Annotated in this window: 50 protein-coding genes and 1 pseudogene; 14 read left to right on the top strand and 37 right to left on the bottom strand. The window is 43.8% G+C overall.

Annotation, left to right across the window (positions count from 1 at the left end):
• Positions 1 to 217: 217 nt before the first annotated feature.
• From MmiAt1_RS08265 to rpl3p, 19 genes are read right to left on the bottom strand one after another with little or no spacing between them, the layout of a single operon-like run.
• A complete protein-coding gene (locus tag MmiAt1_RS08265) occupies positions 218 to 658 on the bottom strand; it encodes a 50S ribosomal protein L19e (RefSeq protein WP_318786411.1) in 441 nt (146 codons plus the stop codon).
• Positions 659 to 662: 4 nt separating this feature from the next.
• Complete coding sequence (locus MmiAt1_RS08260; RefSeq protein ID WP_318786410.1) at positions 663 to 1,130, bottom strand: 50S ribosomal protein L32e; 468 nt, start codon at positions 1,128 to 1,130, stop codon at positions 663 to 665.
• Positions 1,131 to 1,141: 11 nt separating this feature from the next.
• The gene (rpl6p, locus tag MmiAt1_RS08255; protein WP_318786409.1) at positions 1,142 to 1,669 is read right to left on the bottom strand and encodes a 50S ribosomal protein L6; all 528 of its coding nucleotides are present in this window, start codon (positions 1,667 to 1,669) and stop codon (positions 1,142 to 1,144) included.
• A 15-nt stretch (positions 1,670 to 1,684) separates the two neighbouring features.
• A complete protein-coding gene (locus tag MmiAt1_RS08250; protein ID WP_318786408.1) occupies positions 1,685 to 2,077 on the bottom strand; it encodes a 30S ribosomal protein S8 in 393 nt (130 codons plus the stop codon).
• A gap of 11 nt (positions 2,078 to 2,088) precedes the next feature.
• Positions 2,089 to 2,241 (bottom strand): 30S ribosomal protein S14, encoded by a 153-nt coding sequence (locus MmiAt1_RS08245; RefSeq protein WP_318786407.1) that lies wholly within the window; start codon positions 2,239 to 2,241, stop codon positions 2,089 to 2,091.
• Position 2,242: 1 nt separating this feature from the next.
• Positions 2,243 to 2,740 (bottom strand): 50S ribosomal protein L5, encoded by a 498-nt coding sequence (locus tag MmiAt1_RS08240; protein WP_318786413.1) that lies wholly within the window; start codon positions 2,738 to 2,740, stop codon positions 2,243 to 2,245.
• A 14-nt stretch (positions 2,741 to 2,754) separates the two neighbouring features.
• Positions 2,755 to 3,453 carry a 30S ribosomal protein S4e gene (locus MmiAt1_RS08235; protein ID WP_318786406.1) on the bottom strand — a complete coding sequence of 233 codons (699 nt, stop codon included), beginning with the start codon at positions 3,451 to 3,453 and terminating at the stop codon, positions 2,755 to 2,757.
• Positions 3,454 to 3,458: 5 nt separating this feature from the next.
• A complete protein-coding gene (rplX, locus tag MmiAt1_RS08230; protein ID WP_318786405.1) occupies positions 3,459 to 3,821 on the bottom strand; it encodes a 50S ribosomal protein L24 in 363 nt (120 codons plus the stop codon).
• 11 nt (positions 3,822 to 3,832) lie between these two features.
• Positions 3,833 to 4,231 (bottom strand): 50S ribosomal protein L14, encoded by a 399-nt coding sequence (locus MmiAt1_RS08225; protein ID WP_318786404.1) that lies wholly within the window; start codon positions 4,229 to 4,231, stop codon positions 3,833 to 3,835.
• Positions 4,228 to 4,560, bottom strand: coding sequence for a 30S ribosomal protein S17 (locus MmiAt1_RS08220; RefSeq protein WP_318786403.1), 333 nt, complete (start codon positions 4,558 to 4,560; stop codon positions 4,228 to 4,230). Before MmiAt1_RS08220 ends, MmiAt1_RS08225 begins: the two co-directional genes overlap by 4 nt.
• A gap of 10 nt (positions 4,561 to 4,570) precedes the next feature.
• Positions 4,571 to 4,942, bottom strand: a complete 372-nt coding sequence (locus MmiAt1_RS08215) for a ribonuclease P protein component 1 (RefSeq protein WP_318786402.1) — start codon at positions 4,940 to 4,942, stop codon at positions 4,571 to 4,573.
• 3 nt (positions 4,943 to 4,945) lie between these two features.
• Positions 4,946 to 5,152 carry a 50S ribosomal protein L29 gene (rpmC, locus tag MmiAt1_RS08210; RefSeq protein ID WP_133517076.1) on the bottom strand — a complete coding sequence of 69 codons (207 nt, stop codon included), beginning with the start codon at positions 5,150 to 5,152 and terminating at the stop codon, positions 4,946 to 4,948.
• Positions 5,152 to 6,144, bottom strand: coding sequence for a 30S ribosomal protein S3 (locus MmiAt1_RS08205; protein WP_318786401.1), 993 nt, complete (start codon positions 6,142 to 6,144; stop codon positions 5,152 to 5,154). Before MmiAt1_RS08205 ends, rpmC begins: the two co-directional genes overlap by 1 nt.
• A gap of 1 nt (position 6,145) precedes the next feature.
• The gene (locus tag MmiAt1_RS08200) at positions 6,146 to 6,601 is read right to left on the bottom strand and encodes a 50S ribosomal protein L22 (protein ID WP_318786400.1); all 456 of its coding nucleotides are present in this window, start codon (positions 6,599 to 6,601) and stop codon (positions 6,146 to 6,148) included.
• A gap of 9 nt (positions 6,602 to 6,610) precedes the next feature.
• Entirely contained in the window at positions 6,611 to 7,027 is a 417-nt protein-coding gene (locus MmiAt1_RS08195; protein ID WP_318786399.1) for a 30S ribosomal protein S19, read from the bottom strand.
• Between the two features lie 9 nt (positions 7,028 to 7,036).
• On the bottom strand, positions 7,037 to 7,753 hold the full coding sequence (locus tag MmiAt1_RS08190; protein WP_318786398.1) for a 50S ribosomal protein L2: 717 nt from the start codon (positions 7,751 to 7,753) through the stop codon (positions 7,037 to 7,039).
• A 10-nt stretch (positions 7,754 to 7,763) separates the two neighbouring features.
• On the bottom strand, positions 7,764 to 8,012 hold the full coding sequence (locus MmiAt1_RS08185; protein WP_318786397.1) for a 50S ribosomal protein L23: 249 nt from the start codon (positions 8,010 to 8,012) through the stop codon (positions 7,764 to 7,766).
• Positions 8,009 to 8,782: a 50S ribosomal protein L4 gene (rpl4p, locus tag MmiAt1_RS08180; protein WP_318786396.1), complete on the bottom strand. Its 774-nt coding sequence runs from the start codon at positions 8,780 to 8,782 to the stop codon at positions 8,009 to 8,011. The genes MmiAt1_RS08185 and rpl4p overlap by 4 nt, the downstream gene beginning before the upstream one ends.
• 5 nt (positions 8,783 to 8,787) lie before the next feature.
• Positions 8,788 to 9,801, bottom strand: a complete 1,014-nt coding sequence (rpl3p, locus tag MmiAt1_RS08175) for a 50S ribosomal protein L3 (RefSeq protein WP_318786395.1) — start codon at positions 9,799 to 9,801, stop codon at positions 8,788 to 8,790.
• 871 nt (positions 9,802 to 10,672) lie between these two features.
• On the opposite strand from rpl3p, the gene MmiAt1_RS08170 reads away from it, so the two are divergent.
• Positions 10,673 to 12,379, top strand: coding sequence for a putative dsRNA-binding protein (locus MmiAt1_RS08170; protein WP_318786394.1), 1,707 nt, complete (start codon positions 10,673 to 10,675; stop codon positions 12,377 to 12,379).
• On the opposite strand, the gene MmiAt1_RS08165 is transcribed toward MmiAt1_RS08170, so the two are convergent.
• Positions 12,376 to 13,119: a Pycsar system effector family protein gene (locus MmiAt1_RS08165; RefSeq protein ID WP_318786393.1), complete on the bottom strand. Its 744-nt coding sequence runs from the start codon at positions 13,117 to 13,119 to the stop codon at positions 12,376 to 12,378. The two genes, MmiAt1_RS08170 and MmiAt1_RS08165, sit on opposite strands and share 4 nt — an antisense overlap.
• A gap of 618 nt (positions 13,120 to 13,737) precedes the next feature.
• On the opposite strand from MmiAt1_RS08165, the gene MmiAt1_RS08160 reads away from it, so the two are divergent.
• The 10 genes from MmiAt1_RS08160 to MmiAt1_RS08115 all read left to right on the top strand — a co-directional run bounded on the left by MmiAt1_RS08160 (position 13,738) and on the right by MmiAt1_RS08115 (position 23,036).
• Entirely contained in the window at positions 13,738 to 14,445 is a 708-nt protein-coding gene (locus MmiAt1_RS08160) for a ribonuclease III family protein (RefSeq protein WP_318786392.1), read from the top strand.
• A gap of 193 nt (positions 14,446 to 14,638) precedes the next feature.
• Positions 14,639 to 15,526, top strand: coding sequence for an SPL family radical SAM protein (locus tag MmiAt1_RS08155; RefSeq protein WP_318786391.1), 888 nt, complete (start codon positions 14,639 to 14,641; stop codon positions 15,524 to 15,526).
• Positions 15,527 to 15,964: 438 nt separating this feature from the next.
• On the top strand, positions 15,965 to 16,105 hold the full coding sequence (locus MmiAt1_RS08150; protein ID WP_318786390.1) for a hypothetical protein: 141 nt from the start codon (positions 15,965 to 15,967) through the stop codon (positions 16,103 to 16,105).
• A 442-nt stretch (positions 16,106 to 16,547) separates the two neighbouring features.
• Positions 16,548 to 18,023, top strand: a complete 1,476-nt coding sequence (gene cls / locus MmiAt1_RS08145) for a cardiolipin synthase (protein ID WP_318786389.1) — start codon at positions 16,548 to 16,550, stop codon at positions 18,021 to 18,023.
• Positions 18,024 to 18,290: 267 nt separating this feature from the next.
• Positions 18,291 to 18,521, top strand: a complete 231-nt coding sequence (locus tag MmiAt1_RS08140; protein ID WP_318786388.1) for a hypothetical protein — start codon at positions 18,291 to 18,293, stop codon at positions 18,519 to 18,521.
• A gap of 39 nt (positions 18,522 to 18,560) precedes the next feature.
• On the top strand, positions 18,561 to 19,706 hold the full coding sequence (locus MmiAt1_RS08135; protein WP_318786387.1) for a fibronectin type III domain-containing protein: 1,146 nt from the start codon (positions 18,561 to 18,563) through the stop codon (positions 19,704 to 19,706).
• A 221-nt stretch (positions 19,707 to 19,927) separates the two neighbouring features.
• Positions 19,928 to 20,695, top strand: a complete 768-nt coding sequence (locus tag MmiAt1_RS08130) for a Fic family protein (protein ID WP_318786386.1) — start codon at positions 19,928 to 19,930, stop codon at positions 20,693 to 20,695.
• 144 nt (positions 20,696 to 20,839) lie between these two features.
• Positions 20,840 to 22,087: a methyl coenzyme M reductase-arginine methyltransferase Mmp10 gene (gene mmp10, locus MmiAt1_RS08125; RefSeq protein ID WP_318786385.1), complete on the top strand. Its 1,248-nt coding sequence runs from the start codon at positions 20,840 to 20,842 to the stop codon at positions 22,085 to 22,087.
• Positions 22,088 to 22,175: 88 nt separating this feature from the next.
• Entirely contained in the window at positions 22,176 to 22,877 is a 702-nt protein-coding gene (locus tag MmiAt1_RS08120) for an ADP-ribosyltransferase (protein ID WP_318786384.1), read from the top strand.
• Positions 22,878 to 22,880: 3 nt separating this feature from the next.
• The gene (locus tag MmiAt1_RS08115) at positions 22,881 to 23,036 is read left to right on the top strand and encodes a hypothetical protein (protein WP_318786383.1); all 156 of its coding nucleotides are present in this window, start codon (positions 22,881 to 22,883) and stop codon (positions 23,034 to 23,036) included.
• 93 nt (positions 23,037 to 23,129) lie between these two features.
• Here the strand turns inward: MmiAt1_RS08115 and MmiAt1_RS08110 are convergent, their stop codons facing one another.
• The 10 genes from MmiAt1_RS08110 to MmiAt1_RS08065 all read right to left on the bottom strand — a co-directional run bounded on the left by MmiAt1_RS08110 (position 23,130) and on the right by MmiAt1_RS08065 (position 41,760).
• On the bottom strand, positions 23,130 to 23,747 hold the full coding sequence (locus tag MmiAt1_RS08110) for a hypothetical protein (protein ID WP_318786382.1): 618 nt from the start codon (positions 23,745 to 23,747) through the stop codon (positions 23,130 to 23,132).
• A gap of 58 nt (positions 23,748 to 23,805) precedes the next feature.
• Positions 23,806 to 24,360, bottom strand: a complete 555-nt coding sequence (locus MmiAt1_RS08105) for a hypothetical protein (protein ID WP_318786381.1) — start codon at positions 24,358 to 24,360, stop codon at positions 23,806 to 23,808.
• Positions 24,361 to 24,498: 138 nt separating this feature from the next.
• On the bottom strand, positions 24,499 to 26,100 hold the full coding sequence (locus tag MmiAt1_RS08100; protein WP_318786380.1) for a hypothetical protein: 1,602 nt from the start codon (positions 26,098 to 26,100) through the stop codon (positions 24,499 to 24,501).
• A gap of 171 nt (positions 26,101 to 26,271) precedes the next feature.
• Complete coding sequence (gene mcrA / locus MmiAt1_RS08095) at positions 26,272 to 27,990, bottom strand: coenzyme-B sulfoethylthiotransferase subunit alpha (RefSeq protein ID WP_318786379.1); 1,719 nt, start codon at positions 27,988 to 27,990, stop codon at positions 26,272 to 26,274.
• A gap of 12 nt (positions 27,991 to 28,002) precedes the next feature.
• The gene (mcrG, locus tag MmiAt1_RS08090; RefSeq protein WP_318786378.1) at positions 28,003 to 28,764 is read right to left on the bottom strand and encodes a coenzyme-B sulfoethylthiotransferase subunit gamma; all 762 of its coding nucleotides are present in this window, start codon (positions 28,762 to 28,764) and stop codon (positions 28,003 to 28,005) included.
• 12 nt (positions 28,765 to 28,776) lie between these two features.
• Complete coding sequence (gene mcrC, locus MmiAt1_RS08085; RefSeq protein ID WP_318786412.1) at positions 28,777 to 29,376, bottom strand: methyl-coenzyme M reductase I operon protein C; 600 nt, start codon at positions 29,374 to 29,376, stop codon at positions 28,777 to 28,779.
• Between the two features lie 29 nt (positions 29,377 to 29,405).
• Positions 29,406 to 29,924: a methyl-coenzyme M reductase operon protein D gene (gene mcrD / locus MmiAt1_RS08080; protein WP_318786377.1), complete on the bottom strand. Its 519-nt coding sequence runs from the start codon at positions 29,922 to 29,924 to the stop codon at positions 29,406 to 29,408.
• Positions 29,925 to 29,953: 29 nt separating this feature from the next.
• A complete protein-coding gene (gene mcrB, locus MmiAt1_RS08075; RefSeq protein ID WP_318786376.1) occupies positions 29,954 to 31,258 on the bottom strand; it encodes a coenzyme-B sulfoethylthiotransferase subunit beta in 1,305 nt (434 codons plus the stop codon).
• A gap of 704 nt (positions 31,259 to 31,962) precedes the next feature.
• On the bottom strand, positions 31,963 to 35,190 hold the full coding sequence (locus MmiAt1_RS08070) for a hypothetical protein (protein ID WP_318786375.1): 3,228 nt from the start codon (positions 35,188 to 35,190) through the stop codon (positions 31,963 to 31,965).
• Between the two features lie 387 nt (positions 35,191 to 35,577).
• Positions 35,578 to 41,760 (bottom strand): SdrD B-like domain-containing protein, encoded by a 6,183-nt coding sequence (locus MmiAt1_RS08065; protein WP_318786374.1) that lies wholly within the window; start codon positions 41,758 to 41,760, stop codon positions 35,578 to 35,580.
• 776 nt (positions 41,761 to 42,536) lie between these two features.
• On the opposite strand from MmiAt1_RS08065, the gene aroA reads away from it, so the two are divergent.
• Positions 42,537 to 43,901 (top strand): 3-phosphoshikimate 1-carboxyvinyltransferase, encoded by a 1,365-nt coding sequence (gene aroA / locus MmiAt1_RS08060; RefSeq protein ID WP_318786373.1) that lies wholly within the window; start codon positions 42,537 to 42,539, stop codon positions 43,899 to 43,901.
• 26 nt (positions 43,902 to 43,927) lie between these two features.
• Here aroA and MmiAt1_RS08055 read toward each other — a convergent pair whose 3' ends face one another.
• From MmiAt1_RS08055 to gatC, 4 genes are all read right to left on the bottom strand, one after another.
• Positions 43,928 to 44,164 (bottom strand): hypothetical protein, encoded by a 237-nt coding sequence (locus MmiAt1_RS08055; RefSeq protein ID WP_318786372.1) that lies wholly within the window; start codon positions 44,162 to 44,164, stop codon positions 43,928 to 43,930.
• Between the two features lie 260 nt (positions 44,165 to 44,424).
• The gene (gene gatB, locus MmiAt1_RS08050) at positions 44,425 to 45,870 is read right to left on the bottom strand and encodes an Asp-tRNA(Asn)/Glu-tRNA(Gln) amidotransferase subunit GatB (protein WP_318786371.1); all 1,446 of its coding nucleotides are present in this window, start codon (positions 45,868 to 45,870) and stop codon (positions 44,425 to 44,427) included.
• The gene (locus MmiAt1_RS08045; RefSeq protein WP_318786370.1) at positions 45,871 to 47,244 is read right to left on the bottom strand and encodes an amidase family protein; all 1,374 of its coding nucleotides are present in this window, start codon (positions 47,242 to 47,244) and stop codon (positions 45,871 to 45,873) included.
• A gap of 45 nt (positions 47,245 to 47,289) precedes the next feature.
• The gene (gene gatC / locus MmiAt1_RS08040) at positions 47,290 to 47,571 is read right to left on the bottom strand and encodes an Asp-tRNA(Asn)/Glu-tRNA(Gln) amidotransferase subunit GatC (protein ID WP_318786369.1); all 282 of its coding nucleotides are present in this window, start codon (positions 47,569 to 47,571) and stop codon (positions 47,290 to 47,292) included.
• Positions 47,572 to 47,957: 386 nt separating this feature from the next.
• Between gatC and MmiAt1_RS08035 the strand changes: the two genes are divergently transcribed.
• A complete protein-coding gene (locus tag MmiAt1_RS08035) occupies positions 47,958 to 49,385 on the top strand; it encodes a methanogenesis marker 14 protein (RefSeq protein WP_318786368.1) in 1,428 nt (475 codons plus the stop codon).
• A gap of 18 nt (positions 49,386 to 49,403) precedes the next feature.
• On the opposite strand, the gene MmiAt1_RS08030 is transcribed toward MmiAt1_RS08035, so the two are convergent.
• Both MmiAt1_RS08030 and MmiAt1_RS08025 read right to left on the bottom strand, forming a co-directional pair.
• A complete protein-coding gene (locus tag MmiAt1_RS08030) occupies positions 49,404 to 50,822 on the bottom strand; it encodes an AAA family ATPase (RefSeq protein WP_318786367.1) in 1,419 nt (472 codons plus the stop codon).
• 276 nt (positions 50,823 to 51,098) lie between these two features.
• The gene (locus MmiAt1_RS08025) at positions 51,099 to 51,413 is read right to left on the bottom strand and encodes a DUF2098 domain-containing protein (RefSeq protein ID WP_318786366.1); all 315 of its coding nucleotides are present in this window, start codon (positions 51,411 to 51,413) and stop codon (positions 51,099 to 51,101) included.
• A gap of 847 nt (positions 51,414 to 52,260) precedes the next feature.
• On the opposite strand from MmiAt1_RS08025, the gene MmiAt1_RS08020 reads away from it, so the two are divergent.
• Positions 52,261 to 57,432, top strand: coding sequence for an InlB B-repeat-containing protein (locus MmiAt1_RS08020; protein ID WP_318786365.1), 5,172 nt, complete (start codon positions 52,261 to 52,263; stop codon positions 57,430 to 57,432).
• A gap of 127 nt (positions 57,433 to 57,559) precedes the next feature.
• Here MmiAt1_RS08020 and MmiAt1_RS08015 read toward each other — a convergent pair.
• Positions 57,560 to 57,671, bottom strand: a pseudogene (locus MmiAt1_RS08015) (GTP cyclohydrolase MptA); the annotation flags it as partial.

Here is a 57,671-nt window from a genome sequence, read left to right as displayed (position 1 = left end):
AAAAATTGCTCGTTGCACTCACAATTTTTCAAAGCCGCCGAGCAATCAGATGTTTGCAGAAAATCGCTTCGCGATTTTTAAGCGGCTGCGCCGCCCAAAAAACAGTTGCAGGACAGAAGGAAAAAGGGCAGAACAGACCAAAGCGTCCGCTCTTCCAAAAATCAATTTTTCAAAAAAAAGAAAGTAAAAATGTGTCTTACGACACACTTTTTTAAAATTATTCTTCAACTTTAATGTGGGCTTCAAGGTGAGCGACGTTTCTGAATTCGCCGCCTTTTGCCTTTCTGTAGAATTTACAGTAGGTTGTCTTGTCGATGGTTTCATCGGCGCGCATTTCTTTGAGTCTTCTTCTGAGTGCGCGGATTTTCTTCATCCACAAGCCTTTGCTGTATGTTCTGGCGCCTTTCTTACCTTTTCTGGAACCGGGGCCTTTTCTGTGACCGTACTTGCGCTTTTCGGCAACAAGTCTGGCACGTCCGCGGCTGACACCTTTGACTTTCTTGGCTTTGATGGCGCCTTCGGCGATTAATCCGCGAATGTCTTCACGGGTAATTGCTTCGCCGATTTCGGCCATTCTTTCCGGGTCAAGCCAGACACGGTCGGAACCGCAGTCAAGGATCTGGGAGGCCATTCTTCTCTGGTTTTTCAAATCTGCCATAAAATCATTCCTCCTTTCCCGGGTTTAAGACCTTGATGTCGAACTCTCTGCATTTTGCAACGATTTCAGCTCTCTTCTTGCCGCCGACTTTGCCGCCGATTCTGACAGCTTCAAATTCGGGGTCGACAAGAACAAGGTCGTCCACATTGTAAACCAAAACTTCATCGTAACCGGACGGGTGAAGGCCTTTCGTTAAGACAGGGCTTCCGTAACCGACAGTTGCAATCGCGCCTTTACCGAGGTAACCGCGGCGCTGCTTGCTCTGAAGACCGCGCGGGCGTCTCCACGACTTTGTCAATCTCTTGAACTTGTGGTGGTTCTGCTTGTGGAAAGACGGTTTCTTGCCTTTCTGAACTTTTCTGACTTTGAACAAACGTCTGAACTCAGGGTCCGCATCAAGCAAATTGGTCGAGACAGCGGGTGCGTCAGAACTGACGTTTTCAACAGTTTCTTGAATATTTTCTTCTGTCATTTAAATCACCTTTATTTCTCCACCACATAAATTCCGTCCTGGAAAACACGCGGGTCAAATCTCTTGATTTTGGTCTTCTGTTCGATGTTTGCCGTCGTCTGGCCGACATCCTCCTTGCAGACACCGGAAACAACCACACTGTTGCCGTTGATCTTGACAGCGGTTTCGCCGACAATCTTGGCAATACGGGGTTTCTTTTCTCCAAGGAAATTGTTGATCACGAAGGTTTTGCCTTCGACTTTTGTCTGCATCGGGAAGTGTGAGTAAACGATGTTCATCTTGTACTCAAAACCTTCCGTGACGCCTTTAATCATGTTGTTGATGTGAGAAGCATAGGTGCCGACCATTGCCTTGTATTTCTTGCGCATGATATCAGAGTCAACGACGACTTCGCCTTCATTGATCGTAATCACGATGCCGGGATAATACAATTCCTTCTTGTTCTCGCCTTTGGGGCCTTTAACGGTTGCGATGTTGTTTTCATACGCAACAGTCACGCCTGCGGGAATCTCAACTGATCTGGAAATTTCTTTTGCCATAATTCAGTATCCCCCTTAATAGACATAGGCGAGCAGCTTTCCGCCGACATTTTGTTCACGCGCTTCATGGTGGGATAAAACACCTTTTGACGTGGTCAATACGAGAACGCCGAAGTTCTTTGCAGGCAAATATCTCTTTTCCCACTTCTCGAAATCATCGAGCGTGAGCGAGTAGCGGGGCTTAATTGCACCGCAGTCGTTGATGGCGCCTGCCAATGTCACTTCAAAAACGCCGGCCTTGCCGTCTTCGACAAATTCGAAAGACTCAAGGTAGCCGCCTTCTTTCATAACGTTCAAAACATTGCCGATCACTTTGGAAGCCGGGCGGATGACACAAGAGGTCTTGCCGACTTTTTCAGCGTTCTTAATCACGGACAATGCATCTGCCAAGGGATCAAATAATACCATATCTCTTCACCTCAGCTGTATTTATTAAAGCCCATCTTCGGGGCAATTTCTCTGAAGCAGTGTCTGCACAAGTAAATGCCGTATTTGCGGACAAGCGACTGCTTGCGGCCGCAGCGTTTGCATTCATTTGCGCCTCTTCCGAAGCTCTTCTTTGTTTGTACCATATTAGACGACCTCCACACCGTAATTTTCCGTCAGGAAGGCCATTGCATCTTCCTTGTTCATTTTGTGTCCGGCAGGGACTTTTCTCTTTGCGATGCGTCTCTTGCTGATTCTGTCACCGGGTCTTTTGAGGACGACGACAACGTCCATACCGAAAACGCCGATGTTCGGATCATACTTCATACCGGGGAAATCCGTGTGTTCTTCAATACCGAAGGAAACATTTCCGTTGATATCGAATTGAGAGGCTCTGAGCGTTTTTTCGACAATGCCTAAAGAGGTTGTGAGGAAAGTTTCCGCGTTGTCGCCTCTTAAAGTCACTTTACAGCCGATCGGCTCTTTCTTTCTGATACCGAAAGCGGGCGCAGTCATTTTTGCAAATGCTCTGACAACCGTCTGTCCGGTGATTTCCGCAAGTATGTTTTCTGCATCGACAAGGTGCTGACCGCTTTCGCCGACACCCATGTGGACAACGACTTTTTCAATGACAGGAGTTCTCATAGTGTTTGTCATATTTATTCTCCTAATTTAATCACTGGTTTGTCTTCACCGATTACGAAAACATAGTTCTCGATGGTTTCAATTTCCGAGTCAATTCCTGAAATCGTCACCACGTTGTTCTTGGAACTTCTGATGACATTGACTTCTTTGAGCGTTCCGACCATACCGCTGTGACGTCCGCCTGTGATCATGGCAAGATTGCCGATCTTGTATTCCAGCTTCTGAAGGATCTGTTTGTCCGGAAGTGAAATCTTAATCGTGTCCTTGGTTTTGTAGTCTTCGGACGCGAGGATGTTGGTTCCGTCATGAAGGTTCAGCTGTGTTTTGCCGCCCTTCACGGTGGTCTTGTTCAATATTTTGCAGATCTTGAATTTGGCGCGTTCTTCATCAATGTTGTTGAGATAGAGACGGCCTTTGGAGTCCTGCAGCATACGATAATACTGATTGTTTGCCGGAATTGCGATAACGTCGAAAAGACCGACCGGGAACTTTAAGCTCTTGCGGGCGATACCGTCGATGAGAACCTGCTTTTCCAAAAGGATTTGCTTGGCTTCTTTTGCGTTATCCACAATCTTTAACATGTCGCGCAAAATGACAACGAGCGGAAGGCTTGACTGTTTGTTGTGCGGACCGGGGCTTGTTGCCGTAATCCATTTGTTGGTCTTTTTCGGGACTCTCCAGCTGGTCGGCATTGACATTCTCTTTTGGTGCATTTAACTCACTCCTTTCCGCGAATGCGTGCTTCGCGCGTTTTGTCTTTCAGTTCGAGTTTTGTGATCATCACAACGGACGGGAAAACCGGTCTCGGGACTTCTTCGCCGTTCACTTTCGTGGAGACGACACCGGAGATGTGGATTGTTCCTGCGTGAAGATCGACTTTTTCAACTTTTCCGGACACGCCTTTGTAGTCGCCGCGCATAACAGTGACAGTGTCGCCTGTGATGACGGGGGCCGAGCGTGTGTTGTATTTGACGGACAAGTCGCTGCTGAGGCGTGCGCCCATGAATTTCTGCTTCTGGTGAAGCGGGGCGTTGTATCTTGCCTTTCTTTGCTTTCTGGGCTGCTTGGATGTCTTAAACATTTGAAATCACCTCAGACAACAATAGAAGCGGTTGTACCGACTTTCGGGAAACGTTCTGCAACTTCTCTGGCAACCGGACCTTTAATGTCCGTGCCTTTCGGAATACCGGATTCGTCGACGAGAACCATCGCATTGTCTTCAAAACAAATGCGGAGACCGTCGGGTCTTCTGATTTCCTTCTTTTGGCGGACGACGACCGCGAGAAAGATCTGCTTTCTCATTTCAGGCGTTCCTTTCTTAACGGAAACAACGCACATGTCGCCGACACCGGCACGCGGGTATCTGTTTTTGACACCGCGGTATTTCTTAACGGAGATAATCTGAAGGACTTTAGCGCCTGTGTTGTCAACGCAGTCAATGCGTGCGCCGGCGTTTAAGGCTCTCGGAATGTTTGAGCGAATGGCTTTCATTCTTTGGCCTCCTCGACTTTAACAACGACAAATGACTTTGTCTTACTGATCGGGCGGCACTCTGCAATCGTCACGACATCGCCGACTTTTGCGTTTAAGCAGTGCGGGTTGTGTGCGTGCATGATGGTGCGGCGCTTTTCATATCTCTGGTACTTGGGTACCATTTTTTCATAGCTTCTTTCGATAACGACGGATTTGTCCATCTTGGTGCTGATGACGGTGCCGACCAGGATCTGCCCTCTGACGGGGAGTTTTCCGTGGAACGGACAGTTCACGTCATCGCAAACCTTTGTGGGTTCCGGAACGTCTAATCCAATATCTCTTGCCATAAATTTAGCCTCATTTTCTTGATTTCTTTAAGTTCTTTATCCGATTTTGGGGTTGTGAGAGCGTGATGTTTCCATCGATTTTTACGGATATGTTGCGGCCTGTTTGAGAGATCCTTTCCGGAATGGTAAATACGAATATTGTTCCTTTTTTAGGGACAGTGACAACGCGCGAATGCGCGGCGTCCGCCGGCTTCGAACTTGTTCGAAGCTCGGTGTTGAGACGGGATTCATCCGTCTCAATTTCAAGCGTATTTCGGGTTTCGTCAACGACGAGCCCGGAAAGACCGTTTATTGTCGGGTCGCAAGAACTGTCCACCTTAACAAGCAGCCCGATCAATTCATGATAGGGAAGCTCTGCAGGTGTGATCTCAATTTGTGTCATTCGTTATGAATTATCTTTCATCTCAACTTGAATCGTCTTGATGCGTGCGATTGTTCTTTTGATTTCACCGATGCGTCCCGGGTTTTCGGGAGCGCCGCCGGCGGAAGTCAAAGCACGTTCGCGGATCAATTCGTCGTTCAACTTTTTGATTTCATCAATTCTTTCGTCTGCTGACATCTTGCGGATGTCGCTGGTTCTTAAGATTGCCATTATTTCTTAGCCTCCTTGTGAACGCGGGCCATCGGGTGCCAGTAGTCGTATTCGTTGTGTTTGTGCTGCCAAACACCTTCGACGAGTCTTCTGATTTCGTTGATGTCGGAATCTTCGACAACGATTTCGTCGCCTTCGCCGCCGGATGCGCTTTCATCGGCGCAGACTTCGGCTTCGACAACGGTTTCAGTGACTTCGACAGCGACAACGTCGCCTTCTTCGTCGACAACTTCCGTAACAACGGTTTCTTCAACAACGATTGTTTCGGGTTCGCATGCTGCGCCTTCGTCGGAAACGGCTGCTGTTTCTGCGGCTGTCTCTGCGGGTGCTTCTGCTGCGGGTGCGGCAGTGTTTTCGGCTGCTGCTTCTGTCTCGTCAGCGGCGGGTGCTGCGGCAACGCCTTCAATCATTTTGAACGCGTCGGGCAAAACTGCACCGGGCTGGACGATTTTCACGCGGCATCCGAGTGTGCCGAGTTTCTTGACGGCAACGGCGTAGCCGGTGTCAACGATCTGCTCCGCCGGGTGGCCGGAGTGCTTCACGTATCCGTCAATGAATTTTTCGGTTCTGGCACGGGCACCTGTTAATTTACCGGAGATGATGACTTCACAGCCGAGCGCACCTGCTGCCATGACGGCGCGGATGGTGTTGGTTCCGGCTTTTCTGAAGTACCATCCTCTTTCAATCGAGGATGCCAGGCGGTTGGCCATAATCTGTGCGTTGAGCTCGGACTTTTTAACTTCCTGAGCGTCAATCTGAGGGTTGTCCACACCGTAGATGTCAACAACGTCCTGTGTCAATTTGCGGATCACTTTGCCGGCTTTTCCGATAACCATACCGGGTTTTTCGGAATAGATCGTAATCTGTGTGCCGAGCGGTGTTCTGCTCATGTTCATTCCGCCGTAGCCGGATCTGCCGAGCTGCTTTGCGAAGTGTTCATCCAAAGAAGCTTTGGTATAACCGTCTTTTACGAATTTTTTCTCAACTGCCATGTTAGAGCACCTCGCTCAAAATGATTTCAATGTTCACCGTGGTGGTGTTTTTCGGGGAGGCGCGTCCGCGAGCTCTGGGGAAATATCCGCGAATGACTCTTCCTCTGTTGGCACGGATGCTTTTGACAAACATGCGGGAGGGTTCGAGCCCTTTGTATTCGGCGTTGCTTTCCGCGTTTCTCAAGACTTTTAAGACTTCAACGGAAGCGTTGACGGGGTATTTACCGTTAGCCATCGGTCCCTTTTTGTGACCGGAGCCGTCTGTGTGTCTCTTGAACGGAACTGCCTTTTTCATGACAACCACATCGCTGAGGAACGCCTGCGCTTGGGGCAGTCTCATTCCCTGAATGTGGTGGCAAATTTCTCTTGTTTTCTTAAAAGAGATGTGAAGTTCTGAAGCCGTTGCTTTGGAAGTGGATTCCGGATCGGCTTTTACTGCATAGTTAAGTCTTCCCATTTTCACACCTCACTTCAACGGAACGAATTTACTGGAACGCGTTGCACCGACACCGGCGCTTCCGTGGGAAACTCTGTTTCTCGTCGGGGCGAACTCACCGAAGCGGTGAGCAATCATTTCCGGCTGAATTTCAATGCTGACAAACTTTTTGCCGTCATAGACGGAAATTGTTTTGCCGACCATTTCCGGGAAAATAATCATACCGCGTGTATGCGTTCTGACTTCTTTTCCGGCACGCATGTCCGCAAGGGCTTTCTTTTGGACGTCCGTGAAACCTCTCTTAATCGTTCTTCTCTCGCGTGAGGGGAGAAGTTCTGCGAATTCCTCAATGCTTAAAGCCTGAAGCTCAGCAATGGTTTTTCCGCGGTAGGTATACTCGCCCTTACGCTTCGGTAATCTTGATGATCCTGATTTTTTTGCTGCCATAATATCACCTTAACGTCTCTTTCCGGTTCTGCGCGCGGCAATGTGACCGACTTTAGCGCCCGGGGGTGCGTTTCTGCTGACTGTTGTCGAGCGCGTGGGGTGCTGTCTGTTACCGCCACCGAACGGGTGGTCTCTCGGGTTCATAGCGACACCTCTGACACGCGGGAATCTCTTTGCACGAACTTTCATTTTGTGGAATTTCTTACCTGCTTTAAGGAACGGTTTTTCAACACGTCCGCCGCCGGCAACCACACCGATCAATGCGCGGCATTCGGGGTTGAACCATTTCAACACACCGGAGGGCATCTGAACGGATGTTCTGTTTTCTTCGTGAGCGACAACGGTTGCATAAGTTCCTGAGGATCTTGTGAATTTTCCGCCGTCTCCGGGCTTTCCTTCAATGTTGCAGACCAAAACACCCTCGGGGATCTTTCCGAGCGGGAGGATGTTGCCGGCTTTCACTTCAGCTTCGGGGCCGCAGGCGACTGCCTGTCCGACAGACATGCCTTCGCAGGCGATCAAAAGCTGAGATGTGCCGTTGTCAAAGAAGACTTTAACAATGGGCGCGGCTCTTGCGGGGTCGTGTTCAACATCGATGACGGTTCCGTTTAAGGTTGTACCGGCAGCCGTTGCGGGATGCATTAATTCTGCTTTAAATTTGTGAGAAGGTGCGCGGAAAGTCGGGCTTCCTTTACCTCTTCTCTGTGCGATAATTCGTTTACCCATTTATACCACCTTATGCCAATCCGAGCCTGGTCGCAATTTCGTGGGCTGCATCCGGCTTTTCGAACGTGATGATTGCTTTTTTCTGTCCTTTCATGGTGGTCATGGTTCTGACGTTTGTGACCTTGAAACCGTAAAGCTCTTCCATGTCGGCTTTGATTTGGTGCTTGTTGGCACGGAAGTCGACGATGACCTGAAGTTTACTGTCTTCCATGTGGAGCATGGCCTTTTCTGTAATGAACGGATATTTAATCGACATCATTCCAAAACACCTTCCTTTTCTGTCAGTTGGTCGATGGCTGCTTTGGTCCAGACGGTCAAACGGCCTGCGTGTGTACCGGGCGCGAGAAGCTCTGCGTTGAGTTCCGCAACGGTTGCGACGTCAACACCGGACAAGTTTCTTGCTGCTTTGGAAACGGGCGCGTTCGGGCCTGTGACGACCAAAAGGCTCTTTCTGTTCTTGTATTTTCTTCCTCTCATTTTACCGCGGCCGGCACGGATTGTACGGCCTTCCTTTGCGCGGACAACGTCGTCGTAAACGCCGACGGCTTCAAGGAAAGAAACGACATCTTTTGTTTTGGAAAGTGCTTCAAAAGTGTTGTCGGCAACAATCGGAAGTTCTTCGGTCATGAAGATGTGACCGCGTGTGATGACGAGATCTTCGTTGCAGGTTGCAGCGATTGCGGATCTGACAGCCATGCGTCTTTCCTTTTTGTTGACTTTTTCGGAGTAATCCGTTTCGGGTTTCGGCGGGTGGGCACGGCGACCTCCTTTTGCGTGAGGAATACGTGCTGCGCGGGAACCGTTGACAATTCTCGGGACGTGAGAAGCGCCGCGGCCTGAACCCCAGCCTGTTGCAGAGGTCTGCATGCCGGCGTAGAGTGTGGGACCGTACGGGTGTCTTCTGTTTGCCTGAGCGGCCAAAACGGCTTTCTTGATAAGGTCCGGGCGGTAATCTTCGGAGAAGACTGTCGGAAGTTCAACTTCGCCGACCGGCTTGCCTGATAAATCTAAAATTTTTGCTGTTGCCATTTATTTCACCCCTGCTGAGACTGCACGCTGATGTGAACGAGTTGCGGTTCGCCGGGCTGTGCTTTTTGGTATCTGATCGGATCTCTGATGCGGATCAATCTTTTGGCCGGGCCGGGAACGCTTCCTTTGATAAGGATGTATTCGCCGCTGACAAGACCGTAGTTGATAATTCCGCCTGCGGGCGTGATTTCTGCGCCGTCTGCGCCGATCTTCAAAATGCGTTTGTTGTATTCGGTTCTCTGGTGATAGCCGGTCTGACCCATGGCGGGAACCTGCCACTGCACGTGTGCGGGGCGGAACGGACCGAGGGTTCCGATCTGTCTCAAGCTGCCCTGACGGGAGTGTTTTCCTTTCATAAGGGAAATGCCCCATCTTTTAACGGGACCCTGTGTTCCTTTACCGGTCGTGATGGCTGCTGTGTCGACGATTGTGCCGTTCTTGAAGACATCGGAGAATTTGATTTCCGTGCCGAGGATAGATTTGGCGTATTCGAACTTTGCGCTCATGTCGGTACCGCTGATGCCTGTTTCCATGACATCGGGAACTTTTTTAGGGATGCTTGCAACTGCTTTGGGCTGTGTGTACGTAATGACACGAATGTCCGTCACGTTGCCGCTTGCAATTAATTCTTCGATCTTGGCAAATGCGTCAGCCGTCTTGTCGGTTTTGGGGACACGCAATCTGCGTTCCAATTCCGGTTCAAGGGTGGTTGTCCAGGCTTCTGCTGCCGCGACTTCGCCGTATGTGTTTTTCACGTACGCGCGAATGGCTGCGACATGGATTGCGGGTGTTTCGATAATGGTTACCGGAACTGAAATTTCCGCGCCGTTGGTAAGACTGTTCTTGATGTCATCGATCATAATGACATGAGTCATACCTGCTTTGTATCCTGCAAATGCCTGTAATTTGGGCTCACCTGAGGCTTCCGGCCAGGATCTGAATCTGGGGATGTGGCTCTTTGCTCTCTTGCGAGGGCTGTAAGCGCGTGAACCTCTGTCAGGTCTGTGTATGCTTGACATTTTTTGACTCCTATGGTTATACTGTCGAATTACCGGGAGCAAAAACAACTAGGTCAGACATCATGGAAAGAGTGCTGAAAAACCGAGAAATGCAAAAACGATCAGAAGTAAAAAAGAACAGTAAAGACCAAAATCATACGCTTCATGAATATGATATCATGAAAATATGATAACAGCACTTTAATGACTAATATATTACACTTCTTAACCGGATGCATAAATGAGCGCTGCATCGGCAGCTCATTTCGGTTAATCTAATTTAATCCATCCACAACATCGACAACGAAAAATATTAATTATATAACATTTCCGTGTTTTCCGTTTCGAAAAACGGAATCGGGCATTCATACGAATTGGCCCTGACACTTATGTTGTTCCTACAAGTTCTCACCGGATTAATATTAGACAAGCGGATTTCGCTTGTTAATAAGTAAGACGGACTGAGAATAGAATAAGTAGTATTTAAAGATGTTCCCGACAATCCGAATTCGAATTGAACAAAAAAATTCGGACTGATTAAGAAATGTATCGGATGAATTGAAGAAATGATCGGATGAATTAAGAAATGATTGGATGAATTAAAAAATAAACGGATAGATTAAGAAATGATCAGGCTTTATTGAAATTCAGATTCTTCTTAAAACATCTTTACTTTAAAACATTTAATAAAACGGAGAACAAACAAACATCATACAAGAATATTAAAATTTTGAACAGAAAATGGCGAATATTTCGGTAAACTTTATTTGTAAAAAGAGAAACTATTGTAAAACAATAACAGAACATTTTAAACAAATAAATTAAAGTTGCATTTGTTTAAAATTCATTTTAATTGAAGAAAAATCAAAATAAAATAACGGAAGAATCAAAAATGAGCCGAAAAGAAAGCAAAGGAATTCAAAACATCCTGAGAAAATTCTCTGCCAAAATATCGGCAAAACTGACGAAAAACAAAAAAATGAACAGGGAAGGAATTGAAAAGAAGGAAGAAATAAGCAGGAAAGGAATTGAAAAGAAGGAAGAAATAAGCAGGGAAGGAATTGAAAAGAAGGAAGAAATAAGCAGGGAAGGAATTGAAAAGAAGGAAGAAATAAGCAGGAAAGGAATTGAAAAGAAGGAAGACGAAAAGAGTCAAACCGGAACAATCGACAAGCTGTTGCAAAATGAATCGCAGGAGGAGCTATATGAACTTGAAGCGGAAATCGGTTATGACTTTAACAGTATATTATTGCTGCAAAAAACACGGATATGGGCAACAAATAAAAAAACAGCTTTTTTTGGAGACACAATTTTAGGGTATGTTGTTACCGAATTTCTGTTCAAGACTTATCCTGATTTTGATCAAGGGCAATTGACAATCATGAGAGCCCATATAATTAGTGATAAAAATCTTGAAAAAATAGTCAAAGAAAATGAATGGGACAGATATTTGGTTACCGAAGTATCCATTCCGTCAAAATCCAGAAAACTGACTTCAACTTTTTTGGAAGCGATTATCGGTGCGATATATTTAGATGGCGGGATTTTGCCTGCAGAAATTTTTGTTTGCAAATATATTGTCAATAGAAAAGAAATTGAAAAAGCAATGGAAATTTTGCATATTTCGGAAGCGAAAAAAAAGAAATATAAAAAGAAAAACAACTGCGTGGCCCTCAACTGCGCGGCCCTCAACTGCATGATCCTCAACGATATGAGTCAATCACCAAAAGAGAAACTGAATCGATTCTGCAAAGAATATTACGACTTCCGGCCGCAGCCGTTTTTGATTGCAGAAGAAGGACCGCCGCATGACAGAACTTTTATTGTCGAATACAGACTTTCCAAAGAAAACACAGGATTAAAAGAAGACATCATTGGAACAGGCAAAGGAAAAAGGAAATCTGATGCTGAAAAAGAAGCTGCCAAACAAATTAATGATTATTTAATTCAAATCAACACCACAGATGCAGATAATGAGAAAAAAACGGAATTGAAAAAAATGAAAAACCATAAACAGTTGTTTATGACATCAAAAAGCCTATTATATCAATTTTGCCAGGAACATTACAATAAATTTCAGCCGGATTTTTATATAATTGGAGAAGAAAAAACACAAAATGAAAAGATTTACACAATAGGATGCTTACTTCCAAAAAAAGTTACCGGATTTGAGAGGGACATTTTAGGGATTGGGGAAGGCAGAAGCAAATCAATTGCTGAAAATCGGGCCGCTAAGCAAGTCAATATCATCCTGATGCAAATCGGCGCTATGGAAGATAATCGCAGAAGAAATGAATTGCTAAGACGTGAATATTATCCAAAAGCAAAATTAAATGCATTCTGCCGCACTCATTTCAACGGATATATGCCAAAGCCATATTTGGTTTTAGAGAGAGGAATGATGCAGGGAAAATTTACGATCGGATACACACTTCCAAAAGAGATTACAGGTCTGAAAACAGACATATCATTTAAAGAAACTGCAAGGTTAAAAATAGAAGCAGAAAGAAAAGCCGCCGAAAAAGTAAATCAATATTTAACAGAAATCGGCCTCATGGAATCGTTTGAGAAAGAATTGGCTGATTCCGCAGATATTTAATCTTTTTTGAACTCATCAAAATTTTGAGAAACGGCACTCTGATCGTTTCTTTCAATTTCCCGAATTTCTTTTTTAGAGGTGTGCGGCTTGAAATACCGGCTGAAATTGTAGCGCGGATTGTGCCGGATCTCTTTGATTTCTTCCGTTTCTTTGGATTTCTTTTTTTTGCCGAATTTGAGCGTTGTTTTGCCGCTGTCATCGGACGACCAATAGAAGTAGCGCGAAAACAGAATGTACAGGCCGCCGACAAGCGGCGTTAAGATCGCGCAGACGGTAAAGACGATGGCGTAATAGGACAAAACGGATTTGCGGTAAACGGACCGTGAATTGAGAATGATCTGAGCGGCCAAGTCATAATCCAGATTGCCGGCTGTTTCTTCGTTGTTGAAATAAGTGCGGTTGACTGCCGAAATATACTGTTTGGCGTCGTCGAATTTGGCGACGTGTTCGTAATAAATCAGACTGTCGGACGGCAGCGGATTTTTGGATTTGTAAAGATACTGAAGTTTGATGTTCGGCATGAAAGAAGTGATGACCGTGATGATTCCGAGAGACGCGAAAATCAAAAAACACCAAAAATAAACGGTTGCAATTTCAGGACGGTACGGCGTTTCGTCATAAATACGAAAAGCGCCGATAATCAAAACACCGAGAAGCGTGACAATAATCGTATTTTTGGCTTCGGCATAACGAAGCCGCTCAAGAACCATATCATAAGTCTGATACAAAAAATCACGCACGAGTAATCCCTCTGTTTTTACGGTTTATTTTCAGAACCGAATTGTCAAATAAAACGGAAACTGCAACCCTAAATATGGATTGGAAAGGATATATAATTATCCGGGCTAAAATATTATTTTTGCGTTATGAATTTGGCCCGGGAAGATGCCCGCGCCGGAGACTTGTAAAAAGGAGGGGAATCGGATGAAAATGAACATAAAAGATAAGTCAAAAAGAATTTGAAGTCATAGTAAAGTATAAAAAGGATACTTGGATTGTAAATAATATAAGGATATATTTAAAAGATAGTATATATTTACAAAACAACGGAAATTCCGGTTGAAATACGTGAGATATATAATAACTGAATCCTTATGTTAATTAAATTATTAATGAAACAGTTTAATAAGCATTGAATTAATATTCTATTATTAAAAAGTGAATTAGAATTTAATGGCAGAAACATTACAAATAAAATTTTTAAAAATAATAAAATGAATCAAAAAAATACACAAAGCGGAAAGGGGTATTTTCAATAAAGCCGCTTTGCTAAAAAAAACAAAACGACAGGAGTTGAGAAATTGATTCCAAATAAAAACGAAAAACCGGGTTTACAGCAAACTTCGGCGGATGAGGAAATGAAAATTAAAAAAGATTCATTAGAGGCTTTGAATGAATTTGAAGCTGAGATAGGCTACTCTTTCGGCAACCTTTCGCTGCTGCAAGAGTCGCGAATACAGGCATCCAACAAAAAAACCGCTTTTTTCGGGGACGCTGTTTTAGATTTTATTGTTTCGGAATTCTTGTTTATGAATTACACAGACTTGGAACAAGGACAGCTGACAAACTTGAAATCCCATTTGGTTTGTGATGAAAAGCTTGAAAAAATTGTCAAGAAAAACGGATGGGACGATTATTTGATTCTCGAAAAAGGAATTGCGGGAAAATCCAAAAAGATGAATTCGACTTTTCTGGAAGCTGTTGTCGGCGTCATTTATTTAGACGGCGGCCTCGAGCCGACGGAGAAATTTGTTTACAAATACATCATGAACAGAAAAGAAGCTGAAAAAGCCATGAAATCATTGATTTCACCGAAAGTGAAATTATATGAATTCTGCCAGCAGCATTACGGCGGTTTCCGGCCCGAATCATTTATGGTTTCTCAAGAAGGACCCCCGCATGATAAAACATTCACGATGGGATACGTTCTCCCCAAAGAAATTTCCGGATTAAAAACAGATATTTCCGGAGAAGGAGAAGGGAAGACGAAGTCCGACGCCGAAACAAAGGCGGCCGAAGTAATTAATCAGCAGCTGATACAAATCGGAATCATGGACAAAGAATGAAATTTTTTAAGAAAAGCGCTGAATGAACAAACGAAAAATAAAAAATGAATACGTGAAAACAGTGCTTTGATTTTTTTCAATTTAAAACATACAGCGGCAGCGTTTTTGAATAAACCGCGCGCAGAAATTAAATAAATTCCCTTTCATAAAGAGTCTTGTGAAATACATCGCCGCTAAAAAAATGATCCTGCCGGTGAAACATGAAATTGATCTTTTCGGCAGCACGCATATGATGAACATTTACCGCGGCTGCGATCACGGCTGCATTTATTGTGATTCCAGAAGCGAATGCTATCAAGGCGGCCGCCCCCAAGGCGATTTCGGAATTGTTCATGCCAAAGAAAACGCGCTTTTTTTAATCGAGCAGGAACTTCAAAGCCGCCGAAAAGCCAATGCGCCTGAAATCGTCATCGGAACGGGATCGATGAGCGACCCGTACAATTCTTTTGAAAAAGAGCTGGAACTGACACGCGGCGCTCTGAAATTATTTGACAAATACAAATGCGGCGTCGGCGTGATTACAAAATCGGCATTGATCAAAAGAGATGCCGATCTTTATTCGGCAATTTCGACACACTCCCCGGTGAATACCGGAATCACAATTACGACAACGGATGACGAAATTGCCCGACAAATCGAGCCGAACGTTTCAGCCCCCGCCGAGCGTTTCGGAGCCGTCAAAACGTTGACGGATGCCGGCGTTTTCTGCGGCGTTCATATGAATCCGATTCTGCCGTTCATCACCGACAATGAAGAAAACATCCGCTCAATCGTTGAACAAGCCGCCGAAAACAACGCCGACTACGTCTTATGTTACGGTTTCGGGATGACGCTTCGAAAAGGAAACCGTGAATTTTATTATGAAAATTTGGACAAAGAGCGCCCGGGCCTCAAAGAAAAATACATGAAAACTTACGGCACCCGATACAACTGCGCCTGCGAAAATGCCGAACCGCTGGCGGCCGTATTCAGAGAGGAATGCAAAAAACACGGTTTGCTTTACCGGATTAAAGAAATCAATCAAGCTTGGAAGAAAGAAAAAACGAAACAGAAAAAGCTGTTTGAATTCGGAAATTTCTAAAAAAACAACAACAACAACACCATTCGGGAAAAAATTGTAAAACCGGACTTTTGCTTTGAATTCGTGTTTTAAAATTTGTGCGGTTCGCGCGCGGGCGGCGCCCAAAAATCGAAAACAGAGAAGAAACAGAGAACGAAAACAAAGAAAAAAACAAAAAGAAGAAAAAAACAAAAAAAAGAGAAAAAGAAATTAAAACCGCAGTGAAGCGGTTTTAAGATTGCTTTAAAATTTCTTTAAATTGTTTTAAGTTTTTTTCATTAAATTTTACGTCCTTTCAGATACAGGCAAACGCATAACACGACGATAATGATGCCGATTGCCAGTATTCCGAACAGTGTTTTGTTTGAAAAGCCGCTGTCGTCCTCAACACTTGTTTCGAATCCCTGATTGACATTTTGCGAAGAACTTGAAACAGGCGTTTCAGCGTTATTGTTCTTTATGTCATTTGCATTCGATTCACTGCCGGCTGCCGCAGATGTCGCGGGCGTTGTGCTTGCCGCCTCCGTGACCGTTGCAAAACCCGTTCTGCTTCCTTTTCCGCTTGTCTTGCCTGAACTTGTTTCCGTCCATTTTGCATAAAGCGTTAAATCGTCGCCAAATAATGTTTTGTTAGAGAGTGTTTTGCCGAAAGAAGTTCAAAACGGAAGCAAACGAAATGAAAAATTTTATGCAAATTCTTAAGACCGGTGAAAGAGTTTAGAATAGTGGTCAAAGAAATCGAAAATTTTTTTGAAACAAAGAGGCGTTCCCGAAAAAAATTCGCGGCAGATTTCAAATCCGGATTTTCATTTCAAATTTCTTCAAATTCCTTCAATTTCTTCAATTTCTTCAAATTTCTTCGATTTTTTTCAATTTCTTTAAAATTTTACAGAATTCTAAAAGTTTACAAAATTCTCAAGTTTTTCAAATCTCTCAATTTTTTACAAACAGACATTGTACAAAAACGGTTATATCAAATTTCAGATATAATAGGAATAAATAAAAAACGGTAAAACGAATCGGAATAACGGCGGGGAAATTTATGTTAATTGATTGGATCATTGTTCAGGAAGTCTATCAGATTCTTTTAATGGTCATAACGATATTCAATTTACTGGCCGCGGCCGTCATTGTTTTTTATGAACGGAGAAGCCCTCAGATTGCCGCCGCCTGGATTTTACTTCTTTTGTTTATCCCGATTTTCGGTTTTATCATCTACGTTTTCTTCGGGCGCCGCCTTTACGGCAAATATAAGTTTGACAAAAAAATGGAAGCAGACGATCATTTTGAACGGATTTCATCTCATCAGATCGAGCAATTGAAAACATCCGACCTGAAATTGTCCGACATCGGCAAAAAATTCGAGCCGACGATTGCACTTTTTTTGAATCAGGATCATGCCGCGTACTCGGCAAACAACAGCATTGATGTTTACATTCACGGAGATCAAAATTTCCGAGAAATGGAAAACATAATTCTGAACGCTGAAAACCATATTCATATGGAATATTACATCATTCGGAATGATCCGCTCGGCCGGAGAATTATGAGCCTTTTGACACAAAAAGCAAAAGAAGGCGTGGAAGTCCGGCTTATTTTTGATGCCGTCGGCGTTCATAAAGTTCCCCGTTCGTTTTACAAAGAATTTAAAGAAGCCGGCGGAAAAGTTTACATTTTATTTCCGCTGCTGGTGCCGTTCATTAACACGCGCATCAATTACCGCAATCATCGGAAAATATTGGTCGCCGACGGCCTTGTCGGCATGATCGGCGGCTTTAACATCGGCATTGAATATCTCGGAGAAGGGCCGCTCGGCTACTGGAGAGACACGCATTTGAAAATCAGCGGCGGGGCTGTTGCAAGTCTTCAAAAGAGATTTATCAAAGACTGGAATTTCGCCGCCGAAGAAGATGCCATTAAAGATGATTCAAAATATTATCCGGCCGACATTGTGCTCCCGAATGGAAAAACGGCCGTTCAGATCGTCTCGTCCGGACCGGACTCCGAGAACGCGGCCATTTACAGCGGTTTTTTAAGTTTAATCGGCCGGGCGAAAAAATCAATTTACATCCAAACGCCTTATTTTGTCCCGGATCAGAGTATTTTTGAAGCGCTCCGGATTGCGATTTTATCCGGCATCGACGTGCGGATTGAAATTCCGTGCAAAGCGGATATGCCGTTTGTGTATTGGGCGTCTTTTTCATATTTAGGCGACTTGATTCGCCTCGGCGCAAAAGGATATTTGTACAACTGCGGATTCATTCACAGCAAAACCGCAGTCATTGACGGTGAAGTTGCGACCATCGGAACGGCGAACTGGGACATTCGCAGCTTCAAACTGAATTTTGAAACAAACGCCTTCGTCTACGACCGGGATTTCGGAGAACAGATGAATGACATCATCTTAAACGAACTCGAAAAAGACTGCACGCAAGTCACGGTTGAACAATACAACAGCCGCCCGCTCTCGACCAAAATTAAAGAAGGGATTTGCCGTTTGATTTCACCGCTTTTGTGATTCAATATGAAATGAATCCTATGTCAAAAAACAAAAAGCAACTTAAAAATCAAAAAATAAAAAATAAAATGAATCAAATATTTGAAAAAACGAACCTATTTTTTCAGTAAAATTTCAAACGGGCTCAAAATTTCAGCACCCGTCGTCGCTTTAAAAAAAGTATACCATTGATATAATAGAATATATTAAACCTAATTTTGGAATATCTTTATATGGAATAAATATTATTTAACAGTAAAAATTACTATTAAGACGAGGGGTTTAAAAATGGGGATTATAAAAAGAGCAAAAAACAGCAAAATATTACCGGCATTTCTGCTTTTGATATTGATTATTTCTTTCATTCCGGTTGTTTCCGCTGCAGTTCCGGATGCGCCGACAAATTTAAAAACAACAACGAAGGGATTGAGCGAAATTTATTTGGAATGGACCGGATCAGACAATGCCGAAGGATATTGTATTTACAGATCAGAGGCTGTAATGGGATCCTACAGTTAGATTATTCAAACAACAGACACCAATTATCAAGATTATGGATTGGGCTTTGATACCACCTATTATTACAAAATAATTGCTTATAACGGAGACGGAAAAGGACCTGAATCAGACATCATGGACGGAAGAACTGCCAGACTTGAACGGCCTCAAATCACTGCAGAAACAGACGGAGCACATTCAATTCAAGTTGAATGGACTCTTGTTGAAGGCGCTGATTACTATGGGGTATATAGATCAACATATGACGGTGAATATGCCGTCATTGAAAGAACCGGTTCAAGCAAAACAACCTATAAAGACTCCGGATTGAGCGCCGGTTCATTATATTATTACAAAATTATTGCCGGCACAGATCAAGGCGCTATGGCCGAATCAGATTCTGCTTCTGCATGGACTTTATTGGATGTGACCGCAAAAGCTGAAAATTCAAGCTCAATTTATTTGGAATGGACCGAAAGCTCTCTTTCAAAAAGTTATAAACTGTACAGATCAACATCTCCGGTTGACGGTTATACAGAAATTACCCTTGTAAATCCTTCAAAACCGAACCATTTAGATACCGGACTAGAGCAAGATACGACTTATTATTACAAAGTTGAAGGATATTTGGAGTCGAAAAAGATCGGGCCCGTATCCGAAACTGCATCTGCGGCAACGCATAAAATCGGCATTCCGACATTAACGGCAACAGCGCTTGACACATCAAGAATTCAATTGACATGGAATGAAATCGACAACGCTTTTGATTATGATTTGTACCGTTCTCTTGAAGAAGACGGAGAATACGAAAAAATTGAATCGATTGATTCAGCCGAATTAACAGAATATATCGATGCCGGTTTGGCTCATTCAACACTGTATTATTACAAAATCGCTGTATACGACGGCGTTAACAGAGGACCGAACTCGACCCCCGCATGGGCAGCAACATTAACACCCGATGTTCCCGAGCCCGAAAAACCGAATCCCGGAGATTCCGGATCGGGCAAAAAAACGGTTAAAACCGCCGGAAACGGAAGCACCGGATCTGCCGTTCAAGGTTTTGAAGCGCCGATAACGTCTCAGGACGGAATTGAAGACGGAAAAGCTGCTTACGGTTTCCCGACGATTTTTCTTCTCGGTATTATATTGTGCATTTTCCTTTATGTCCGCATGAAGAGAAGAGAAAATGAAGACGAAAATTAAAGAAAAGAAAAATTTTGATTTTCTTTAATTCGTTTTAATTTTTGATATTTTTTTTGATATTTTGCGATTTTTACATTTCCTTCACTTTTGCTTTATTCTCATTTTTCTTGTGTTTTGTTTTAGCCTTTGTTTCCGGGTTGTCATTTCAATTTTCGGCTGCCGGCCGAATTCGTCAATATTTAAATAATTGAACTTGAGTTTAGTCTCTTGAGGAAACAGAAATGGAAGTGACCGACAAGAAATTTTTCATGAAATACAACGATGCCGCCGGCCGGAAATTGAAAGCAAATACGGCAGCGTTTATTGAAAAATTCGGCCGTTTATCGGAAGACGAAACGGAAGACGTTTTCCGTCAGCTTGCCTGGTGGCTGTGGGAGGCGGAGAAAAAAACACCTTCCAAGGATGTCGGCGAAGATGAAATTGTCAGAGGCATTCTTGCTTACAGAACAGCTTATCAGAAAGAATTGAACGAGCAAAACTTCCACGAAGCCGTTTATTATTTATCGGAAATCCTGAAAGGACCGAACAAAAAAACAATGACGATTGCTTACCGCCGTGTTCAGGTCGCCATTTTTAACGAACGCGGACGGCGGATTTACAAACCTCCCGAACCCGAATATGTCGAAGCGCTGATGACGGCTTTGTTTCAGCAGATCCGGCAGCTGCTTCGGCAGGAAATGTCGCTGGCCGAAGTTTTTTACCACGCTTCTTTGATTCATCTGAAAATGTTTTTAATTCACCCGTTTGTGAAAAACAATATGAAAGCCGCAATTCTGCTTGAAAAGTGGTTTTTGGCGGAAAAACTCGGAAAAACATACATCATGCTGCCGTCTGAAAAATATTATTGCCTGAACAAAGACAGATACAACACAAACACGCTGCTCGGAACAACTTACAGCAATGCGGATGATGACCGAAGCCTGCCTTTTTTGCTGATGCTTCCCGAAGCATTGAAAATCGATGATGTCGGCATTCATTCGGAAGAGTAATTCAGAAATTCATTCAGCCAAATTCGTTCATACGAGTTTGTTCAGTCAAGTTCTTTCATACGAATTTGTTCAGTCAAGTTCGTTCAGCCAAGTTTGTTCATTCACTCAACAATTTATTAATATCAAACATTCTTTTTAACACCCATGGAAATCTTAGTCGACGTCGGCGGGAATCCCGGAACGGACTGCCGCGGATTCTGCAAATATTGCTATTTTAAAAAAGTCGGGGCAACGGAGCCGCTCGGCTGCAAATACTGTCCGCCTTTTATGAAAGGGTGCGACTACTGCACCCGAAGCGTCCGCGAATCCCATCACGGATTTAAGCCGATGAGACAGGTTTTGGATGAAACCGCTTCTAAGATTTACGGCGCAAATGCCTCTGACATCACCGGGTTTATCATTACCGGCGGCGGCGACGTCAGCTGTTACCCTGAATTTCTGCCGCTTCTGACATTTCTTTCCGACTTCGGCCTGCCCGTTAAAATCGGTTACACAAGCGGAAAGGGATTTGACGGATCGGAAGGATCGTTTTTAAAAGATGCCGGCATCAAAGAAGTTAACTTCACGCTTTTCGCATCCGATCCGGCGCTCCGGAAAGAATACATGCACGATCCGACGCCCGAAATGTCGCTTAAAGTTTTTGAAGAACTTTGCGGATTCTGCAACGTTTACGCGGCAATTGTTCTTGTTCCCGGCGCAAACGACGGCGCCGTTTTGGAAGAAACGCTTTCATGGCTTGAAAAAACCGGCGCGAAAGGCGCGCTTTTGATGCGTTTTGCCAACAAAACGGAAAACGGTTTGATTCTCGGGAACGAACCGGTGATTCCGGGTGTTGTTTCTCATACGATTGAAGAGTTTGCCGAAATCGTTCGAACCGCCGCGGCGAATCATCCGAATCTTCGGATTTCCGGAACCCCGCTTGAGGATCCGCTTTTGGATTCACCCTTTGCAATCCGAAATGTGCCCGAAGCACTTGCCAGACTTCCGAAAATCAATATGGAAGCAACAATTATCACAAGCATTGCCGCCGCGCCCCGCCTTTCCGAGATTTTTGAAAAACTCGGCGGGATCGTGAATATCATTGCCGCCGAAAAAGACATCGGCTGTTTGATTACGGCCGACGACCTCAGAAAAATAAACCCGGCGGAGATGAAAGATACTGTTTTCATTCCGGGGCGCTGTTTTGTTCACGAAAAAGATATCAAAGACATTTTGATTCCCGAAAAATCAAAAAGAATTGTTCGGCGCGGCCCCGACACGCTTTCCGTTGACGGCGAAATGTCGGCAAGCATGACAAAAGAAGAATTATTGGAATTTGAGATTCAGGCATTTACAGAATTGATTGAACAAATCAACGCGCTCGGTTTGCCGCCTGCCGAAGATTCCGCTTAAATTTTTTTGCGCGAAATGCCGAGAATATAAACATTACGATTTTTGAAAAAACGATCAGCTTAAGGATTTTGAGCGAAAGCAAATCCTTATGGAAAAAATAACAGAGAATGAAACTGTCAATCAACGGCTGAACCGGTTTGGAAATGCCGTTTCGGAAACGCCTGCCAAATACACCGCAAATCCGAAATCCGGCGTCAAATGCATTGTTTTAGAAGAGTTGACGCCTGCAGAAAACGTTGCCGTCGGAAATTATCAGGACGTACATCCTTGGAACGAACAAAAACAGGATTGGAGTTTTGAAATTCTCGAACCCTGGCGTTCAAAAACATACTGTTACGTGATTAACAATTGCTGCCGCCGCTCGGATTTTTATGACAGAATGATCCGCGAAGAAAAAGAACTCATTGATTTTCACATTGAAAACTTGGACTCTGCAATCGAAAAAGGAAGAGTGAAAGGAAATCCGTTTATTTACAGAGGTGTCTCGGATGTTGACTGGCTGCCGAAGGATCATTCCGTCGGGACAGAATATGTTGAGGATGCTTACGGAAGTTTCAGCTTGAAATTAGGAAAAGCATTGGAATACACAAATTCTGAAAAACCGATTATTTTTCAGTTGAAAATAAAACCTGAAATGAAAGCTTTGAAAATTGATGATTCTGAATTTGAAGTGTTAAGACCGAGAAGATTAAATTATACAATTGTTAACATTTCGAAACATTTAATTAAAAGTTCGGAAGATGAATTAATTGAAGTTATATTTTATGATATTCAAGAAAAGGAGAAATGAAAAATGAGACATGAAAAATTCAGTGAAATATTTAGGCCGACCGGACGAATTATTGAGTTTACGCCGGAAGAGTTAGAAGAAATAGAACAACTCAAGATAGAAGCTCAAAAAGATAGAGAAGAACGATTTAAGCGCGCCGAACAGGGATTGCCATATTAATTTCGCATTTCAAATACCATATCGAACTAAAAGCCCTTTCCAACCTACTCTTTTTAAATTTTCATCCGATTCTTTTATTTTTGCTTCATATGCTTACTGTTCTGTTTTTCTTTCCTGTGCTTTCGCAATTTCGTCTTTTAATTCTTCAATTGAAATTGAACCGTAATGTCCGTTTTCAAAAACGCCGTCATCAATTTCCGTAAACACATTCGGCTCTCCGATATAATACCAATCCAAAACGTTATTATCGGCATCATAATTTGTTCTCAGAAACAGCAAAACGTTATCGCCGGTTTCAATCCATGGGAAAGAGCCGACATGAAGTGCATAACCGTCTGCTTCTCCGCCGGGCGTGCGGACAGTCAATTCGGAAACATTGCCTTTCAAAACATCAATGTTTTCAAGTTCATAATACGTATAAATTCCGGCGTCCTTGAGCTTGTATTTTGACAAAGGCTTCTTGCCGTCTTCGGTTCCCCAAGCGCCGTATTTATCGGAAACCGTGCCGACGACGATCAAATCGAAATCTGCCAGCTCTTCAAATTCGGGAAAATCATAACAAATCACCATCATTCCGATGCTGCCGTTAACAGGCAGTCCTGTTCCTCTTTGATGTTCCCAGCTGTCGCCGACGCCCAAAACCGCGACAACGATTAAAACGGCGAAGAAAGCAATCACCGCGATTTTCATTCCTTTTGAACTTTCAATCATATTGATCACGAATACTTTTATAACATATTTATTCTGCGATTCCGGCCGAACCTGTGATTTATGCCGCGGATCCCGAAGCTATGTCCTGTTTCAGCTGTTCTGTTGAAATATTGCCGTAAACATCGTTTGTAAAAATACCGTCGCCGGTTTCCGTAAAAACGCCGGGCCAATGAATATAATACCATAAAATCCGGTTCCCGTCGGCATCTTTGTTGGCCGTCAAAAATAAAAGCACTTGATCGCCGACTTCAAAGGAAGACGTTTGCGTGGCTGTCAGCGTGTAACCGTCAACTTCACCGCCTTGAGCGCGGCCGATGATTGTTGTTGTATTTCCCTTCAAAACGTCATCGGGCCGGAATGTATATTCGGTGTAAATCCCGGATTTATAAATACCAAAACCGGAAGGCTTTTCGCCGTCATCAGTTCCCCAAACACCCTTTTTGCTTGTGACCGTGGCGACCACAATGAGATCAGAATCTGAAACCAATTTATCATAATCCGGAATATACCAATTGATCATGATTTCACCCAAATTTTTATTTCCGGGCTTTTGGCTTTCATAATACACGTAAGCGGCAACGGATGCAATAATGAGAACGGAAATTGCAAGCAAAATAACACCGAGTTTTCGGGATGTGAGTTTTGAAGACATATTAATCAAAAAATAAAAGAGAAGAGATTATAAATGATTTGCTTTGATTGCGAATGAGTTGGAAGTTAAAAACAAATAAAAACAGAAAAAAACAGAGAATTAATAATCATACGTTATGTACTTCTCAATTCTTTCCAATGTTTTTTGATATTCCTCTGCCATTTTCTGGAGTTCTTTTTTGTTATGTTCTTCAATTCTGTAATCCGTTGTTGAAGCACCCATATAATAATGGCCGTCGTTTTCCCAAAGGAAAATCAAACAAATGTCGCCTTCCTTCAGCGGCGAAACTTTCGGATCCCAATGCTGAGGTCTGAAATATCCCGAACCGTCCGATTCAAGGCCGGACGTGTTCACGACTCTTTGAAGTGTCCAATTCTCCCGCTTAACATAATCTTCCATCATTTTATTTGTCATGTAAGAAGTCGTGTATGTGAAATTGATTTCTCCAGAAAGGTTGCCTTTAATCGGACTGATAACACGGACTTGGTGATCTTGAACGGATCTCATGTCGCCGTCATACACAAGCTTATCCTTTTCGGTCGAGGTCAGCATTTCGCCGATGAAAACTTGAGGCGAGAAAGCCATTCGCTGATACATTGACAGTTCGTCTTCAGGCATTGAAATTAAAAATTTCAAATCGTCATAAGGAATGGATTTGTTTTGCCACATCCCTTCATAATTCGAACCGTTTTTAATCAAGTAACCTTCCGTCACACAAATTTCGTAATCGGAATTGCCTGTCGATGATCCGTCAATGAACAAAACATATTCGTCGCCGACATTCCATGCAGGTGTTTTCATGTCTGTTTTCAAATAAATGTGATCGATTTCAAAATTGCCTTTCAGAATTTCATTGACGTCAAAATAACATTCCCGATTGGAAGAATAAATCCAGGGAGAGCCGAGTTCTTTCAATTTCGCTTTCCCTTCGGGTGTTGAATTATTCCATTCGGCTGTTTCGGTAACGGTTGCTGAAACAATAATTGCAGAACTGCTGATATAATCTGCCAAAGTCAAAGCAACATAATCAATCGCCATACCGCCGCCGACAGTCGGCCCGCCCCAAGGATTCCAATAAGTCACTTCAAGCGTATCCATAACAACAGGGTCAACCGGATCAACAATCCCGAGATTTGATTTTTCAATCTTCTCTTTCAAATCCGCGTAAGTTGATTTGAAACGTTCGCCCGCATATTCAGCACCGGCATCAATATCGGCATCAACACCGGAACCAACATCGGCATCAGATTTCATATTTTTCAAATATCCTTGAGTTGTCATAACCTTGTATTTGCCGTCATACCCTTCGGAGATAAAAAAGACAAACTCGTCGCCGATTTCGAAATTCAGCGGCTTATAATTGCTGTGAAGAATGACCGTTTGAGGAGAAAGATCACCTTTTAAAACGTCATCAACTTTCAATATGACTTCTTTCTCGCCGAGGTTTTGTGTTGCTTCAATAACAGTTCCTTTGAAAATGAAATCAGATTCGGAAATAATACTGTCTAAAGTAAAAGTATCATAAGCTGTATTGGGATTGGAATCCAACGTTACAGTCATACTTTTAGAGAGATTATCGTTCCCGTTTGTATCACCTTCATTTTGATCATTTCTGTAGATACTCCAAACGGCAAAAGCACAAGCAATAACCAAAACAGCTGCCAAAATGACAGTTATAATTTGCATATTTTTTGTTTTCATCAAACGTACATCCCAAAAAAATTGATGCAATTTTATAAAACACAATTGTTTATATGCATATCGGTTTTGAAAAAAACGAATTTTTCAAATAACCCGAAAAACCACTTTAAAAAAAGAAAAAGATTGCCGGACATGAAAGTCCGGCAAAATTGAATTTTAGATTTTACAGAATTATTTGGCCGGGATGACCAATGTTCTTTCACCGGCAGGCTCGAATTCTCTGAGTGCGCCGCGACCGAATTCGTATCTCGGTCTGGTGAAGTCGAACGGAAGGAGGTCGTCTGCGAAACAAACTTTGACCAACGGGTTGACGGTGTAGGCATCGCCTCTTGTGGAGTGTGCTGCCATTGTGATACCGGCATAGCCGCCCTGGTGACCGACGTTCATAGCGTAGTTGGGGTAGTTGGGACCGCGGAGTTCTGCGGGAGCACCTTCGTCGCCCTGGTATGAACAAACATTGGAGGCACCGCACTGGTCCTGCAAGTCGTAGCCGTAGAAGCCGAGACGGCCCCATGCTTCCTTGTGGAGGTACATGGAGAGGTACCAGCCGGAAAGACCTGCGTTACCGTTTCCTGTTGCGATGGAGACACCACAGCCGGCTGCGGCTGCGAGGGATGTTGCTCTCTGGGAACCGCCGAAGTGGTCTTCAAGGGCAGACGGGTATCTCTCGTATTCTTCGATACCGAAGAGTGTGGATTCTGTTGCGATGTCTTTGATGACTTCGTTGGTTGCCTTCACTTTGTTTGCAGTACCGGTCTTGGCTGCGTTGTTGTACTTCTTGTTGATGTAATCAAGGTTGTAGTACAAGTTGTTGTCCAAAATGTCGTCAGTGTAACCTGCGGTTGCGTACTGTGTGAAACCGACACCACCGGACATGTAGGAACCGAGCCAGATCTGGTCGTACATGACACAGCCTGCGCCGACAACTTCGAGAGCGACCTTTGCGGGGTCGTCGACGTTGACACGGCTGGACTGGACAATGTCACAGAGGTGACCGAAGGAAACGCCTCCGGGTTCGTTGGGTGCTCTGACACGTCTTGCGGGGAGCATTTCACCCATGTTGATGGAACCAGCGTGCTTTGCAGCGTAGGACAAGTCAGCGACAGCTGCTTCACCGGCGCACATGTTGTATGCGGAGATGAAGGACATACCGATCTGCATGGCAGACCATCTGCTGGTCTGACCGCCGTCAGTAGATCTGATGACGATTGTCGGGATGTGAAGTGCCTGCCAGGAAGAGTTTCCGATGGCTGCCTTTAACTGTTCTGCCTGTTCTGCGGGGAACATCTTGTTGATGTCGATTAAGAACTGCTTGTCGATTTCGTCAGCGAGGTCATCGTTACCGGTGAACATCTTAACGTAACAGTCGTCGACCAAGCCGGGGTGACATTCGACCATCATTTCCTGAACGACAGCGCCGCCCGGAAGGGAGTGGTTGAGGTTTTCGAGGTAGTTGTTGATTGTTTCAGGTGTAACTTCCTTACCCAATCTCTTCTCGAGTGTGTCGTGAGCCATGTCGAGACCGACAATGTTGGTTCTCTTAATGTCGTCAACCATCTGCTGCATTGCGGCGTTGTTGACATAGTGTAAGTCATCCGGGTCACAAACAAGGTCTGTGCCTGAAATTCTGTACGGGGTGATGGCTCTCTGACCCAACGGTGCACCGCTGTGCATCATGGGGTTGTAACCGGCAAGTCCTCTTTTCTTTGCGATTTCTTTACCGGCTTTAATCATTTCTCTCTTTCTGGGGCTCTGTTCCGGACCAAGTCTGTAGAATTTCTCAGTCTTGGATGTAATGTCGGTTCCGCCCTGTCTGTTGTCACCATAGTCCTCAGCGAACTTGATTTCCATGGATCTCTTAAATCTTGCAAAAATATCTTCTTGTGCCATTTTTGTCACTCCTTACTGTGCTTTCTCCACACCGGGTCTGAAACCGTACTGAGTTCTCTGCAAGTAAACGCGCTGAACCCATTCAACTGTTTCTGCGTCGGATCTGAACGGAACGTTGTCCACACGGTAGATGGTGGTTCTCTTGGCTAATTCGTCTTCGGACATGGGTTTGCCGAGGTTGACTTTTCTGTCGAGCGGAATTGCGACCTGGTCTTTGTCCATGATGATGACGTCGCCTTCGAGTCTTGCTCGATCAAGCATGTCGAACATAACGCCGTCTTCCTGGAGACGGACAGAGTGACCGTGGACAGTTGCACCGCGGAGGCTTGAGCGTGCCGGGCAGGTCATCTCGGTTTCGAGCTGGTCCTTTGCGACAATTTCCATGTCTCTCTCACGTGCTTCGACGATCTGACGACCGGAAAGTGTACCGGGGTCGACACCTCTGAAGTTGATGGCTGCGTAGTAGGATCTGACGTACGGAACGGACGGTGCGTTGTACATAGAGTCAACGAACTGAACGTATCTGACACGGTCGCCTGCTTTTGCGCCGGGTGTGGGTTCGACCAATTCTCTGATCGGGCACGGCGGTTCTTCCATTTCCGCTAACGGCGGGTGGGTGCTGGGGTAGTCCTGACCGGGGGCACGGTGGCCGAGGATTGCGGTCAAGTCTTCGTCGGAAATTTCTCTCAATTTTTCCAAGTCATGGCCCATGTGTTTTCTTCTGTTTTCTGCAACAGAGGTTGTACCGGGATAATATTGTGCTTTGTATGCCATATTCTTAACTCCTTATTGGATTTGGCCTAATGTTTCCTTTACTTTAACGATAATCTCACTGAGTTTGTCACGCGGCGCCGCGTCACCTCTGGTAACGCCGTTCACGATATTCATGATAACGCCGTCGGAAAGCTGATCTTTCTCTTTAGGTTTAACGTAACGGGTTTTAATGCCCACTTTAGCGAAATCTTCGAAATCGACAAGCGCTTGTGTAATAATAACTGCGGGAATGCGTACGCCGCTGAAAATATCTCTGGCTTTCTTGACAAAGTGGTTTCTCACATTACCGAAGTGAATGATTGCCATTTTGTGCATGTTGATTTGGTCAATTTCTTTCGGATCAATACCGAAAGAGCCCATTGTGCCCGACTCGGGGTAGCCGGTGCCGGCATAAAGAACCAAAACGCCTGTTTGGATGTTTTCTCTGCGGATTGCGTATGTAATCTCGCAAATCGGTTTTGTCACGTGTCTTCTTCCCGAACCCATCGCAACGACGACCACGTCAAGCTTTCCGGCTTGAGAAAGCGTGCCCGCTCTCGCGAGGCTTCCGCCTTTTCCGTGGCTGATGCCGAGGCGGCAGTCAACGACTTGGGTGTTTCGGTCGAAATTCATCATGATATTCACCTTTTTGAGCTGTACAGTTATTCGCTGTCTTTTTCGTCCTTTTCAATGAAGACAATTTGATCGAGTTTGCCTTTCGGATCGGTCATGCCGAGCAGTCTTTCATCGGGATCCGGACCCATTTTGGCATAGTCAACGACAGTTGAATATTTCTTGAAAAACACGCCTTTGTAGAACTCAAAGGGAAACGGGAACGTTTCGTCGCAGATTTTCTTGATTTCATCAGCCGTTTGGTCGCTGTCGACTTCAACAAGAAGGCGGCTTAAGGTGACACGCATGTCGACTTGCTGACCTTCCACCTCAATCGACTTTTTGAGCGGGTGGTTGACTTTTTCGCCGGTTCCGGGACCGTATCCGACTTTGTCGGGAAGACGGGATCCTTGGACCATTACTCTGATAATACCGTCGCAATCGTAAATTCTTCCGAGAAGCTTTTCCGATGTCTCAGGACTTAAGATTCTCTGCGGAACAATTTCAATCTGAACTGTGTTTCCGCCTGCGGGTTCGCAGTTACATCCTGATTCAGTGGGACATGTCATAGTTTCATCAGACCTTCATCTTTGGTTATTTAGAGGGCTCCTGCAACGGCTTTAATCGGTTCTCTGAACTCGTCCATTGTACCGAACACATCACCGATAAGCTGGGATGTGGATTCGATTGTGAACATCTGAGTTCCTGCGTCAAGAGACACTGCTGCTGCGACACAGGGGATTGCAAATCCGCGGGAGTGTCTTGTAACGACGTGGTTGCCGTTGAAGATACCCGGTCCGCCGCCGCCGTAGATGGAGTGACTGAAGAAGGAGAAACCGACGGATGCGCCCTGGAGTTTACCGTAGTCACAGCCCGGAAGGCCTGTTTCTTTTTCGAGGATGTCGTTGAAGTAGAGCATTGTTGCTGCGACGTCCTGTGCTGCGCGTGATGCACCGCAGTTGACCATTGTTGCGGCAAGTGTACCTGCTGCTGCATATGCGTTCCACATGGCGACATCGTCTGCCTTGTAGAAGTTGTAGCCGGAGGGTCCGGTTTTGTCAACGTGGATGATTTTGTCTTCAATGGCTCTGCCGACCATGGACTCGATAACGGATCCGACTGTTCCTTCTTTACCGTTCTCTTTGACCATGTCGTAAACCATGTTGTTGGCGTTTAAGCCCTGGTAAGCAAGACCGAGGAGCTGGTGTCTTTCGAAGTCACCGATTGCGCCGCCCATTTCGAAGATACCGGTCTGCTCATAGATTGAGGAGAGCGCGGCTGCGTTCATTGCGTTTCTTCCGGTAATGGCTGCAACGTGGTTGGATGTGATGTTTCTGAGTGAATAGCCGAGACCCTCATTGTTCTGGGGGATGTCGAGAATTCCTTTGATCGGGCTGCCGGCCATACCGACTGTGACCGGGTAGCTGCCCCAGCAGGCTGCTTTGACGATCATAGAGTCGTACATGTCGGTGTTGTAAGCATCAAGGATTGCTTGTGTCATGGCTGCCGCACTGACAGTCATGGAGGCGGTGGATTCTGCGCCGGACATCAAACGTGCTGTCGGAATCTGAACCAAAATTTGTTTACCGCCGGCCAAGGGCTTGACAACTGTGTCGTCGCCTTCGTCAACCTGAACCAGTTTTTTAACTGCGTCAACGATTGCGCCTGAGTTTTCAACCAAGTTGTACTCAAGTTTACGGCCGAGAATTTGCTTTGCAGCGCCGCCCATTTTACCGGTTGCGAGAGATTTCTCGATACCGGCGAGGTTAACGGCAACTGAACGTTTGGTGTCCATGATAATTTTCTGGATCGCCTTGTTTTTGACCGGAGCAAGGTCTCTAATGTTGACGTTGCTCTCTAAGAGTTGTCCTCTATCGCTGTAGATATCTACTGTGTCAGACACGGATATATCCTCCTTATTATTTAAAACGAAATCGGGATGATAAAAAATACGAACCGATGGTAGAACAATCTGCTAAAATAGATCTATTACAGAATGTTCAAGTTTATCATTCCAATCAACTATCAAATTCGTAAATTTCGTACTTAAAGGTTTTGAGTTTACAAATTGCAAAGGGTTTACAAAAACCGAGAAAGATTATTATAACGACCGATTTTTAACAAAAATTATGAATTTGAAAAGGAATCGTGTTATTTTATCCCGATCAGAAAATATCAAATTATTCTGCCCTAAAAAGGAAAATGACAAATTAATTTTGTATCAAAAGGTTTTTAATGAATGTTCATGTATCAATCGGCTTTATTAAAATAGCAGAATAAATATAAAAGAACAAGCGCACTTGTTTCGAACAACTTTAAAGATTTTTGAAAAACGACTTTGAATCGACTTTGAATTGAATTAAAAACAATAATTTAAAAAAATCAGATTAAAAATAAAACAAATCAAAACAAATCAAAACAAATCAAAACAAATCAAAACAAATCAAAACAAATCAAAACAAATCAAAACAAATCAAAACAAATCAAAACAAATCAAAACAAATCAAAACAAATCAAAACAAATCAAAAACAAAGGCGAATTATCGCCTTTGTTTGAATTTCAATTTTTTATTTTAAAATTTTCATTTTAAAATATTGATCTCATTTTCAGTTCATATACCTGCGGCCGACGACAAAAAGAACAACGCCCGCAAGGACAATGAAACCTAAAATCAGAATCCAATAGGGGAACGCTGTCGTGTTTTCAGGCAAGTCGTTCGAATAACTCTGAATCGGCGTGTTCGGTTCAGCGTTTTCACTGCCTGTTGATTCACTGCTGTCGGTGCCGCTTGAAGAGCCGGAACCTGCCGCGTTGACGACATAAGCTTGGCCATATTTGCTTCCGCCTGTGTTTTTATCAATCGTGCCTTCCGGCGGCCACGGCTGCCACATTCCGAGAGGCGCGTCCTGCCACACCAAGATCGGGAAACCGTATTGGGCTGAAGAATCGGATTTCCAGCTGTTTGTGGAAAACGGTTCCCAAACAGAACCGATATTGCCGCCGTCATTGAACGTGAACAAAACATCCGCATCTTCGATTTCGGAAATATCAGCGGTTTCTTTGGAAAGATCAGAGTTGCCTTGTATTGAATCCAAAACTTGAATGTTATCCAATACAAAATTGACAGTTGAATCAGCCGTTCCGAAAACGCGGCCGGTTTCACCTGCGGCTGCACCTTCGACATAATTGTTGAAGGCAAAACTGTCCTTTAAAGTCACAGTCTTTACAGAACTGCCGTCTCCGACAAGACTGAGAAGACCGCCGACAGCGCTGCCGGTGCCTGTCACTTCATTTGTCGAATAAACCCGCTCCACAGTCAGATCAGAGTTCGCGGCAGGGAGATAACCAATGACACCGCCTGCAGCAGAAACGCCGGAGTCATTGTCTGCGACAACTCTGCCGTTCGCATAAGAATCTAAAAGATTCCCGGAATTAAAAACACCGACAAGGCCGCCGACGTTCGATGACGCCTTAACGTTTGCCGAAGCCGTGCTTTCCAAAATATTTCCGGTTTTTTGAACAAAACCGACCAGACCGCCTGCATTATTACCGTCTGCAATGACAGTTCCTGCAAAACTGCTTTTCGTGATATTGACGGAACTGTAAGTATGACCCAGCAGACCGCCTGCGCTGCTGCCGCCGGCCGTAACAACGCCGGAAGCTTTGCTGCCGACAATATTACCGCTGTTTGTTGTTCCGATCAAACCGCCGGCCGCATCTGTGGAAGCTTCAACCTCTCCTTCAAAGTAAGAATCTTCAATCGTTAATGCACCTTCGATTCTGCAGCCGACTAAACCGCCTGCGCCGAAATCAGCCGATTTGACTGTGCCTGTGGCATAACTGTTTTGAATCAAAGTATCCGAACGAATGTTTCCGACTAATCCGCCTGCACCGGAATCCATCAACTCACCGATAACAGAATCAGCAAAAGTTCCGGAACCGGTCATCGCAACCAATCCTGTCGTATGGTTGCTGTTATAAATTCCGACATTTGACCGGAAATGAATATAGCCGATTAAGCCGCCTGCATTTTGAGAAGCTTCAATTTGTCCGGAAGAAGAACTGTCAAGAACAGTCAAACAATGCAAAGAAGCGTCGCCGGAAGACAGGCCGACGCCGCCGAGAAGGCCGCTTGCATTCTCGCCGAGCGCCTGAACAGAGCCGGAAGAAGAACTGTTGTAAACAAGTGTGCTCGGGCCGCTGCTGAAACCGGCCAAACCGCCGACATAAGAGCCGCCTGAAACATCCGCTGATGAAACAGAATTGGCAATGCTCAGCGTTCCGTTTGTATGATTCCCGACAAAGCTTCCCGAATAATTCGTTCCCCGAAGCTGACCGTCAACAGAACAATTAATAATTTGCGTTGCCGCTGAATTCGAACTGCCGTCGAAAATGCGGCCGATTAAAATACCGTCATGCCCGCCGTTTGAAGAAACATCTGCGTTAACAAGATTTATGTTTTGGAAAACACCGTCAACAACACAGGGGAAAAAACCGGTATACACGTTTGTTCCGGAATATTCAATTGTCAAATTTTTAATTTGATAGCCGTTTCCGTCATACATGCCGTTAAAATACGGATGTGTGACACCTGTGTCCTCAATTGTTCCCGTAAATTCAATGTCGTCGGCTTGAATATAACGCGCATTGGCAAACCCTCTCACAGTTTTTCCCTTGGCATCTGAAAAAGTTCCCCAATCACGGCCGATTTTTTCCAAATGGTCAGCCGAATCAACGTAAATATCATATGTCAGCTGCTTTTGCCAAGCCAGCTGCGGGTAAGTAAAACTGTCATAGATGAACCACGTTTTAGTTCCTGTCGCGGCACCGTTTTCAATACTCCATCCGGAAAATGTATTATAATCTCTCATTCCGGAGTCAGTCGTTGTTTCGACAAAATAAGAGTCAGAAACAGTTCCGCCATCTTTTTGACCGACCAATTCTTGACAAGTCTGCACAGAATAACAATAATCAACAGACCCGTCGGACATCTTGCCGATCAGACCGCCGACATTACCGCTGCCTGTCAGAACGCTGCCCGCATAGGAAACGGAATAGGAATTTTTAACATCTCCGTCTTCCGTCAGACCGATCAAACCGCCGACATTGTCGCCGCCGGAAACGGCCCCTGAAGCATAAGATTCTTCGACGGTTCCGTCTTTCATCAGACCGATTAAACCGCCGGCAACATCTCCTGTTGCCGAAACATCTCCGAAAACATAACTTTGCGTGACGGTGCCGTTTGTCAGTGTTCCGATTAAACCGCCGGTATTGTCAATGCCTTCGAATGGAGAGAAAATGCTGACACTGCTGCTGCTGACGGCTTCGCCGCCGCTGCCGTCAAAATTGCCGACTAAACCGCCGAAAGTTGAAGCGCCGGATCCTGTAACGGTAACGGTTTCATAAATATTGACGTGACAATTGTCAATGTTTGAATCAATCGCGGCTGCCGCCAAAATACCGGATGTGCCGCTGAACTGCAAATCTGCGGCAACATTAATAACCAAATTTGAAACGGACGAACTGTCAAGTTCTTTGAAAATGCCTTCAAATTCCGAGCTGCTGTCAGATGTTAAAGTGATAAAGCGGCCGCTGCCGTCCAATGTAATCCCTGTCAAAGAAAGCGAGTCCCATGTTTCGGCATCAATCACCAAATCATTTGCCAAAGTGTAAGTTCCGGCGTTTCCCATGTTTTTAAAATCAGAAACGGTTTTAATTTCTGCCCCGGCTGCTGTGCCGAGAATAAAAAAGACAGACACAAATAATAAAGCAATCAAAACCGTTTTTCGAGCTTTTAAGATACTGTTTTGTTTTCCATTCATTTTTCTATTCATTATCCAACTCCTCAAAATTCAATTAGAGTTATAAAATATCCGAATTCATCGGAATCTGCTCAACCGCAGCTGCATTTTACTTACGGAACGAAAAACATCGAACATTACGAGATAATGCAGTTGTAATTTTACAGTGTGCTACAAGAAATATAAAATAAGAATTATTTTGAGATATATATAACTTTTGTCGATTGGTAGACGAATAGATAAGGTGTATAAATTATATCGGCAAATATTTGAAATTAAATTCGGAAGTAAGGGATTGCAGCCGTTTTGAAAAACAAATCCGTTTTTGATAAAAAGAATACAAATTAAAAAAAAGAAAAAGAAAAAAAAGAGATGAACAAAATCATCTCTTAAATCAGAACCGCAAGATTCCGAACAAAATCATTTCCGAATCCGGGACCACAGGATTCCGAACAGAAGAATGCCCAAAACGGACAAACCGATGAAAACCCACGGGATTTCCGTTTCAGCTGATTTTTCGGGTTCGGTCGGAATCGGTTCCGTGAAACCGGGTTCCCTGACATCCCCTGTTTCAGGATCTTGTACCAAAACAGTACCGCCGCTTGTTGACGTCACGACAAATGCCTGACCGAATCCGGAACCGCCTCCGGTTTCCCGATAGAGGCCGACATTCATGTCTTCCTGCCAAATGTTGGTAACATCCAGCGGGAAAGAATCGGAACGGCTTGCATTGGATTTGTTCACCGTTTGATCTCCGCCCGGGATGAAAGCTGAAAGCAAATATCCTCTCGGGCTTTTCGCCTGGATGTAGTATTCGCCTTCAGGCATTCCGTAGAAGCAGTAATAACCGTCTTCCTGTGTTTTAACGGCGTCAATCAAATTGCCGCTGTTGTCATAAAGTTCAATCTCGACATCCGGCAAAACATCTTCACCGATGTCAATCATGCTGTCTTTATTGAGATCGTTCCAAACAAAACCTGTCACGAAAGGCGCTTTTACCGCTTCGAAATCAAAAGTGAGATCCGCATAGTCTAAGGTTTGGTCTGATGAAGTCCAAATCAAAGAATTGTCGGAATCAAGCTGACTGTAAGCCGCCGTGTCAAGTTCGTATCCGGGTTTAAGCTGAACAACAACAATATAATCGCCGTCGTCAAACCATCCTTTACCTGCGGGCTTATCAAATGCATCGGCATTGACTTCGCCGATTAAATCGCCGGATGTCTTGTGATACAATTCAACGGAAACAATACCGGCGGTTTCGCCGGTTGCTGCTGCTTTAATGTCAACCGGAGTTAATGTCAGAGAATACGAATAGTCTCCTGCAGTCGTATATGAAACATCCAAACCGGCCACCGTGAAAGTATCAGTCAGGGAGTCATAAGTTCCCTCGGCATCCAATCCTTTCGGGACATTGGAATATGAAATTTCATATTCGGCTTTTGTGGGATTTGTTGAAGTGCCTATTAATTCAACAACATATTCACCTTTAGTCGGATCTGGTTGATTAACAGTTGGTGTTAAAAGACCATTCGTAACGGAAACAGTCAGCATTTCCAAAGATTTACCTGCCGCTTCCGCCTTGATGACCAAATCGTCTTTGAAGATAACAGTTACTTCAACCTTTACAGGTATGGGGTCGACAAGACCTGGCGTTCTGTATTCGTATTCAAATTCAACGTGATCAACAGGCTCATCGACTCCGGCAAATGAAGTACCTTTCGGAGTTAGTCTGGGTTTAATAAGATTATAATCGGCTTCGTCTCCGTAATCCACAACATCAATGTAGGTGGCCCTGATGTATTCTTCCCAATTAGCAAAGCCGGAAGGTAAAGAGTCGCCCATATAATATTCGGCAGGAGAAGAAGTTATATCGACCTTAGTCTCATCTTTTTCGACCTTAATCTCGTAGGATACTTCGATATCACTTCCATCCACATCTTTTTCAGATTTTAAAGTAATCTGGTGTGTACCCGGTGTCTCATTTATTTTGTCGAAATAATCCTTCAAATTTCCTTTGAAGCCGTAAGTGACAGAATAAATAGTGTTGTCCGAATTGTCGGCAAATGTAACAACCGCATCCACCCCTGTTCCGCTGTAACTGAGTTTATCAGCAAAACTGTCGGTGGATCCTAGTTCCTTCCAGCCTACTTTTATTTCAGAAATGTTTACAGGTGTTCCGAGACCGTCTTTGCCATTATCATCGGTAATGATGAAACCGTACAAATCAGAACTAACCGTATCTGTAAATTCAACATCAGTATTTGTGAACGCTGTTCCGGTGAGATCTGTAATTACCGGTGCGTTAGACTTAGCATAATCATCCACGGCAAGATCGAAAACGAGGTCATCGTGAGCAAAGGATTCTGCTGCGGATTTCCACAATAAACCGTTCGGAAGAACTTCGCAGTTGAGACCGATTCCGGAAAGTTTATAACCCGGTTTAAGTATGACTTTGACATAGTATTGCTCATCCTCAAAATACAAATCTCCGGATTTTTTCGTGAAAACGAACGAGTCAGCTGTTGTCGGGGTTTCAAGCTTACCAAGAGATGTATCCGGAGAACCGACTTTAAACAATTCAACGGAAACGACGCCATCAATATTTTGAGTCGTCTTAGCCGTAATTGCAGCCGATTTCAATTTTAAGACTTCCAGATTGGAATAATTATCGGGATACTCATACAAACGACTTACGTCTAATGCCCCATTGACGGGTGTATTGGCGGCATCTGTATTGGCCAAACTTTTCGGGATTCCAGTATATGAAACAGTAAAGGCAACCTTCGTGGGATCGGTTAATGTTCCTTTTATTTGAGTCACATATTCAGCACCAATAAGTTCAGGACCGCTTGGTGGCAGTACATTGTCATCGACCGCCACAGTTAGTGTAGTCAATGGCGCATCATCAACTGTAGCTTTCACAGTCAAATTATCGTATAAAATAACTGTAACCGGAACATCTATTGCAATCCCACTATCGAGTCCGGGAGACCGATATAAGAATTGAGGTGTAGTGTTTCCGGGCTTACTGATGCCTGCAAACTGAATCTGTGGAGAAAATTTGTTGACGTCATGACTCGTCACTCCGTAATCGTCAATATCCACAAAATGAGTCACATATTGACTCCAGGTATAGCTGCCGGGAGTTGTAGAACCATCAGGCAAAGTTGAAAAGATCTTATTGTCGCTATTCATCTCAAAAATGACCGGGTTAACCTTAATTTGGATATTTTCTGGTATTTTTATAACTTTTAACAAGAAAGATTCAGTCGCAGAATTAAGATCTCCGTCTTTCTCAGAGGTCAAAGTAATACGATATCTACCAGCCGATTTATTCATTTCCTTGAGATAATTGCCTACAGGATCATTTTTGAAAGTATAAACATATCCGCCATATCCTGTTTCAGTATAAGGACTAGATGAAACAGCAGAACTCAAAGAAGATATGTCATAGGTATAAACAGTCTCAAACAAACCGCCGTCTTTTTCCTTTTCAATAAGTATGCTGGAAAGTCCGATGGGTGATCCGCTTGCTCCATAATCATCACGAACAATGAAACTTCCGTAGATATTGGCAGGAACGTCTTCAACATTGAGTTCAATATCCTTGGACCCGCCAAATGGAATGATCTTTGAAGGGTCGATAGGATCAATGTATACAATTTCAGGTGATTTAGTTGAAACAATTTCAATTGCGGCTGTCGCACCTTTATCTATAGTTAAAGGAGTGCCTCCCTGAGATTGAATATGGAACAATGTTTGACCGAGAGCGAATCTTTCGGCATCCGTCGTAAAATCAGACACTTTGGCATCGGGCAGCACGAAAGGAAGTAATAAATGGGCGCCCATTCCCTTGTCAAGATCATTCAAATCTAAACGGATGGCGTTAATATCTGACCAGGAAAGTGTATTGACGTTTAACGGAGTGATTTCCTCCCACGTCCATGATGCCAAATCACCAAATTCATAAGCAGGATTCGAACCTGCATCTTCTGAATAATAGATTTTGACGTTGGCTGAAGGCAAATTGCCTACAAGCGAAAGATAACCCGACTTCGGAGTAGTGAGCTCGGGAGCCCAACCAAGACCGTTATTCGGCAAAACGAAGTAAACTTTAGCTGTTTCAACCTTTGAATTGGCATTATTAACTAATGATACTCTGAATTCTTCATTTTGACTGCCAGCGTGCAATTTCGGATATGAAGCGTCAGATCCGTCCCTGTAAGACATAAAATTGCCGCTCATATTTATGGAAGCCGCTCCAGCAACAGATTCGTCAGGCGCAAAAGTGACAGAGGTTCCTGAAGTACGAACGCTGTAAGTGCCGTGTTCATTATAGATCCAGCTTTTGGCATCGGCGGAATGAGCAATAACATCTTTCAATTCTGTAATGGCACCTCTTGTTCCCATCGAAGTTGTTGTATGCGAATCAGTGGCCCAGCTTGATACGACAACATCCTTTTGGTTATAAGGAATGTCTTTTTTGTTGTAATCTTCAGAAACAGTCACAGGTAAACGTACGATTAACGAATTTACCCAAAAGCTCTCGTCATTCTGACATGGTATTTCTGTGTCGATTTTAACTGCAACTAATTTTCCGCCAGTTCCGTAAAGGCCGTCGTCATCAAACACTTTGTGCGTATAAACCAATTTTTGGTTGGTTCCCGTTTTGTTATTCAATTCAACAGGATCCGGCTTATTAGCCGAGGTTGTAATTATCGGGTCACCAGGAATCAACCCCGGAGGAACACTAAAGTAAACTATCGGGTTTGAATAAACACCTGTTGAACTCGCAGGATTAAGATATCTTACGGCAGAATGAGAAACTCCCAACGCAACCGGGCGGGCAAACATATAAAAAGTATCTCCAGGTTTAAGTCCTGAGGGATTGGCTCCATAAGCCGTAAGTGATGATGTAAAAATATTTCCATCATCCATTCCGACTCCATTAGTATACTTATCGTATACAGCAACGGATTGCGCTACCGCAGAAATAGAATCAGCGGTACCGTTTTTGACGGCATCGAAACTAAGAGATGGCGGTGCGGTTTTATCGATTTGTCCGATAAATGTCATCATAGAGGTAAAATCTTCACTATACGGAGAAATATCATGCGGCAGCATACGAATCACTTTCTTAAATTGGAGAGTAACCTTGTTGCCGAAACTATAAGCGGTCAAATCATTGTTGGTTCCGGAAGTCAATGGAGTGAATTTCGTTCCATCCCAGATTGAAATACTATCGTATTGGGAGTAAATGTTTTTATTGGGGAGACGAAGATGAGTTACAGTAACTCCATCGGGAATAGTAAAATCAATGACATAATCGGATCCGTTCAATTCGGTTGAATACATTTGAACTTTGAACAAATTTTGGTATTCAAAGGGACCGGATACAGAATAGACAAGCGGCCGAGAATATGCTAATACAGTTGTTTGTTGAGTCGGAGGCATAAACGTTACAGATACATTCTCATCACTTTCCAAAGCAACATACTCAGGCAAAACGTTGGAGAGTCCGACTGTAAGCTTGTTGGCCTCCACTAAAGGATAGCCAACCCCTGTTTTAATAGTCGCAGAAGGACCACGCCCGTTAAATTGAACATTTTCACCGGAAACGGCAACTCCGTTAAAATTAATAGACGGCATCGCAGGACTTCCCTCGGTTTGTTTAAATTCATCACTGAGTTTTATTTTGAAAGGGAATTGTATCGTATTTCCAACCCATACTATAGATGTAGCCGGTGCTTTGGGTGTAAAAGTTATAGTATTGCCAACAACATTAGTTTCAAAAAGTGTAGCAACTTCGTCAGACGGAGGCATGAGTTCTAAAATATTGTGATTCATTCCGCTGAGAGCTTGCCATTCAGACAATGTTATATATCCACCGGATTCGTTCCCCCTTATTAATATATTTGAAAAATCAAAAGTATAAGAATCGGCTTCAAAAGTAAAACCAACTCTGCCGTGATTTGTATAATCTAAAACATGATAAGTTAAATAAAGGTCAACTTCTGATCCGTGGGCAGGCAGTATAGACGGATTTAAAAAACGAACCCCTTGAACCCGAGTATTCACCCCAGTGGTAGGATAATTCACTCGGACTTTTGCCTCTTCAGAATTAGCAGAAGTGGGATTACCTGAAACCATTTGAGTCGCTTCCGCATTAATGGTAATTGTCTCATTCGGATAAACTTTATTCACGAGAGCCCCAACAGTAACACTCAAAGTGAAATCGCCCGGAGGAGCTTCAATTGTAAATGTATAAACAAGATTATCGCCGACAATTTGAGATTTAGTATCCGTAACGTCTCCACCGCCGCCAATGGAAGCTGAAATCGAATAACCGACATCTGTAGACATCACGCTCGGATCAGGATCTACATTTTTAATTTTTAAAACAAATTGAATGTCTTCCATGCTTTCGGAACGAAGCTCATATTTCAAAACTTTAGACTCTTTAAAGTCCAGAACTTGATCATCAAAAGTTCCTCCATCGTTCCAACTTGCATCGTTTAGCTGTACAGCCGAAGCCGTTCCTAAAAGCGCCAGCAGTATAACGGCTGCGCTCAATATAATTAAAATTTTTTTAGAAAAATTCATGATTAAATCCCCTATATTGGATTGACCTGAGTCTTTTTAGAAAATCTGAAAAGAGAAAATGATAATTCGTCATTGTCTGTCTGCATTTTAACAAACAAAAACCGAAAATAACCAAAGAGTGCCGGCACTTCGTGTGCCGGCTTATTGGAGTTGAATCTTCGTTTTTCATTTTGATTTGTTCGGATTTTACAAACGGATTTGCAAAAGATGCATCTGTTAGAGACAAAATGCAGAAAAACAAATCAAAAGCGTGATTGTTGAAAGGTCTGTTCAGTGAAAGAAATCGAGAATTAAAAGAATAAATCCGGACTTTAGAAATAAATTTCAAATCCGAATAAATTTTCAAATATTCGACAGACTGAACAGAAAAAAAATTCGAAAGTAAATTGTTTTTTTTGTAAATATTCGAGCAAAATGTAATCAGAGATAGTGGTTGCTGTTGCTGCTTACTGCGCGCGAAGCGCGAAGCGCGAAGCGCGAAGCGCGAAGCGCGAAGCGCGAAGCGCGAAGCGAGTGGTCACTACATCATACATAAATTTTACCCCTGAACATTTAAAATTCCAATTGCCGAGAAACAACTCGACAAAAAGTACAATCATTGATTGGTAATAATCAATTGTAAAAAGTAAGAGATTTAGATATATATATTTAATTGCATAGATTAGATTATTAAACAAATATTATTTTTTAAACGAATGAAAAAAATTCGGTGTGTTTGTCTGCATACCGTTAAAGACAACCGAACCCTTATAATCAATAAAAGAATAGCCAATTCAATGATTGTTTCCGTCAAAAAATCAACTCCCGCCGGAGAAATAACAGCACCGGCCTCTAAAAGTTATACGCACCGCGCTGTTTTGGCCGCATCGCTCGGAAAAAACGAATGCCGATTATCGCATCCGCTTTTGTCCGCCGACACAAAGTCAACCATGGAAGCCTGCCGGCTGTTCGGCGCAAATGTCGAAGAAAAAACAAATCCGGAAACAAATGAAAAAATCATTCTGATTCAGGGTTTTGACGGAAAACCGAAAAACCCCGAAAAACCGGTTGATGTCGGAAATTCGGGAACAACGCTTCGATTCATGACGGCGCTTTCCGGACTTACCGACGGCGAAGTTGTTTTGACCGGCGATGAATCCATTCAAAAAAGATCAAACGCTCCGCTTTTGGAAACATTGAACAAAACGGGCGCCGAAATTTCTTCAATTCAAAACAACGGCTGCGCGCCGCTTGTCGTGAAAGGAAAAATCAATCCCGGCGTTTTTTCAATTGACGGCAGCATGAGTTCTCAGTTTATTTCAGCACTTCTCCTGGTTTGCCCGCTCTTAAAAGAAAATTCAAAAATAATGATAGACGGCGAACTGAAATCAAAACCGTATGTTGACATAACCCTTGAAATCGCGCAAAAAGCCGGCGTCAGGATTTATGAAAAACAATCGGCCGGCACAAAAAATGATGCAGGTCTCTTAAATGACGCCGGCATTTTTTATGAAATTCCCGCAAACCAAACATACAATCTCGGCGATTACACGATTCCGGGCGATTTTTCTTCCGCCTCATATCTTTTAACCGCCGCCGCTTTGATTCCCGGCGCCGATATAACAATGAGCGGCCTTTTTCCGTCGGCCCAAGGCGACAGCGCCATTGTTGAAATTTTAGAAAAAGCCGGTGCCGATATTTCGTGGGACAAAGAAAAAGGCGTCATTCATGTTTCAAACAAAGCCGGCAAACGGCTTAAAGGAATCATTTGGGACGCCGGAATTACGCCGGATTTGGTCCCGACGCTGGCCGTTCTCGGCGCCTTTTCAGACGGCGAGACAAGAATTACCAATGCCGAACACGTCCGCTTCAAAGAAACCGACCGCTTAAAAGCAATGGCCGAAGAATTGACAAAAATCGGCGCCGTCATCGAAGAAACCGCCGACGGTCTTTTCATTTCAGGCGAAAAAAGCAAAGGAAAAATGAAAGGAGCCGCCGTTTGCGGCCGGGACGATCACCGGATTGTCATGTCGCTTTTCATTGCGGGAATGATAACGGGAGAGATGGAAATCGACACCGCCGAGTCGGTTCAAATTTCATATCCGGACTTTTTTGAAGATATGAAAAAAGTCGGGGCTGTTTTTGAAACAAAACAAAATTGAATACAAATACCGATTCAATTCAATTTTTAATATTTCTTATTTAAAAAATCGGCGTCTTTATCGTAATCATGCCAAATATAAAAGATATAGACAGCAACCGCAATCAAAAAGATCAGCAGAACAGCATAAACCTCAGGGTCCGCCTCTGAAAGATCATCGGCAAAAGCAATCAGCAAAGATTCATTTTCGCTTTCTGCAGCTGCAATTCCAAAAAACAAGACAAAGAAGACAGCTGAAAGTAAAAGAATAAATTTTGAATTCATGGGGGTCCTTTAAAGATTTGATGTAATTCTATTAAAATCTATCTCTGAGAAAAAATATAAAAAAAATATAAAGATTAAAATCCAAACAAATTTTAGAAGATTTTTAAAAAATGTTTGAATAAAAAACAAAAAAACAAAGAGCGGAAAAACATAAAAACAAAATAAAAAAAGAAAACAAGAGAAATAAAAAGAAAAACAAGAGAAACAAAAAGAAAAGAAAATCGGATGAAATCCGATTTCAATCATATTTTGCTTTTCGATTACAGTTTTTCAAGTTCTTTAAGAACCATTTCGCGGGCCAGTCTCGCGTCCGCCTTTCCTTTGGCTTTTTGCATGACTTTGCCGACAATAAAGTTCAGCGCCTTTTCCGTTCCCGCTTTGTAATCGGCAACAGCATCGGGGCTTTCGGCAATCGCTTCTTTGGCCGCGGTTTCGATGAAATCATCGGCAACCATTGCCAAACCTTTTGCTTTCACGATGTCGGCCGGTTTGCCGCCGTCATCCAAAAGCGTACGAACAACCGTAATACCGCTTTCTTCACTGATTTCTTTCTTTGAAACCATCTCAATGACCGCAGTCACATCTTCCGCGCTGACCGATGTCACCGGCAAATCGCGGTAGTTGAGTTCACCCTTCACAATATCGGCCACCCATGAAGCCGCCGATTTCGGGTCGACTTTTGCGGCAACACTTTCAAACAAATCCGCAAAAGCACGTTCCGTCACCAAACTTTTGGCGTGGGCGTCGGAAATCGCATACTGCTTGACAAAGCGTTCGCGTTTGGCATCGGGCAGTTCCGGCATTTGGGCGCGGATGCCGTCCACGCGGTCACCGACAAAAAACGGCACCAAATCAAAGTCGGGGAAGTAGCGGTAATCATCTGCCGTCTCCTTCACACGAAGACTGATTGTCACGTTTCTGTCTTCATCATAGTGGCGTGTTTCCTGAACCAAGGGCTTGTTTTTCCGGAGGAAGTCCTTCTGGCGCATAATTTCATAGTTAATCGCTTTTTCAACCATTTTGTGCGAAGAAATATTTTTCACTTCAACACGCGTGCCTTCAATGCGCTGACCGTTGAAAACATTCACGGAAATGTTGGCGTCCGCCTTCATAGCACCCTCTCGGGAGCCGTCAAAGACATCCAAATATTCCAAAATACTTCGAAGCTTATCCAAGAAGCGACGGGCTTCTTTCGCGGATCTCATGTCGGGAGCCGTCACGATTTCAACAAGCGGCATGCCCGACCGGTTAAAGTCGATAATACTGCCGGTTGACTTTTCAATCGTTCCGAAGTGCGCCATTTTACCGGGGTCGTCTTCCATGTGCGCGCGTGAGATGCGAACTTTTAATTCGCCGTCTTCGCCTTCAATAATAACGTAGCCGTCTTTCACGATCGGCCGATCAAACTGAGTCACCTGATAACCGTTGCCGAGGTCCGGATAGAAATAACTCTTCATGAAAAAGTCCGTCTCATTTTCAATTTCAGCATTGAGCGCAAGCCCGATACGGATTGCGTATTCGACGGATTTTTCGTTCAGAACAGGCGTCGTTCCGGGAAGCGCGAGACAGCCCGGACACAGGCAGGTGTTGGCCTCGCTGTCCGTGTAATCAGACGTGCAGCTGCAGAACATTTTGGTGTTCGCATTGTTGAGCTGAACGTGAACTTCAAGACCGATCATAATGCCGTCGGGGTTTTCGTAAACCATTTAAATCGCCTCCGGGAATTTGATAAAATCGGTTGCATTTTCAAACGCCGCCGCCGCCGCAATCACATCCGCGTCTTTTTGGAAGCCGCCGATAATCTGAAGACCGGCCGGCAGATTGCCGACAAATCCGCACGGAACGGTTGCCGCCGGAAGTCCGGCTAAGTCTGCGCCTGCAATGGCCGCAGAATAAGAGCTGAGTTCAATGTCGCATCCGCCGCCGCACGCACCGCCGAGATCGGGCGCGACATCTTTGGCTGTCGGGGAAATCAAAAGATCGAATTCTTTGAAAACGGATTCGAATTCCTCAAGAATCAGCGTTCGGGTCTGCATGGATTTCATATAATAATCATTGTATTGGCCGGCCATGAGCATGTAAATGCCGAGCATAATTCTGCGTTCGGCAACGGGGCCGAAAAGCGCGCGCGTCCGGGCAATCATTTCGTGCCAGTTGTCCGCTTCAACGCGCGGGCCGAATCTGGTGCCGTCAAACTTGGCAAGCATGGCGGAACTCTCGCCCGCCGAAATTATATCGTGAACGGCCTGCATGTATTTTGCCGTTTTTAAAGAAAACTTTTTACAAGCTGCACCGAGTTTTTCAAACACGGCAACGGACTCTTCAAACGTTTTCATAACATCCGCGCTCACGCCTTCCAAAAATTCTTCGGGAATGCCGATTTGAACGCCGTCAAGCGGTTTGTCGCCGGACTTGATTTTTGCCGAATAATTCATTGTTCCGGGAAGAGATGTTGTGTCGCGGGAATCGTTTCCGGAAATGACATCCATCACGGTGACGATATCAGAAACGCTTGTCGCGGTCACGCCGATTTGGTCGAGCGATCCGGTGTAATAAATGAGGCCGAATCTTGAAACGGCGCCGTAAGTGGGTTTAAATGCGGGCGTTCCGCAGTAAGAAGCGGAAACGCGAAGCAGACCGCCGGCATCGGAACAGACGGCTGCCGGAACAAAGCCGGCCGCAACGGCTGCCGCCGATCCGCTCGGACCGCCTTTTTTGGTCTTGTCTCGCGGATTTTTAACGGGGCCGTAAGCGCTTGCCGCGCCGAGAATACCGAATTCGGCCATGTTGGTTTTGCCGATTAAAACGGCGCCGGCTTTTTGCAAATCATCAACGGCTTTGCCGGAAAACGGCGGAACATAGCCTTTCATTATTTGAGAAGCGCAGGTTGTTTCAACATCCTTGGTTGAAATGTTGTCGGAAAGCGCGATTGGAACACCGGCAAGAGGACCGGATTCGGCCGACTCCGCGTTTTCGCAAACCGTAATAAAAATGCCCGAATCGTCTTTTTTGATTTTTTCAAGGCTTTCGGCCGCGGCTTTACTGCCGGCCGCTTTAAATGCTGCAATATCTTTTGTCATATTTTCCCTCAGATACAATATTTGAATTGTTTAACGGCCGATGCATTACAAGATTTTCGGAATCTTAAACGATGTTTCATAGACATCCGGCGCATTTTTAAGCGCGTCTTCGACACTCATGGAAGGGACAACGACATCTTTGCGGAGAACTGTCGTTAAGCGGGACGGGTTGACGGTCTTTTTGACGCCGTCTGCGGGCGCGTCCGCAATAACGGTATAATAATCCAGTTTCTTGTTGATTTTGTCTTGGAATTCGGGAATGTCCGCATCATCGACTGCAATTCGAGCGACCCAAGCCAGTTCTTTCGTTTCATCTTTTTGAATCATTTATGTACCCCTTATGCGATTTTTATAAGTTCACACGGGTTTGACAACGTGTTTTTTACGATATTAAAAAGTGTATCAGTTATTAAATAAAAGATTATCTGTATGCATAATTTTTTGTCACGATTATTAATAGAACAAATAAGTCGGAATCAGGCGGATTTTATACAATATTCTTTGAAAAAGCCGATATTGTAATTATTTAACATGCAAATTATAATTTGCAGTAATTTATTGGCGCGGATTATTGCGGCAATTTATTGAATTTTATTGAATTTTATTGAACTTAATTGAATTTCCGATTTGATTCGAAAAAGTCCGATTTGATTATCTAACAGAATATATTATAAGGCATAAAGATTTTTTCAAACAAAACAAAAAATGAGAATATGTCCGCGGAACATGAGTTTGCAGGAAGCCGATTTCTCGGCAAAAAAAACAATCGGAACAAATTGAATATCACCGATTCTTCTTTCATAGTGGCATCTGTCGAAGCCGGCAACACGACCACGAAATGCATTTTAACGTCAACGGATTTGAAAACGGGAATGACGGAAGTCATCGGCAAACATGTCCGGCTGACGCGGGATATTCAAAAACCCGCCGAAACGTCCGAAATTTTCGGAAAAACAATCGGCGGAACCGAACTGACAAAAGAAACACTGGCCGAACTCATTCGGGATACAATTCACCGGGCGCTCTCTGAAAAAAACTTAACCGCCGATGATGTTCATTTTGTCGTCCGCTCAACCGGCGTGACGGCCCAAACCGGCGAACAATTGGAAATGATTATTTTAGCGCTTGCGCAAGGCTGTCTTTTAGCCGGATTTCCGCCGCGGAAAATGACGGGATATTTGAGTTTGAACAATATGCCGGACCAATTGAAACCGTATTCATATCTGGAGCAGGTTTATTTTGACGGCGCTGTTGCGGGTGTCCGCCCGCCTGCCGGTCCCGGGGAAGGAATAGTTTCAAACGAGATGGAAGGCGAATTGGCGCTGGCCGGAATCAAGGAAGCCGGAAAACACAGCGGTGCAGACATTCGAAATCCGTGCGTTGCCATTGACATGGGAACAACGCTTTCGGGCAGAATCGCTGACAGCAGCGGACCGTACGCCAAAACAGTTGCCAATTTCTGCGGCTATGCCGGCGCTGCCGTCGATGCATTGATTCAAAAAATCGACCCCGACAAAAAAAGCGCATACGAATTGATCGGTTCCGAAAACGAAACGACCGGCCTTCTCGATGAAATTTTCAAGGAAATTGAAAAAACAAAAAATGAAATTATGAAATCCGTCCGCATCATGAAAATCCCCGACGGTTTAACCTGTTTCGGGCCTTTTGCGGTGAATGCCAAAGCGGCAAACGAAGCCGGCCTCGCCCTTTTCGGCTGCGATATCGGAGAAAACGGATCGGACATCGAAAAGCTGTCGGAAATCGGAAAAGCGATTTATGAGGCCGGCGGAATGAGTGCCGTCTCGGCTCTGGCGGATGAAATCATGTCCGAAATTTCTGTTTCCCTGATTGACTGCATCAAAAAGGAAGGACTTCTGAGAGATGAAGCAATTATCGGAATGACCGGGCGCGCCGGAACGACGGGGAAGAAAAAAGAGCTGACAATCGAAAAGCTGAAACAAAGAAATATAATTGCCGACCCTGAAAAGAAACTGATTTTTACCGAAGACGGACTGGCGCGGGGCGCTGCGGTGATGGCGCGCTGCATGAATTCACTGGGATGTCCGAACAATCCGATCGGCGGCCGCCGCGGCGGCAAATGTATTATGAAGGAACGGCAAGAGTTTCAGAACATGAAATGATGATTGACACGACATCTGTTAAAGAGCATCAAATAAATCATTCAATGTAACTTCTGATTGAATCATGTCCGAATAAATATTTTTTTGAATACCGTAAGTTGTCACCATTGTGAGATGGATAGCTTTTCGAGAACCGCTTTTTTGAATAAACACTGATTTTTTGCGGTTTAAATTTTCACTATATTTTTTATCAATTGCAAATAATCCGGTTCCTGAATATTTCATTTCGCACAAATTGATGACACCGTCATTACGATCAATTATCAAATCAACCTGTGCTCCGGTATCAGAAGTTTCTCCTCTCCATGAAGAAATATTTGTTAAAACACCGGAAACGCCCAATTTTTTCTGAATCTGCAAAACGTGTGTCAAACAGACTTGTTCAAAGGCGTAACCGCTCCAAGAACGATGACGAGCACTGTCAATAGATTTCAGCCAAAATTGGCTGTCACTAAAAGTATTATTTATCATAAATTTGAAATAAAAAAGAGTATAAAAATCAATAAGTTGGTACAAATACCCTTTTTTTTTCCCGAACGCATGGTATTTTCGAATAAAACCACATTGTTCTAATTCAACCAAATTTTTAACTAATCCGCCGCCGTCTGATATTTTGGTGTTGCGGGAAATTTCATCACGAGTCATGCCTTTCGATTTTCGGCTCAAAAATTCAACAATTTTAATATGATTTTCCGAATATTTAAACAAAGACGCATACAAACGGTCCAATTCATCCGTTAGTTCCCCGTTCTTGGAAAAACAAAGTTTGTCAATGTTTTGCGCCAAGCTTAATTTTTTGTCAATTAAATTCAAATAATAAGGAATGCCGCCCAAGATCATATAATATTCAGCAATTTGATATCGGCTCATTACAATGTTATTTTCATGAAAATATCTTTCACATTCGTTTAATGTAAAAGGTTCGATAAACATGCGCCTTGTAATCCGATTATATAAACCGCCTTTATTTTGAATCAAATTATTCATCATCCAGGAAGTGGCAGAACCACAGACAATTAATAAAATATCGGGTCGAGAAGAAGCCCAGCTGTTCCAAAAATATTCCAATGCAGGAATAAACTTTGAGCGGGGTGTATCCATCCAGGGAACTTCATCCAAAAAAATCACTTTTTTTGTATCGGAGGAATGTTCTAAAAGATGAACCAATTGTTCAAACGCTTCGAACCAAGACTTTGGAAAGGGATAGGATACCTTTCCATATTGGTTTAAAGCAGCATTAAAATTATGCAATTGGTCTTGCATATTGGCATTGGCCGAACCTGTAAAATAAAAAGAAAAATCATTTTCAAAAGACTCTTTAATTAAGAAAGTTTTTCCGACCCTCCGGCGACCGTAAACAGCAACAAATTCTGGACGTTCGGATTTAAAATAATCCGCTAAAGCTTTTTTTTCATGGTCTCGTCCGATAATTTTCATAAGAATCTAAAAGTATATTACGCGAAAATGTATTAAAATTTTGTGTTTTCGCGAGATATAAAATTATAACTCGCGAAAATCAGAAAAAAACGTACGTTTTCGCGAGTTATAAAACCAGCATTAGAAAAGAACGAGAACAGCAAGCTGCATGGAAAATCACTGATTATTGCCGCATTAAAAATAAAATAAACAAAGTATGCAAAACATAAAAATTCAAATCAAAAAAGAAAATAAAAATTGAGCCGCAAATGCGGCTGTTTTTGAAAAAGAACAGGATTATCCGGCGCCGCCCGGGGCGTCGCGGCTTTCGACGTTTTGAAGAGATTCGATGGCTTCTTCGCGCATGCGGATTTTCTCTTCGATATCGGCTTCCAGATCTCTGCGTTCGGCTTCTTTTTTCACGACTTCGTCGGTGAGTTCCAAAAGCTCGATTTTGTAATAAAGGTCGGTTGAATCAAGAAGCGCCCAAATGCCTTCGTCGTCTTCCATAATTTCGGTGATTTCGCCGATGGTTCCCGTATTGATGTATTTGACATAGTCGCCGACTTTCATTTCGCGGCCGCGGATGTCAAAAACTTTGAGCTCTGCCATGTTTTGTTTGAATGTGTCCAAGGATTAAAAAGATTCTGTTTTTTTCATTTATTGCTTTTCTTCAAGAATAATACATAAAATCAGACACGGGAGTGTAAAAAATAATGGATTCAAAAAAGAATATTTATTAACAGAATAGATTTTTGAAACAATTCATTGACTGTCAAAATAAATATATACAATTAAAATGAAGTATAAAATTAATATTATTACAGGACTGCAATTCAAATACAATTGTTTTTGCAGAACTGCACAATTGTATTCATTCAATGGAGCGAAAAGATTATGTATGATGTAGTAACGGACGCTCGCGCTTCGCGCTTCGCGCGCAGAAAGCAGCATGCAGCGTGCGCCATGGATATCTGACCTGCATCAAATTTAAGATTTTTACTTCATTAATTTTCTTTGATTTAAAAACAGCAGAAATTTATTTTAAAATTGAAAAAATCAAAGAAATTCGTACAATTGTAATAATAATTTTGACAATTATTAAGAGAACAGCGAATGCTCTGAAAAATTCGGCGTTTTTAAAGTCGGATTTTTTCAAAAAAACTCTTAAAAAAATCTGTCCCGCATTTCTAAATCGGACAATAATAAACATCGGACTTAGTCACATCTTTCACGTTTTTGGCTTCGGCCGTACTGCTTCCGATGTGCAGAATATTGTATTTCCGGGAGCGGAGCGGATTGAAGTCAAAATAAAAAACGAACCCAAAAAAAATTTAACTCCAAAAAGCCGGCGCGAAAAGCGCCGGCGCCTTTCAATCATATTTCATAATCATTCATCCGGCGAGATGAAATCATGATCAAACAAGGGTTTACCTTCATGAGCACAGGAGATTTATAAATGAGACATACAAAACCGATAAACATCTTAATCGCATTGTTGATATTATTTTCAATATTCGGCGGAACAATAACTGCAGCCGATCCGAATTCCCAAGAAACAGCATATTTTCCGAAAAACATCGACTTTACCGAAGCAGAAAATATTTTACCCGAGATTCTTCCGGAAACAAAAGTGATACCGGAAGGATATGACGAAACGGAAGTTTCGCCGGAACCGGAAAAATTACCGGAGTCACTTGAAGAAAATGAAAAACAAAATTTCCAATTACTTCAAGCACGTTTGCTTCTGATGCCCGAAGATTACGGGAATCCGACAACCGTTGAAATTACAACAAAACAGCAGCTGTTGGATGAAATTTTAAACGCCCTCGGAACCAAAGAAGTCGACGGATACGGCAATCGAATAAAAACAACTTACAAATTAATGGACAATTTTACTGTTTTAGCCAGTGAACTGAATAACACACATTTTTATTATCAATATCATGCCCAAGCAGGGACCCTTTATTCCAATATTGACGGAAACAATAAAACAATCACAATCATCGTCGATCAGTCCGACCCGGCAAGACCTCTATTAAATCGTGTCAATGATGTTCATAACACAAATAAAACCGACCGGCTTTTCATTAAAGATCTGACTGTCAAATACGTCGGTGACGGCACATATACAGGAGACGTAAAAGTTTCACCGTTTGTAAACGATTATCTTGTATTTTGTGATTTAGAAAACATAACCATAGAAGTGGAAAATAATATTGTCGCCGATTATCGTTTATATGTCGTCAATTCTCCGACAAGCGAATTGTGCGCCCGAGCAAATGGGTTTGCCGAAATGATTCAGACAATTCCTAAAAAAGACGACAACGGCAACTATGTTTACGATTCACGCGGACAATTGGTCTATGAAGAAATAATTCTCAAAGACATTAAAATTTCAGCCAAAACAATCGGCTACATCTCCGGAAAAACACCTGAGAACCCGGGACAATGGGTCGGTTGTGCCAATGGTTTTGCAACCACGACCGGATTGGATGTCTTTATCGACAATGTTACTTTGAATTATGAAAAAATGGATACAACCAGCCAATGGAGTGCAACGACCTCCGGTTTTGCACAATTTACATTGGGACAGCTGAGCAATATTACGGTAAACGTTGAAGGGGATATGATTGCCGACGGCTATATACGCGGCGGCCCGGATTCATACGCCGGCGGATACGCCAGAATTTACGGAATCTCGGAGTTTGGCGGCTGGTTAAAAGATTCTTCCGTTAACGTCGGCGGCAACATGACAGCAATATGTCACGAAAACGGAACACCGGCTTCCGGCGTGCTTGGCGCCGTCATTAACGGCATATCCGACACGTCCGACACGCCGATGAGAAGGTACAACGGTGTCGAATTCATAAACAACAGCTTGACAGTCGGCGGAAACGTAACGGCAAAAGCACCGACAACTGTTTTCATTACAGGCGGCATTGACAATCAAAACGGCAATCGTTACGGCTATTCACGAATTTCACAAGACAACACCGTCATTGTATACGGAGATGTAGAAGCGATTGTGGAACAGACAAAAACCGGTTCATACGGAACAACACAATCTCTCATTACCGGCATGACTTCAGGCATGGGAGAAAGCATCAACGACACCCTCATTGTTTACGGGAATATGACTTCCTACTGTCAAAAAGGAAACAGTATACTGATTGGCCACACATGGGCAGGCGGTTACGGCGCATCTTCTCTTTCGAACGGAAAATTAGAAGTTCACGGAATAATGAGTTCCGTATCAGATGAAGGTTCAGCTTCCGTTAACGGAATGAATTACGGACAAACGCAGCAGCATGAAAACAATAAAATGATGGTATTCAACGAAAATGATGAACCGCACGGCATATATGCAGAAACCGGGAAAAACACAGCTAATGCACAGATTCACGGTTACGGCATCACCCCGTCGACATCAACCGTTCCGATGACCGTCGCAAACAATTCTGTTTATGTTAACGGAAATATGACGGCAAAAGCACCGGAACGTGTGACAGCCGCCGGAATAACTTACAGTATTGCCGCTGCTCAGCCGAATTCGCTTATCGAAAACAATATCATCAGGATTGACGGAAAAATATTGAGTATCGCTGATGACACAACCGCAACGACAGCAATTAACGGATACAACGGATTTGCTTATTCGACGGGTTTCATTACATTCCCGAATCAAAAAGTGATGAACAACGCTGTTTACGCAAGAGACGGCATATACACGGAAGTGCAGACCGGAAACGGATATGCTGCCGGCTTTGCTTTACAGGCCAATGACAGTTCCCAGATTCACGGAAATACGTGGCTGGACCGTCCCGGAAAATGGACGGCTTCAAGTGCAGAAGAAACGCGAGCCGATTACGAAACTTTCATTATCGTCCCGGCGGATTCAAAGACAGCCGGCAATTTTTACACATCCGTATTAGAAGGACAGCGCGTCAGCAACGAACTCGTTTACAACCCGGCGACATTCGTTTATGAACCGGTGACCGCTGACATTCAGCCGCTTTTAGAAGTCAGTTCCGCAGCCGATTATTCTGTAAATTCGCCGTACATCATATCAAAAGATCAGGATATCGGAACACTCGGCTTGGCCGGCATTGACGCGTCAAAAGCCGTTTTATCCGGCGATGATTTAGCGATGCCCGAAGGTTCCGCGGTCATGTTAACCGCAGCGGAAGGAAGTAAACGCGTTGTGAAAGACATTCCCGGAATCGGGCATGTTTACACGTCCGGCGGCATTTCCGGAAATATATTTATTGACGGCAACGATGACGGAATAAAAGATGCGGGAGAAGAAGCTTTCGGCGTGACGGTTAAAGCATATTACGGCGGCACTGAAGTTTCATCCTGCCAAACGGATGCAAACGGCGATTATACAATGCCAATTCCTTTGCTGACGGTTTTAGACCCGGGACTCCTTCTGAAAATGGAATATTCCGAAGGGTATCAAAGCAGCAGCCATGCCAATAATGATTACACGGATCAGAATGAAATTCTGCTCACGCACTATTGGACGGAATCCGTTTCCGGCCAGGTCGGCATTCTTTCGGGCGAAACCGGATTAACCGTTGAATTTGATTCGCAGGGCGGTTCTGCCGTTTCGAAAATCAACGGCATTCAATCGGGAAATTTGATTGCTCAGCCGATTTCTCCGACGAAAAGCGGTTTTATTTTTAAGGGGTGGTTCAATGAATCTGAATGCACAAATTCGTGGGATTTTGCATCAGATACAGTGACGGATAACATAACACTCTACGCAAAATGGGACAACGCTTACACAGTTATCTTTGATTCGCAGGGCGGCTCAACAATAAATCCGATAACGGGGATCGCATCAGGCGAACTCATTCCCGTGCCGGCTATTCCGTATAAAACCGATTCGGCATTTGACGGCTGGTACAATGAATCTGATTGCATAAACCCGTGGGATTTTACAACCGATACGATTACCGATGACATTACACTATATGCAAAATGGATTAATTTGTATACCGTGACTTTCAATTCGATGGGCGGAAACAGTGTCAATTCAATGAACAACGTTCAGGACGGATCGACAATCACTCTTCCGACACCGACAAGAAGCAATTCCCCGACCGGTAATCTTTACGTCTTTGACGGATGGTATAAAGAACCGTCTTACACAAACGAATGGATTGAAACAACGGATGTCGTGACGAGTGACACAACATTGTATGCAAAATGGATCAGTACATATAATGTCAGTTTTGTTGTGTTAGGCGGGTCGCCGCAGCCGACAAACTTGACACATGTGCAATACGGAAGTTCCGTTACGGAACCGACCGCGCCGACAAAAGGAACAGATATTTTCGGCGGCTGGTTTACGGAACCCGAATGCATCAATCAGTGGAATTTTGCAAGTGATACTGTTTCCGGAAAAACCGTTTTGTACGCAAAATGGACAAATACGGTACCGAGCACGTATACAGTGACTTTTGATACGCAGGGAGCCACATCAAAGTTCCCGAACACGATTACAGGCGTTGTTTCGGGAAACAAGATCTCAAAGCCGTCTCCGAATCCTGCTAAAAACACAGGCGGAACTTTCGGCGGCTGGTTTAAAGAACCGGCTTGCATCAATGAATGGGTTTTCGCATCGGATACTGTGACCGATGACACGACGCTGTATGCAAAATGGTCCAATTATACGGTCATTTTTGATTCACAAGGAGGCGAGCCGAACAGAATTACGAAGTATGCAGATCCGGGAACTTTGATTACACCGCTTGATCCTGCACCGACACGCCGAAATGATACATTCGACGGATGGTTCAAGGAAACTGCATATATTAATGAATGGAATTTCGCATCGGATATGGTGAACGGAGATGTTTACCTTTTTGCAAAATGGATAACAACTTACACAGTGACGTTTAACACGGCCGGCGGTACGAGCATCTCACCGGTCACCGGAATTTCAGACGGACAGGCAATATCTGCGCCGGCAGATCCGATTAGAGGAACGGACAAATTTGAAGGATGGTACAAAGAACCGTCATACACCAATGTTTGGGACTTCGCGGCAGAAACCGTGACTCAAGACATTACTTTGTATGCAAAATGGGCAACGACTTATACCGTCACATTTGAAGCAAACGGCGGAACACCTGTTCCTTCAAAACTGACGGGGCTGGCATCGGGAAGTAAAATATCTGTACCGGCTGAGCCGACAAAAACGGATTATACTTTTGAAGGATGGTACAAAGAACCGACATGTCTCAATGAATGGGATTTCATAAATGACGAAGTCACAAGAAACATTGTTCTTTATGCAAAATGGGCGGATACACCCGTTACCCCGCCGGTTACACCCCCGGGAGGAGGAGGAGGAGGAACGGGCGGCGCGACCGTGAATAACAGCACAGGCGGCATAAGTTCAATTCAGCCGCCCGAAGACGGCGGCAGCACGGGCAGCAATGACAGCGGCAGCGGCAAAATTGAAGAGCCGATGCCGGGTTATGAAGAAATAAAGGTTTCATGGCTGTTTATTTTCTTCATTTATGTATTGGCAATCGTTCTTTTCATTTACAGAAGAAAGAAAGAAAAGGATGAAGAAGACGAATATTTGGAACAGCAGCAAATGAAAAACAGAATTTGAGAATAAAATAAACAATAACGGCAGAAACTTTTTCTGCCGTTTTTATTTTTTGATTGTTAACTTCGCCTGATTATTGCTTTTTTACAATGTTTCCCGTTGAAACAAAACAAATTCAAAAACGTTTTTATCAGCCGTTTTTAATTTCGGACCGAATGTCGCCGATTCTCGCGACGCGTTCGGCAAAAGCATTGTGTTTGTGAATGCTTTCTTCGTTGATTTGCTTGATTGTAATAATCGCG

The organism is Methanimicrococcus hacksteinii (genome assembly GCF_032714515.1).
Classification (GTDB): Archaea; Halobacteriota; Methanosarcinia; order Methanosarcinales; family Methanosarcinaceae; genus Methanimicrococcus; species Methanimicrococcus hacksteinii.
The sequence above is the reverse complement of the archived record's forward strand: the minus strand, read 5'-3'. Positions and strand labels throughout refer to the sequence as shown.

What these genes read in the sequence shown, in the direction of transcription:
- MmiAt1_RS08265 (WP_318786411.1), bottom strand. Translation starts at nt 658, where the DNA reads ATGGCAGATTTGAAAAACCAGAGAAGAATGGCCTCCCAGATCCTTGAC.
- MmiAt1_RS08260 (WP_318786410.1), bottom strand. Translation starts at nt 1,130, where the DNA reads ATGACAGAAGAAAATATTCAAGAAACTGTTGAAAACGTCAGTTCTGAC.
- rpl6p (WP_318786409.1), bottom strand. Translation starts at nt 1,669, where the DNA reads ATGGCAAAAGAAATTTCCAGATCAGTTGAGATTCCCGCAGGCGTGACT.
- MmiAt1_RS08250 (WP_318786408.1), bottom strand. Translation starts at nt 2,077, where the DNA reads ATGGTATTATTTGATCCCTTGGCAGATGCATTGTCCGTGATTAAGAAC.
- MmiAt1_RS08245 (WP_318786407.1), bottom strand. Translation starts at nt 2,241, where the DNA reads ATGGTACAAACAAAGAAGAGCTTCGGAAGAGGCGCAAATGAATGCAAA.
- MmiAt1_RS08240 (WP_318786413.1), bottom strand. Translation starts at nt 2,740, where the DNA reads ATGAGAACTCCTGTCATTGAAAAAGTCGTTGTCCACATGGGTGTCGGC.
- MmiAt1_RS08235 (WP_318786406.1), bottom strand. Translation starts at nt 3,453, where the DNA reads ATGCACCAAAAGAGAATGTCAATGCCGACCAGCTGGAGAGTCCCGAAA.
- rplX (WP_318786405.1), bottom strand. Translation starts at nt 3,821, where the DNA reads ATGTTTAAGACATCCAAGCAGCCCAGAAAGCAAAGAAAGGCAAGATAC.
- MmiAt1_RS08225 (WP_318786404.1), bottom strand. Translation starts at nt 4,231, where the DNA reads ATGAAAGCCATTCGCTCAAACATTCCGAGAGCCTTAAACGCCGGCGCA.
- MmiAt1_RS08220 (WP_318786403.1), bottom strand. Translation starts at nt 4,560, where the DNA reads ATGGCAAGAGATATTGGATTAGACGTTCCGGAACCCACAAAGGTTTGC.
- MmiAt1_RS08215 (WP_318786402.1), bottom strand. Translation starts at nt 4,942, where the DNA reads ATGACACAAATTGAGATCACACCTGCAGAGCTTCCCTATCATGAATTG.
- rpmC (WP_133517076.1), bottom strand. Translation starts at nt 5,152, where the DNA reads ATGGCAATCTTAAGAACCAGCGACATCCGCAAGATGTCAGCAGACGAA.
- MmiAt1_RS08205 (WP_318786401.1), bottom strand. Translation starts at nt 6,144, where the DNA reads ATGGCAGTTGAGAAAAAATTCGTAAAAGACGGTTATACCAAAGCTTCT.
- MmiAt1_RS08200 (WP_318786400.1), bottom strand. Translation starts at nt 6,601, where the DNA reads ATGGGAAGACTTAACTATGCAGTAAAAGCCGATCCGGAATCCACTTCC.
- MmiAt1_RS08195 (WP_318786399.1), bottom strand. Translation starts at nt 7,027, where the DNA reads ATGGCAGCAAAAAAATCAGGATCATCAAGATTACCGAAGCGTAAGGGC.
- MmiAt1_RS08190 (WP_318786398.1), bottom strand. Translation starts at nt 7,753, where the DNA reads ATGGGTAAACGAATTATCGCACAGAGAAGAGGTAAAGGAAGCCCGACT.
- MmiAt1_RS08185 (WP_318786397.1), bottom strand. Translation starts at nt 8,012, where the DNA reads ATGATGTCGATTAAATATCCGTTCATTACAGAAAAGGCCATGCTCCAC.
- rpl4p (WP_318786396.1), bottom strand. Translation starts at nt 8,782, where the DNA reads ATGGCAACAGCAAAAATTTTAGATTTATCAGGCAAGCCGGTCGGCGAA.
- rpl3p (WP_318786395.1), bottom strand. Translation starts at nt 9,801, where the DNA reads ATGTCAAGCATACACAGACCTGACAGAGGTTCACGCGCTTACAGCCCT.
- MmiAt1_RS08170 (WP_318786394.1), top strand. Translation starts at nt 10,673, where the DNA reads ATGAGCCGAAAAGAAAGCAAAGGAATTCAAAACATCCTGAGAAAATTC.
- MmiAt1_RS08160 (WP_318786392.1), top strand. Translation starts at nt 13,738, where the DNA reads ATGAAAATTAAAAAAGATTCATTAGAGGCTTTGAATGAATTTGAAGCT.
- MmiAt1_RS08150 (WP_318786390.1), top strand. Translation starts at nt 15,965, where the DNA reads ATGTCATTTGCATTCGATTCACTGCCGGCTGCCGCAGATGTCGCGGGC.
- cls (WP_318786389.1), top strand. Translation starts at nt 16,548, where the DNA reads ATGTTAATTGATTGGATCATTGTTCAGGAAGTCTATCAGATTCTTTTA.
- MmiAt1_RS08140 (WP_318786388.1), top strand. Translation starts at nt 18,291, where the DNA reads ATGGGGATTATAAAAAGAGCAAAAAACAGCAAAATATTACCGGCATTT.
- MmiAt1_RS08130 (WP_318786386.1), top strand. Translation starts at nt 19,928, where the DNA reads ATGGAAGTGACCGACAAGAAATTTTTCATGAAATACAACGATGCCGCC.
- mmp10 (WP_318786385.1), top strand. Translation starts at nt 20,840, where the DNA reads ATGGAAATCTTAGTCGACGTCGGCGGGAATCCCGGAACGGACTGCCGC.
- MmiAt1_RS08120 (WP_318786384.1), top strand. Translation starts at nt 22,176, where the DNA reads ATGGAAAAAATAACAGAGAATGAAACTGTCAATCAACGGCTGAACCGG.
- MmiAt1_RS08115 (WP_318786383.1), top strand. Translation starts at nt 22,881, where the DNA reads ATGAGACATGAAAAATTCAGTGAAATATTTAGGCCGACCGGACGAATT.
- MmiAt1_RS08110 (WP_318786382.1), bottom strand. Translation starts at nt 23,747, where the DNA reads ATGATTGAAAGTTCAAAAGGAATGAAAATCGCGGTGATTGCTTTCTTC.
- MmiAt1_RS08100 (WP_318786380.1), bottom strand. Translation starts at nt 26,100, where the DNA reads ATGAAAACAAAAAATATGCAAATTATAACTGTCATTTTGGCAGCTGTT.
- mcrA (WP_318786379.1), bottom strand. Translation starts at nt 27,990, where the DNA reads ATGGCACAAGAAGATATTTTTGCAAGATTTAAGAGATCCATGGAAATC.
- mcrG (WP_318786378.1), bottom strand. Translation starts at nt 28,764, where the DNA reads ATGGCATACAAAGCACAATATTATCCCGGTACAACCTCTGTTGCAGAA.
- mcrC (WP_318786412.1), bottom strand. Translation starts at nt 29,376, where the DNA reads ATGAATTTCGACCGAAACACCCAAGTCGTTGACTGCCGCCTCGGCATC.
- mcrD (WP_318786377.1), bottom strand. Translation starts at nt 29,924, where the DNA reads ATGACATGTCCCACTGAATCAGGATGTAACTGCGAACCCGCAGGCGGA.
- MmiAt1_RS08070 (WP_318786375.1), bottom strand. Translation starts at nt 35,190, where the DNA reads ATGAATAGAAAAATGAATGGAAAACAAAACAGTATCTTAAAAGCTCGA.
- MmiAt1_RS08065 (WP_318786374.1), bottom strand. Translation starts at nt 41,760, where the DNA reads ATGAATTTTTCTAAAAAAATTTTAATTATATTGAGCGCAGCCGTTATA.
- aroA (WP_318786373.1), top strand. Translation starts at nt 42,537, where the DNA reads ATGATTGTTTCCGTCAAAAAATCAACTCCCGCCGGAGAAATAACAGCA.
- MmiAt1_RS08055 (WP_318786372.1), bottom strand. Translation starts at nt 44,164, where the DNA reads ATGAATTCAAAATTTATTCTTTTACTTTCAGCTGTCTTCTTTGTCTTG.
- gatB (WP_318786371.1), bottom strand. Translation starts at nt 45,870, where the DNA reads ATGGTTTACGAAAACCCCGACGGCATTATGATCGGTCTTGAAGTTCAC.
- MmiAt1_RS08045 (WP_318786370.1), bottom strand. Translation starts at nt 47,244, where the DNA reads ATGACAAAAGATATTGCAGCATTTAAAGCGGCCGGCAGTAAAGCCGCG.
- gatC (WP_318786369.1), bottom strand. Translation starts at nt 47,571, where the DNA reads ATGATTCAAAAAGATGAAACGAAAGAACTGGCTTGGGTCGCTCGAATT.
- MmiAt1_RS08035 (WP_318786368.1), top strand. Translation starts at nt 47,958, where the DNA reads ATGTCCGCGGAACATGAGTTTGCAGGAAGCCGATTTCTCGGCAAAAAA.
- MmiAt1_RS08030 (WP_318786367.1), bottom strand. Translation starts at nt 50,822, where the DNA reads ATGAAAATTATCGGACGAGACCATGAAAAAAAAGCTTTAGCGGATTAT.
- MmiAt1_RS08025 (WP_318786366.1), bottom strand. Translation starts at nt 51,413, where the DNA reads ATGGCAGAGCTCAAAGTTTTTGACATCCGCGGCCGCGAAATGAAAGTC.
- MmiAt1_RS08020 (WP_318786365.1), top strand. Translation starts at nt 52,261, where the DNA reads ATGAGACATACAAAACCGATAAACATCTTAATCGCATTGTTGATATTA.